Annotated in this window: 44 protein-coding genes and 1 pseudogene; 26 read left to right on the top strand and 19 right to left on the bottom strand. The window is 73.6% G+C overall.

Annotated features, from left to right (window positions below; genetic code table 11):
- Positions 1-120: 120 nt before the first annotated feature.
- Together ACFXDJ_RS05440 and ACFXDJ_RS05435 are read right to left on the bottom strand one after the other, a co-directional pair.
- Positions 121-1,776, bottom strand: coding sequence for a GMC oxidoreductase (locus tag ACFXDJ_RS05440; RefSeq protein ID WP_384661586.1), 1,656 nt, complete (start codon positions 1,774-1,776; stop codon positions 121-123).
- Positions 1,777-2,224: 448 nt separating this feature from the next.
- The gene (locus tag ACFXDJ_RS05435; protein WP_384661583.1) at positions 2,225-2,881 is read right to left on the bottom strand and encodes a DUF6629 family protein; all 657 of its coding nucleotides are present in this window, start codon (positions 2,879-2,881) and stop codon (positions 2,225-2,227) included.
- A 137-nt stretch (positions 2,882-3,018) separates the two neighbouring features.
- On the opposite strand from ACFXDJ_RS05435, the gene ACFXDJ_RS05430 reads away from it, so the two are divergent.
- A complete protein-coding gene (locus ACFXDJ_RS05430) occupies positions 3,019-5,052 on the top strand; it encodes a glycosyl hydrolase family 28-related protein (RefSeq protein ID WP_384661580.1) in 2,034 nt (677 codons plus the stop codon).
- 9 nt (positions 5,053-5,061) lie between these two features.
- On the opposite strand, the gene ACFXDJ_RS05425 is transcribed toward ACFXDJ_RS05430, so the two are convergent.
- Positions 5,062-6,546 (bottom strand): MFS transporter, encoded by a 1,485-nt coding sequence (locus ACFXDJ_RS05425; protein WP_384661578.1) that lies wholly within the window; start codon positions 6,544-6,546, stop codon positions 5,062-5,064.
- Between the two features lie 82 nt (positions 6,547-6,628).
- Positions 6,629-7,360 carry an ATP-grasp domain-containing protein gene (locus ACFXDJ_RS05420; protein ID WP_384661575.1) on the bottom strand — a complete coding sequence of 244 codons (732 nt, stop codon included), beginning with the start codon at positions 7,358-7,360 and terminating at the stop codon, positions 6,629-6,631.
- Positions 7,361-7,536: 176 nt separating this feature from the next.
- On the opposite strand from ACFXDJ_RS05420, the gene ACFXDJ_RS05415 reads away from it, so the two are divergent.
- From ACFXDJ_RS05415 to ACFXDJ_RS05395, 5 genes are all read left to right on the top strand, one after another.
- The gene (locus ACFXDJ_RS05415) at positions 7,537-8,388 is read left to right on the top strand and encodes a hypothetical protein (protein WP_384661572.1); all 852 of its coding nucleotides are present in this window, start codon (positions 7,537-7,539) and stop codon (positions 8,386-8,388) included.
- Between the two features lie 25 nt (positions 8,389-8,413).
- Positions 8,414-8,935 carry a protein phosphatase gene (locus ACFXDJ_RS05410; RefSeq protein WP_384661569.1) on the top strand — a complete coding sequence of 174 codons (522 nt, stop codon included), beginning with the start codon at positions 8,414-8,416 and terminating at the stop codon, positions 8,933-8,935.
- Positions 8,936-9,115: 180 nt separating this feature from the next.
- Positions 9,116-10,363 (top strand): cytochrome P450, encoded by a 1,248-nt coding sequence (locus tag ACFXDJ_RS05405; RefSeq protein WP_384847869.1) that lies wholly within the window; start codon positions 9,116-9,118, stop codon positions 10,361-10,363.
- 104 nt (positions 10,364-10,467) lie between these two features.
- Positions 10,468-11,625 carry a hypothetical protein gene (locus tag ACFXDJ_RS05400; protein ID WP_384664099.1) on the top strand — a complete coding sequence of 386 codons (1,158 nt, stop codon included), beginning with the start codon at positions 10,468-10,470 and terminating at the stop codon, positions 11,623-11,625.
- The gene (locus ACFXDJ_RS05395) at positions 11,622-11,870 is read left to right on the top strand and encodes a hypothetical protein (protein WP_384847866.1); all 249 of its coding nucleotides are present in this window, start codon (positions 11,622-11,624) and stop codon (positions 11,868-11,870) included. Before ACFXDJ_RS05400 ends, ACFXDJ_RS05395 begins: the two co-directional genes overlap by 4 nt.
- Here ACFXDJ_RS05395 and ACFXDJ_RS05390 read toward each other — a convergent pair.
- Positions 11,867-13,264 (bottom strand): gluconate:H+ symporter, encoded by a 1,398-nt coding sequence (locus ACFXDJ_RS05390; RefSeq protein WP_384660389.1) that lies wholly within the window; start codon positions 13,262-13,264, stop codon positions 11,867-11,869. The two genes, ACFXDJ_RS05395 and ACFXDJ_RS05390, sit on opposite strands and share 4 nt — an antisense overlap.
- A 12-nt stretch (positions 13,265-13,276) precedes the next feature.
- A complete protein-coding gene (locus ACFXDJ_RS05385; RefSeq protein WP_384660386.1) occupies positions 13,277-13,834 on the bottom strand; it encodes a gluconokinase in 558 nt (185 codons plus the stop codon).
- A 107-nt stretch (positions 13,835-13,941) separates the two neighbouring features.
- Here ACFXDJ_RS05385 and ACFXDJ_RS05380 point away from each other — a divergent pair, with 107 nt between their 5' ends.
- Positions 13,942-14,697 carry a FadR/GntR family transcriptional regulator gene (locus ACFXDJ_RS05380; protein WP_384847863.1) on the top strand — a complete coding sequence of 252 codons (756 nt, stop codon included), beginning with the start codon at positions 13,942-13,944 and terminating at the stop codon, positions 14,695-14,697.
- A 216-nt stretch (positions 14,698-14,913) separates the two neighbouring features.
- Entirely contained in the window at positions 14,914-17,100 is a 2,187-nt protein-coding gene (locus ACFXDJ_RS05375) for an ATP-binding protein (protein WP_384660380.1), read from the top strand.
- A 15-nt stretch (positions 17,101-17,115) separates the two neighbouring features.
- On the opposite strand, the gene ACFXDJ_RS05370 is transcribed toward ACFXDJ_RS05375, so the two are convergent.
- Together ACFXDJ_RS05370 and ACFXDJ_RS05365 are read right to left on the bottom strand one after the other, a co-directional pair.
- Positions 17,116-17,496, bottom strand: a complete 381-nt coding sequence (locus tag ACFXDJ_RS05370) for a VOC family protein (protein ID WP_384660377.1) — start codon at positions 17,494-17,496, stop codon at positions 17,116-17,118.
- A gap of 40 nt (positions 17,497-17,536) precedes the next feature.
- Positions 17,537-19,468, bottom strand: coding sequence for an ABC transporter ATP-binding protein (locus tag ACFXDJ_RS05365; RefSeq protein WP_384660374.1), 1,932 nt, complete (start codon positions 19,466-19,468; stop codon positions 17,537-17,539).
- Between the two features lie 138 nt (positions 19,469-19,606).
- Here ACFXDJ_RS05365 and ACFXDJ_RS05360 point away from each other — a divergent pair, with 138 nt between their 5' ends.
- Positions 19,607-21,769, top strand: a complete 2,163-nt coding sequence (locus tag ACFXDJ_RS05360) for an AMP-binding protein (protein ID WP_384660371.1) — start codon at positions 19,607-19,609, stop codon at positions 21,767-21,769.
- Here ACFXDJ_RS05360 and ACFXDJ_RS05355 read toward each other — a convergent pair.
- Positions 21,706-23,595: a GNAT family N-acetyltransferase gene (locus ACFXDJ_RS05355; protein ID WP_384847860.1), complete on the bottom strand. Its 1,890-nt coding sequence runs from the start codon at positions 23,593-23,595 to the stop codon at positions 21,706-21,708. The genes ACFXDJ_RS05360 and ACFXDJ_RS05355 overlap by 64 nt on opposite strands.
- Before the next feature lie 103 nt (positions 23,596-23,698).
- On the opposite strand from ACFXDJ_RS05355, the gene ACFXDJ_RS05350 reads away from it, so the two are divergent.
- On the top strand, positions 23,699-24,121 hold the full coding sequence (locus ACFXDJ_RS05350; protein ID WP_384661717.1) for a DUF350 domain-containing protein: 423 nt from the start codon (positions 23,699-23,701) through the stop codon (positions 24,119-24,121).
- Between the two features lie 68 nt (positions 24,122-24,189).
- Here ACFXDJ_RS05350 and ACFXDJ_RS05345 read toward each other — a convergent pair whose 3' ends face one another.
- The 4 genes from ACFXDJ_RS05345 to ACFXDJ_RS05330 all read right to left on the bottom strand — a co-directional run bounded on the left by ACFXDJ_RS05345 (position 24,190) and on the right by ACFXDJ_RS05330 (position 28,706).
- The gene (locus ACFXDJ_RS05345; RefSeq protein WP_384661714.1) at positions 24,190-25,482 is read right to left on the bottom strand and encodes an acyltransferase; all 1,293 of its coding nucleotides are present in this window, start codon (positions 25,480-25,482) and stop codon (positions 24,190-24,192) included.
- Positions 25,483-25,490: 8 nt separating this feature from the next.
- Positions 25,491-26,540 (bottom strand): alpha/beta hydrolase, encoded by a 1,050-nt coding sequence (locus ACFXDJ_RS05340; protein WP_384661711.1) that lies wholly within the window; start codon positions 26,538-26,540, stop codon positions 25,491-25,493.
- Between the two features lie 148 nt (positions 26,541-26,688).
- Positions 26,689-27,372 carry a response regulator gene (locus ACFXDJ_RS05335; protein WP_384661708.1) on the bottom strand — a complete coding sequence of 228 codons (684 nt, stop codon included), beginning with the start codon at positions 27,370-27,372 and terminating at the stop codon, positions 26,689-26,691.
- Positions 27,369-28,706, bottom strand: coding sequence for a sensor histidine kinase (locus tag ACFXDJ_RS05330; RefSeq protein ID WP_384661705.1), 1,338 nt, complete (start codon positions 28,704-28,706; stop codon positions 27,369-27,371). The genes ACFXDJ_RS05335 and ACFXDJ_RS05330 overlap by 4 nt, the downstream gene beginning before the upstream one ends.
- A gap of 90 nt (positions 28,707-28,796) precedes the next feature.
- On the opposite strand from ACFXDJ_RS05330, the gene ACFXDJ_RS05325 reads away from it, so the two are divergent.
- A complete protein-coding gene (locus ACFXDJ_RS05325) occupies positions 28,797-29,744 on the top strand; it encodes an AEC family transporter (RefSeq protein ID WP_384661702.1) in 948 nt (315 codons plus the stop codon).
- A 52-nt stretch (positions 29,745-29,796) separates the two neighbouring features.
- A complete protein-coding gene (locus tag ACFXDJ_RS05320; protein WP_384661698.1) occupies positions 29,797-30,189 on the top strand; it encodes a hypothetical protein in 393 nt (130 codons plus the stop codon).
- Here the strand turns inward: ACFXDJ_RS05320 and ACFXDJ_RS05315 are convergent.
- The 4 genes from ACFXDJ_RS05315 to ACFXDJ_RS05300 all read right to left on the bottom strand — a co-directional run bounded on the left by ACFXDJ_RS05315 (position 30,143) and on the right by ACFXDJ_RS05300 (position 35,008).
- Positions 30,143-31,060: a trypsin-like peptidase domain-containing protein gene (locus tag ACFXDJ_RS05315; protein ID WP_384661696.1), complete on the bottom strand. Its 918-nt coding sequence runs from the start codon at positions 31,058-31,060 to the stop codon at positions 30,143-30,145. The genes ACFXDJ_RS05320 and ACFXDJ_RS05315 overlap by 47 nt on opposite strands.
- A gap of 29 nt (positions 31,061-31,089) precedes the next feature.
- On the bottom strand, positions 31,090-32,610 hold the full coding sequence (locus ACFXDJ_RS05310; protein ID WP_384847857.1) for an FAD-binding oxidoreductase: 1,521 nt from the start codon (positions 32,608-32,610) through the stop codon (positions 31,090-31,092).
- A gap of 154 nt (positions 32,611-32,764) precedes the next feature.
- Positions 32,765-33,421: a class I SAM-dependent DNA methyltransferase gene (locus ACFXDJ_RS05305; RefSeq protein WP_384660218.1), complete on the bottom strand. Its 657-nt coding sequence runs from the start codon at positions 33,419-33,421 to the stop codon at positions 32,765-32,767.
- A gap of 33 nt (positions 33,422-33,454) precedes the next feature.
- A complete protein-coding gene (locus tag ACFXDJ_RS05300) occupies positions 33,455-35,008 on the bottom strand; it encodes an IucA/IucC family protein (RefSeq protein WP_384660215.1) in 1,554 nt (517 codons plus the stop codon).
- 126 nt (positions 35,009-35,134) lie between these two features.
- Here ACFXDJ_RS05300 and ACFXDJ_RS05295 point away from each other — a divergent pair, with 126 nt between their 5' ends.
- Together ACFXDJ_RS05295 and ACFXDJ_RS05290 are read left to right on the top strand one after the other, a co-directional pair.
- Entirely contained in the window at positions 35,135-36,748 is a 1,614-nt protein-coding gene (locus ACFXDJ_RS05295) for an IucA/IucC family protein (protein WP_384847854.1), read from the top strand.
- 136 nt (positions 36,749-36,884) lie between these two features.
- A complete protein-coding gene (locus ACFXDJ_RS05290) occupies positions 36,885-37,673 on the top strand; it encodes a GntR family transcriptional regulator (protein ID WP_384660210.1) in 789 nt (262 codons plus the stop codon).
- A 349-nt stretch (positions 37,674-38,022) separates the two neighbouring features.
- Here the strand turns inward: ACFXDJ_RS05290 and ACFXDJ_RS05285 are convergent, their stop codons facing one another.
- Complete coding sequence (locus ACFXDJ_RS05285; protein WP_384847851.1) at positions 38,023-39,612, bottom strand: S8 family serine peptidase; 1,590 nt, start codon at positions 39,610-39,612, stop codon at positions 38,023-38,025.
- Positions 39,613-39,865: 253 nt separating this feature from the next.
- On the opposite strand from ACFXDJ_RS05285, the gene ACFXDJ_RS05280 reads away from it, so the two are divergent.
- The 3 genes from ACFXDJ_RS05280 to ACFXDJ_RS05270 all read left to right on the top strand — a co-directional run bounded on the left by ACFXDJ_RS05280 (position 39,866) and on the right by ACFXDJ_RS05270 (position 43,880).
- Entirely contained in the window at positions 39,866-40,819 is a 954-nt protein-coding gene (locus ACFXDJ_RS05280) for a SigB/SigF/SigG family RNA polymerase sigma factor (protein ID WP_384660223.1), read from the top strand.
- Between the two features lie 182 nt (positions 40,820-41,001).
- Positions 41,002-42,075: a glycine betaine/L-proline ABC transporter ATP-binding protein gene (locus ACFXDJ_RS05275; protein WP_384660204.1), complete on the top strand. Its 1,074-nt coding sequence runs from the start codon at positions 41,002-41,004 to the stop codon at positions 42,073-42,075.
- Positions 42,075-43,880: an ABC transporter permease/substrate binding protein gene (locus ACFXDJ_RS05270; RefSeq protein ID WP_384660201.1), complete on the top strand. Its 1,806-nt coding sequence runs from the start codon at positions 42,075-42,077 to the stop codon at positions 43,878-43,880. The genes ACFXDJ_RS05275 and ACFXDJ_RS05270 overlap by 1 nt, the downstream gene beginning before the upstream one ends.
- Positions 43,881-43,955: 75 nt before the next feature.
- On the opposite strand, the gene ACFXDJ_RS05265 is transcribed toward ACFXDJ_RS05270, so the two are convergent.
- Positions 43,956-46,151, bottom strand: a complete 2,196-nt coding sequence (locus tag ACFXDJ_RS05265) for an MMPL family transporter (protein ID WP_384847848.1) — start codon at positions 46,149-46,151, stop codon at positions 43,956-43,958.
- A 252-nt stretch (positions 46,152-46,403) separates the two neighbouring features.
- On the opposite strand from ACFXDJ_RS05265, the gene ACFXDJ_RS05260 reads away from it, so the two are divergent.
- The 9 genes and pseudogenes from ACFXDJ_RS05260 to ACFXDJ_RS05220 all read left to right on the top strand — a co-directional run.
- Complete coding sequence (locus tag ACFXDJ_RS05260; RefSeq protein ID WP_384657392.1) at positions 46,404-47,723, top strand: sensor histidine kinase; 1,320 nt, start codon at positions 46,404-46,406, stop codon at positions 47,721-47,723.
- The gene (locus ACFXDJ_RS05255; RefSeq protein ID WP_384657390.1) at positions 47,720-48,397 is read left to right on the top strand and encodes a response regulator; all 678 of its coding nucleotides are present in this window, start codon (positions 47,720-47,722) and stop codon (positions 48,395-48,397) included. The genes ACFXDJ_RS05260 and ACFXDJ_RS05255 overlap by 4 nt, the downstream gene beginning before the upstream one ends.
- Before the next feature lie 164 nt (positions 48,398-48,561).
- Complete coding sequence (locus tag ACFXDJ_RS05250; protein ID WP_384657387.1) at positions 48,562-48,816, top strand: hypothetical protein; 255 nt, start codon at positions 48,562-48,564, stop codon at positions 48,814-48,816.
- Between the two features lie 82 nt (positions 48,817-48,898).
- Positions 48,899-49,510 (top strand): TetR/AcrR family transcriptional regulator, encoded by a 612-nt coding sequence (locus ACFXDJ_RS05245; RefSeq protein ID WP_384657385.1) that lies wholly within the window; start codon positions 48,899-48,901, stop codon positions 49,508-49,510.
- A 155-nt stretch (positions 49,511-49,665) separates the two neighbouring features.
- Positions 49,666-50,883: a cytochrome P450 gene (locus tag ACFXDJ_RS05240; protein WP_384657383.1), complete on the top strand. Its 1,218-nt coding sequence runs from the start codon at positions 49,666-49,668 to the stop codon at positions 50,881-50,883.
- A 55-nt stretch (positions 50,884-50,938) separates the two neighbouring features.
- Positions 50,939-52,432 carry a hypothetical protein gene (locus ACFXDJ_RS05235; protein ID WP_384657380.1) on the top strand — a complete coding sequence of 498 codons (1,494 nt, stop codon included), beginning with the start codon at positions 50,939-50,941 and terminating at the stop codon, positions 52,430-52,432.
- A gap of 131 nt (positions 52,433-52,563) precedes the next feature.
- Positions 52,564-55,764 (top strand): TIM-barrel domain-containing protein, encoded by a 3,201-nt coding sequence (locus tag ACFXDJ_RS05230; protein ID WP_384847845.1) that lies wholly within the window; start codon positions 52,564-52,566, stop codon positions 55,762-55,764.
- Positions 55,765-55,881: 117 nt separating this feature from the next.
- Positions 55,882-56,775 carry an aminoglycoside phosphotransferase family protein gene (locus ACFXDJ_RS05225; RefSeq protein ID WP_384657375.1) on the top strand — a complete coding sequence of 298 codons (894 nt, stop codon included), beginning with the start codon at positions 55,882-55,884 and terminating at the stop codon, positions 56,773-56,775.
- Between the two features lie 166 nt (positions 56,776-56,941).
- Positions 56,942-57,094: pseudogene (locus ACFXDJ_RS05220) on the top strand (LysR family transcriptional regulator); the annotation flags it as partial.
- Between the last annotated feature and the right edge of the window lie 122 nt (positions 57,095-57,216).

The following is a 57,216-nucleotide window of genomic DNA, read 5'->3' as shown; positions in this document are numbered from 1 at the left end:
CTGGGGCGGGCCCACTCCCCCCCGGTGGGGCAGCCTCACCGCCACCCCCCGGGGCGGGGGGGGGGGGGGGGCCCCGCCGCCCCCGGGCCTTCGCGCTGCCTGCGACGACCTGGCGACGACCTAGAGGTCGGTGGCGATGATCTTCTCGATGTTGCGCTCGGCGAGCGCGGTGATGGTGACGAACGGGTTGACGCTGGTGTTGCCCGGGATGAGCGCGCCGTCGATGACGTACAGGCCGGTGTAGCCGTGCAGGCGGCCGTAGTTGTCGGTGGCCTTGTTCAGGATCGCGCCGCCGAGGGGGTGGTAGGTGAGGTGGTCGCCCCAGATCTTGTTGGTGCCGAAGAGGTCGGTCCGGTAGATCGTCCCCTCCTTCGAGTTGATCTTGTCGAAGATGGTCTTGGCCATGTCGATGGACGGCTGCTTCCAGGCCGTCTGCCAGTTCAGCTGGACCGAGCCCGAGGCCGCGTCGTACGTGAACTCCGCGCGGTTCGGGTTCTTCGTGATCGACAGGTAGAAGGACGCGTAGGTCTCTATGCCGGTCGGCAGCGGGGCCACCTCGGCGAAGGCGCCGCCCGCGTCCCAGTTGTCGATGCCGCCGCAGGGGATCGACGCCTGCACCTTGCCGGTCGGGTCCCAGATGTGGTTGGCCCGGCCGACCATGACGTTGCCGTTGTCACCCCAGCCCTTGCCGATCTCCTCGTTCAGGTTGGGCAGCGCGCCGGTGGCCTTCAGCCGGACGAGCAGCTTGCTGGTGCCGACGCTGCCGGCCGCGAAGAAGACCTTGTCCGCGAGGACGGTCTTGGTGCCGATGGTGTCGCCGGTGGTGTTGATCTGCTCGATGACGACCGTGTACCCGCCGCCGGAGGCCTGGGAGACCGAAGTCACCTTGTGCAGGGGCGAGATGGTGACCTTGCCGGTGGCCTTCGCCTGGGCGATGTAGGTCTTCTGGAGGGACTTCTTGCCGTAGTTGTTGCCGTAGAGGATCTCACCGGCCACCGCGGACTTGGTGACGGTCCCGGCCGCTTCCTGCTTCATGTAGTCCCAGTCGTATACGTCCGGGACGAAGACGAAGGGGAAGCCGGAGCGTTGGGCCTGCTTGCGGCCGACCCGGGCGAACTGGTAGCAGTCGACGGTGTCGAACCAGGCCGGGTCGATCAGGCCGACGCCGAGGCCCGCGTTGGCGCGCGGGTAGTAGGTGCTGTACATCTCCTCCGCGTCCACGGACGGGAGGATGGCGCCGAAGTTCGTACGCTTCGGGGTGACCGCCATGCCGCCGTTGACCAGCGAGCCGCCGCCGACGCCGCGGCCCTGGTAGACGATGATGCCGCCCATTTCCTCGGCGTCCAGGATGCCGGTGTAGCGCGGGATGTCCTTGTCGATGGGGAAGCCCAGGAAGTTGCTCAGGGGCTGCTTGGTCTTGGTGCGCAGCCAGTAGGAGCGCTGGTCCGGGCTGGTGGTGCTACAGAAGATCTTGCCGTCCGAGCCCGGGGTGTCCCAGGCCATGCCCATCTCGATCATGTGGACGTCCACCCCGGCCTGGGCGAGCCGCAGCGCGGCCACGGATCCTCCGTACCCGGTACCGATCACCAGGGCCGGTACGTGGGCGCCGTTGTCGATGGGCCCGGCGGCGGTCGCGGCGTCCGTGGCGGCCTGTGCCTGGGAGGGGACGATCTGGCCCGAGAGGACCATTGCCCCCAGAATGGAACCAGTTCTACCCAGGAATCCACGGCGTGAGACGCCCTTGGAGGAGGTTTTGTGCAGGCCTTTGTCGGTCATGTGAGCTTCCTCACTCTAGGCGGAATGAGAACGAGTTCTACTGCCGAGTGCTTGTGAAGTCACTAGATGCGGCGCGGAATCTTTCGCCGGTCACCGCTGGGTGCGGCGCCAATTCGTGCTACCCGTAAGGGTGTTGAAGGTCCCATCGGATGCTGGGAATGACGACCGGCTGTGGATGTCCGATGGTCTCGCAGTGACGGACCGGGCCCGGCCGGGGCCGGCGCCCGGTGGCGTGTGCGCGCTGAATCCGCCACGTCAGAAGTCGAACGCGTTACGGCGCGCCTCCCGTACCGGGGTGTGGGGGATCTCGGTGCACCCAGCCACTCCGCCGTGGCTGTTTCCCGCGGGGCCGGAGGCCGAAAAGCGACAAACCGCAAGGTGAGCCCGTGATCGGCGGCCGAATCTTTTTACCTTCGCCGGATGCTCCTGTTCCCCGCGCGGGCCGGTGTTACAGGTGCGGGGCACCTCGTCCGGTGGCCTCGCGTACAGAAGGGGAACGCGCGCGGTCGCCGGTCCAGACCAGGATCAGCGCCGAGGCGGCCGCCGCGAAGGCGCACCAGGTGGAGGCGAATTCGAGCCTCCACAGCAGGGCGCAGACGACGGCTCCGGCGGACATGAGGAGGCCGAGGAGGCGGAGCCGGCGGTCTCCGGAGATCAGCAGGGAGCCGATCGTGGCGAACAGGTACCCCGCAAGAACCAGTGGCATCCATGGAACGTTCACGCCGTAGCCGAGGGTGTGGCCGCGGATCTCGGCTTGGACGGGGCGGGTCGCCAGGCAGTACGCGAGGTACGCGCCGGTGGCGAGTCCGGCGGCCAGGGGCCACCACAGCCGGGGCCGGCGCTCCGGCGCGGCGGCGAGCAGCACACCGAACGGCACCCACACCGGCAGCAGCGGGAGCGCGATCGCCGCCCAGGCAGTGGCCGCCGGGCCGCAGCCGCCGCCGGAGTGCCAGACGGCGGCCTCGGTGAGCTGGTGGGCGCCCAGGATCAGGGGGAGCGCCGCGATGGGCAGGTCCTGGGTCCTTCGCGTGCGCACCAGGCAGGCGATCCCGATGGCGGTGATGGCCGTACCCGCCGTCAGATCGGCCGTCGCGCTCCAGCACATGGCGACCTCCCGCTCTCACGGTAGGGCGGACCAGCTCCGTCTGCCACGCCACAGATCATTGCAAGAATTCGACATGTGGCAGAGGATTCCTGCACGACTCTTGCCGCGTTCGTGCGTGTGGTCCTACTGTCCCGGCCATGCCCCCGAGAAGAGCCGTTCCCAGAAGAGCCGTTCCCAGAAGAGGCGTTCGCAGAAGAGCCGCCGCCGCGCTTGCGGCGATCACCGTGTCCGCCCTCGGTCTCGGCGCCCCGGGCGCGAGCGCCGCCGAAGCCCGGCCCGCCGGTGCGGACCCCGCGGCGTCGGCCGTCGTCACCCGGGCCGCCCTCGATCCCGCACTGGTCGAGGGCCGCGGCGCCCGCGTGGACTTCGCCGAGCAGGAGGCGGAGAACGCGGTCACCTCCGGCACGCTCATCGGCCCCGACCGCACCGCCTACTCCCTCCCTTCCGAGGCCTCCGGCCGCAAGGCCGTGAAGCTGGCCCCGGGCGAGTACGTGGAGTTCACCCTGCCCGCGGCCGCCGACGCGGTCACCGTCCGCTACAGCCTCCCCGACGCCCCGGCCGGCGGCGGCATCACCGCCCCCCTCGACGTCACCGTCAACGGCAAGAACCGCCGCTCCATGACGCTGACCTCGCAGTACTCCTGGCTGTACAACCAATATCCCTTCAGCAACGACCCCCAGGCCGACCTGCTGCACCCCGACTGGTGGATCACCGAGTGCGGCTGCGTCCCCGCGGCGACCACCCCGGCCCCGGTCGTCACCAAGCCGTTCCGGCCCACCCACATGTACGACGAGCGGCGCCTCCTGCTCGGCCGCACCTACCGGGCCGGCGACAAGATCCGGCTCACCGTCCCGGCCGGGAGCACAGCCGCCTGGACCGTGATCGACCTGCTCGACTCCGAGCGCGTCGGCGCCCCGCACGTGGAAGCGGCAGCCGCCAACGCCCTGCTCTTCGGCGCCGACCCGACCGGCCACCGCGACTCCGCCGACGCCATCGACCGGGCCATCGCCTTCGCCAAGCGGGGCCGCCTCCCGGTCTACCTGCCGCCCGGCACCTACCAGGTCGGCCGCCACATCATCGTGGACGACGTGACGGTCACCGGCGCCGGCAGCTGGTACACCACCGTCAAGGGCAAGGGCGTCGGCTTCTACGGCAAGGAGGCCGCCGAAGGCGGCAGCCGGGGAGTCCACCTCTCCGGCTTCGCCATCGAAGGGGACGTCCGCGAGCGCGTGGACACCGACCAGGTCAACGGCGTGGGCGGCGCGATGAGCGACTCCACCATCGACTCCCTCTACATCCACCACACCAAGGTGGGCCTCTGGTTCGACGGCCCGATGAGCAACATCAAGGTCACCCGCAACGTCATCACCGACCAGATCGCCGACGGCCTCAATTTCCACACCGGGGTCACCGACTCCCTCGTCCGGGACAACTTCGTCCGCAACACCGGCGACGACGGCCTCGCGCTCTGGTCCGAGAAGACGGCCGACGCCCGCGACACCTTCGACCACAACACCGTGCAGAGCCCCACCCTGGCCAACGGCATCGCCGTCTACGGCGGCGCCGACACCACCGTCACCGCCAACCTCGTGGCCGACCCGGTCCGAGAAGGCAGCGCCCTGCACGTCGGTTCCCGCTTCGGCGCCGAACCCTTCACCGGCGGCCTGCGGATCGCCGGCAACACCACGGCGCGCGCGGGCACGTACGAGCTGAACTGGAGGATCGGGCTCGGCGCCATCTGGTTCTACGCCCTCGACCGCAGCATCGACCAGGCCGACATCCAGGTCACGGACGACTCGTTCCTCGACAGCACCTACAACGCGGTCATGCTGGTCAGCGACTGGCCGGTGAAGGACAAGGTGCGCATCGAGAACCTCCACTTCAAGGACATCAAGGTGGACGGCACCGGCACCTCGGTATTGAGCGCGCGGGCGGCCGGCTCGGCGACCTTCGAGAACGTCGACGCACGGGGCGTCGGGGCCGTCGGGGTCAACAACTGCGGCTCCTTCAACTTCCCGCCCACCGGCTCGGAGTTCACCCTCGTGGACCGGGGCGGCAATGACGGCGGCGGCACCACGGGCCCCTGGCTGGCCGGCTGGGAACTGCCCAACACCATCACCTGCGACGACCGCCCGCCGGTGGTCGCCCCTCCGGCGCCGAGCCCCTGGTAGGGCCCCGGATCACCGCTTCGCCGCTCCCGGGGGTTCGAGCGGCGGAGCGGTCACCGCGCAGTTCGTACGGCATTGCGGGTGGCAGCTGCCGGGCGCGGGGGAGCGTACGGTCGCCCACGCCACCACGGAGCCGAGCACCAGCACCCCCGCGCACCAGGGCATCGCCCGCCCGAACGCCGCGTCGAAGGCGCCGGCCGAGAGGTACGCGTCCGGGCCCATCCCGGCCAGCAGCGGCAGCGCTGCCACCGCGAGCAGCCCGGCGGCGCGCGCGGCCGCGTTGTTGATCCCGCTGGCCAGCCCCGCGCGGCCGGGATCCACCGAGGACAGGACCGTCGCCGTCAGCGGAGCCACCAGTGTCACCATGCCCATGCCCATCACGAGCAGCGCCGGCAGCACGTCCCGTACGTACGAGGCCTCCTCGCCCACCCGCAGCATCAGCAGCATCCCCGCCGCGCACAGCAGCGGCCCCACGGTCAGGGGGATCCGCGGGCCGATCCGCTCCCCGAGCTCCGCCGACCGGGCCGACAGCAGCAGCATCAGTGCGGTGGTCGGCAGCAGGGCGGCCCCGGAGGCGAGGGCGGAGTAGCCGGACACCACCTGGAGCTGGAGCACGACGAGGAAGAAGAACCCGCCGAAGGCCGCGTACACGCACAGAGTGACCAGGTTGACGGCGGTGAACTGACGCGAGGCGAAGATCCCGGGCGGCACCATCGGATCGGCCCGCCGCCGCTCGACGGCGACGAAGGCGCCGCCCAGCAGGAGGCCGCCGACCCCCGCCGCCACGACGAGGGCGGTGCCCGACCGGGCCTCGATGAGGGCGTAGGTCATCAGGGCCAGCGAGGCCGCGCCGAGAACGGCGCCCGCCACGTCGAACCGCCCGTGCGCCTGCGGATCCCGGGACTCCGGTACGTGTCTCAGCGCCACCGGGACGCACAGCGCGGCCAACGGCACGTTCAGCAGGAACACCCAGCGCCAGCCCGGCCCGTCCACCAGCCAGCCGCCCAGGAACGGCCCCACGGCCGCGCCCACCCCGCCGAGCCCCGACCACAGCCCCACCGCGCGGGCCCGGTCGTCGGCGTGGATCGAGGACTGGATCAGGGCGAGGGAACCGGGTGTCAGCAGTGCGCCGCCGATGCCCTGGAGGGCGCGGGCCGCGATCAGCACCCCGGCGTTCGGCGCGATGCCGCACAGCAGCGAACCCACGGCGAACCACACCACCCCGAGCACGAAGATCCGGCGCCGCCCGAAGCGGTCGCCGAGCGCCCCGCCGACCAGGATCAGCCCGGCGAGGGTCAGTAGGTAGGCGTTGACCGTCCACTGGAGCACGGCCAGATCGGCGCCGAGATCCCGCCCGATGCTGGGCAGGGCGACATTGACCACGGTCGAGTCGAGCAGCGCCATGGCGGACCCGAGGACGGTGGTCAGCACGATCCACCGGCCCTGCGCGGAGCGGAGCCGGACGCCGGGTGGCTGTTGCGCGACGGGGTCGGTCATCCCCCCAGGCTGGCCGGTCCGCCCCCGGATGGCCAGCCGGCCGCGGACACGGACACGGACACGGGCACCTCGGTCACCCCGGTCAGCGCAGGAACTCCAGGTCCCGGGGCTCCAGCGCCGACCGGGGGCGGGCGGCGCGCAGCACCACGTCCAGGGCGCGGCCGGGGTCGCAGTCGTACGTACCGCTCGCCCACGCGGCGTTGGCCTCGATCACCGACCAGCCGCCGTCGGCGAGGCCCACGTCGACCACGATCGCCGACGGCAGGGTGGCGAACGGCAGATCGGCGGCGAAGGCGACGGCGTCGGCCGAGGCCGGGCCCAGACTGAGGCGGCCGTCCTCGGCGTAGCGGCTCGCGGTGTGGACCGCCCCGTCGAGCAGGAAGAGCCGGTACTCGGCCGTGAACCGCACGACGTCGCTGACCAGTACCTCCGTCCGCGGATCCACCGCGTCCGGCCCCGGCAGCCGGGAGCCGTCCGCGTAGACGAGCGCGGTGATCTCCTTGTCGTTCGGGGACTTCACGAAGACGGGCCGGCGCAGCCCGTACGCCTCGCGGAGCGGCATCAGCCGGATCTCCCGCCCGGTGAGCTGCCGCGGCAGCCGCGCGAGCCAGTCGGACGGTGCCTCCAGAAGGCCGATCCCGAGTCCGGCGGCCACCGCGTCGGCGAAGCGCGGACCGGCGTGCAGATGCGCGGCCCGCAGCCCTTCGGGCACGGCGAAGGTGTCCAGTCGTACGGTCGCCAGCCCGCGTGCCTGCGCGGCGTCCCGGAGCCGGGCGGCGGAGGCGGTGAGGCGGGGCGGGAGGAGCAAGGTCATGCGGCGATCTTGCCGGAGGGCCCGGACCGGGGTCATCCGGGTTTCGGCGGCTGGCAGCTGGCGGCTGGCGGGCCGCGGCCGGCGGCGAGGCGGGCGCCGGGCATTCGGGTGGCGGCGGTGACCGGCCCGTGAGACGCGCTGGGGGCGGGCCGCCGGACGCCGGTACCGTACCGACCATGACGCTGCAGAGCGACCGGGCCGGGCAGAGCGGGCAGAACGGGCGCAGGGAGTGCGCGGAACGGGTCGAGGCCCTCGTACGGGAGGCCGACCCCGGGGCCGTCTGGGCGTTCGGCGGCCCGGAGGGCCCGAGCGCGGCGGCCGGAGCCGCGGACCGGGCCGGAGCGGCCCCCGGCGTGCTCGACCCCGGCGTGCTCGACCCCGGCGTGCTCGACCCCGACGTGCTCGATGTCGGCGGGCTGACGGCCGTGCTGGCCGTCTGGCCCGTCATCGGGATCCTCGTGGGGGAAGGGGAGCTGAGCCTGCACACCCCGCTCACCGCGTACGAGGCGGGCGACGGCCTGCCCGCCGGAACCACCGCCCACCAGCTGCTCACCCACGTCCCCCACCTCACCCGCGGGTCCGCCCTGCCCGCCCTCGTCCGGCTGGCCGAGCGGCTCTGCGGCCGGCCCCTCGCCGACCTCGCCGCCGACCGGATCTGGGGCCCGCTCGGCATGACCCGGACCCGCTTCGCCGCCGACGGCACCCTGCGCGCGCCCGTCGCCGACCTCGCCCGGTTCCTGAGCCACCTCCTGGCCCCCGCCGAGGGCTCCGGCGGCGGCTCCGGCGCGGGTCCCGTCAGCCGGGCCTGGACCGCCGAGTCGCTGCGCATCCGCACCGGCGAACTCACCCCCGCCCGCGGCCTCCTCTGGCATCCGGCCCCGCACGGAGCCTGGTCCCACGGTGAAGGCCCCGCCCTGTGGGTCTCCCCGCGCCGGCAGCGCTGGGCGGCCCTCCTCCCCACCACCCCGTCGGCCCCGCTCCGTACCGCCTTCCGCGACGCGGTCTTCGGGCCAACTCCCCATCCCTGAAGCTTCGTCGTATCCTCGGGGTCCGATGAAGAAGACCCGTCAGAAGGACCGCGAACCGCCCGGTCCCGGGAGTCCCTGGGACGAGATCGCCCCCGGCCTCTGGATGGGCGGCCATTTCTGGACCGACCCGGCCGGGGAGCTGTGGCCGGTCGTCGTCGGAGCCGAGTTCGACCTGGTCATCAGCCTCTTCACCCACCCGGGCCACGGTCCCGGTCCCGGCGTGGAACACCTGGTCGGCGACATGCCCGACGCCGCGCTCACGGGCGCGCAGCTCCGTACGGTCCAGCGGCTCGTCCGGGCCGCCTGCGCGGCGCTCGACTCCGGACGGACGATCCTGGTCCGCTGCCATTCCGGTTACAACCGGTCCGGCCTCGTCGTCGCCCAGTGCCTCGTCGAGCTCGGCCTCGTACAAGCCCCCGCCGAGGCCATCGAGCTCGTCCGCCGCAAGCGCTCTCCGTGGGCCCTGCACAACGACACCTTCACCGGGTACCTCACCGCCGGGCTGGACGCGGCCGCGCTGCTCGTGGAGCTCGACCCCCTCCCGTAGGTCCTCGGAGCGCGGACCCCGGGTGATCGACGTACGGTGAGCGAGATCACCGACCGTCGAATCCCGGCTGCGCGGAGGTACACGGATGCGTACGGCCCAGGAGACCGCCCTCGATGTGCCCGCGGCCCCCGCCCAGGCCACGGCGGCCACCGCCCCGGCGACCGCACCGGCGGCCCGCGTATGACGGCCGGCGCGGGGCGCACCGGCCGGGCCGGCCGCGCCGGGAGCGTCCGGTTCGCCGCCGCCCACACCCTGCCCGTCCTCGTACGGGGCTTCGTGAGCGCCCGCCCCCGCGCCGGGCGGGGGCACGCCGCCCCCGGCCGGCCGCGCTGGTCCGCCGCGACCCTGCGGGCCCTGCGCGCACGACACGGCGGGGCGCCCGTACTCGTACGGGGGCTGACCGGCACCGTCCTGCTCATCCTGGATCCGCAGGACGTACGGCAGTTCTACGCCGAACCCCTCGACACCCTCGCCCTGCCCTCCGCCCCCGGCGCACCGGACGGCTGCGCCCACGCAGGGCTCCGCGCGGAGCGGCGGGCGGTCGACGACTCCGTCCTCGCCGCCGGTCTCTCCGTGCACCCCTCGTGCGGGCCGTTCCTCTCGGTCCTCGCCGAGGAGGCCCGGCGGCTGACGGCCGGCGGCTCCCTCGAACTCTCCCGCGCCCGCCACGTCGTGGCCCGCGCCGCCCGGCGCATCGTCCTCGGCGACGCGGCCGCCGAGGACGCGGAACTCACCCGCCGGCTCGGACGTTTCCACGACAAGACGGGTGCGCGCATCGCCGCGTACGCGGCCGGCGCCGAGCCGCACACCCTCGTCGGGCGGGCCCGCCGCCACGCCGACCCGACGGGAAGCCTCGACCCGGTCGGGCAGGCCCGGCACTGGCTGTCGGCCTTCGACCTGGTGCCCGGCCTCCTGCTGCGCACCCTGCTGCTCCTCGGCGCGCACCCGGCCGAACAGAGGGCGGCCGCCGCCGAGGCGCGGGAACCCGACGCGGCCAAGGGCGCACTGCCCCGGCTGCGGGCCTGCGTCCGCGAGGCGCTGCGCCTGTACCCGGCGGTCCCCGACCTGATACGGATCACCCGCGCCGAGACCGAGTGGCGGGGCGTGCGCCACCCCGCCGGGACCTGCGTGCTGCTCCCCGCCCTGTTCCACCAGCGCGATCCCGAACGCGTACCGGCCGCGCACGTCTTCGTACCGGGCCGGTGGGCTTCGCCCGAAGCGGCGCGGGACATCCGGATGGCCCCCTTCGGTCATGCCGAGGGCCGCTGCCCCGGTGAGCAACTGGGGCTGCTGGTCACGGCCGCGCTCTGCGCCGAGGTGCTGCGCGGGCACCGGGTCCACGCCGTCCGGCCCGTGCTCGACCCGCTCGGTCCGCTGCCCGCCGCGCTGGAACCCCAGGGGATCCGGCTCCGGCTCACCCGGCGCTGAAACCCCGCTCCACCGGCCTGACCTGCTCCGACCCGACCCGACCCGACCCGACCCGACCCGATTCGATTCGTCCTGCCCCATCCACCCGACCACACGAGGGATCCATGTCCGACGCCGCGACCTCCGCGACCTCCGAGTCGGCCGACCCGGACCCAGATCCGGACGCCGACCAGCTGGGCGCCCTGTGCCGGGAGTTGTGCGATGCCGCCGACGCCGTCGGCGAAGCCGCCCGCTACGCCTCCGGACTGGCCCTCGGCTCCCGACTGCCCGTCACCGCCCTGACCTCGGGCAGCCGCCGCCGGGCGGCCTGGCGTACGCTGCTGCGCGCCCTCACCGACCCGGCCGGACTCGGCTGGGCCCCCCGGGGCCGGGGCGTGGCCCGGGCCGGCTGGCTCGCCGGGGTCTTCGCCGGCCGGGAGAGCCTGGCCGTCAGCCTCGCGGTGTGCGGGCTCAAGGGCCGGATCCGGGCCGCGCGCACCCGTAACCCGGGACTGGCGGCGGACCCGGACGCGGCCGTGGTCCTGCGGGCCGTCGAGGAGGACCGGCAGGCCGACGCCGTCCGGGAGTTCCACGACCTGGTGCGCCGGCAGGGCCCCGGACCGGCCTTCGCCCTGCTGAACCCGTCCTTCGCCGACATCCTCGCCTGGAACGCCCTGACGGACGGCAACCCCTTCAACGACCACGCGGGCTGGCAGATCGCCACCGGCAGGGCCGTGACCGCCGAACCGCTCCTCGGACTCGGCGCGGCCATCAGGGCCTTCTTCGGGCGGGGCCCGGCCTGCCCCGGACCGGAGAGCGGCTTCCTCGCGGAACTGGACACCACCGGCACCCCGGCCGGATACCTGCGCAACGCGGAGGGGATCGTCGCCGCCGGGGGAGCGGTCCTGCTCCAGCAGGTCGTCGGAGCGGACGGGGGCGAGCGCTACGTGGTCCAGCTGGCCGGCCCCCCGCCCAGCGAGTCCGGCGGCGAGGTGTCCCCGGAAGAGCTGTACGACGGTTACCTCCGCATGGTGGCCGGGACCGTACGCCGCCTCGTGCCGTCCGGATCCGAACTCGCCCTGGTCGGCCGCGGCCCCGGCGCCCTCGCGGCCGAACGGCTGTCCACGAGCCGGGATTTCACCATCGTCTACCCGGCCGCCCGGCTGTGCACCGGCTCCGGATCCCCGGCCGCCCTCGCCGTCTTCGAGGGCTGGGTCACCGGCAGCCATCTCGTCGGACTGCCGGGCCGCCCCGACGTCTACGTTCCCGGGAGGCCGAGTTGAGGAAGATGCCCGGACCCGCTCCGGCCGAGGGCCTGCGCGCCCACTCGGCCGCCCTGCGCTCGCACGCCGAGCGGATCCGCCGGGCCGCGGGCGACCTGCACTGGCAGGGCCCGCGGGCCGACGCGTTGCGCGCCGAGGTGGAGCGCCTGGCCGAACGCTGTGCCACGGCGGCGGGCGGCTTCGACCTGGCAGCGGCCCAACTGGCCGGTACTGACGGCTGGAAGAGCGGCTGGACGAACGGCTAGAAGAACAGCGACAGCAGCAGGACGAAGCCCAGCGCGACCACCGAGATGATGGTCTCCATCACCGACCAGGTCTTGAGGGTCTGGCCGACCGTCATGCCGAAGTACTCCTTGACGAGCCAGAACCCGGCGTCGTTGACGTGGCTGAAGAACAGCGACCCGGCCCCGATGGCGAGGACCAGCAGGGCGGTCTGAGCCGTCGGCATGCCCGCCGCGAGCGGGGCCACCAGGCCGGCCGCCGAGATGGTGGCGACCGTGGCCGAGCCCGTGGCGAGCCGGATGGCCACGGCGATGAGCCAGCCGAGCAGCAGGGTCGGGATCGCCCAGTTCTGCGACAGGTCCATGATCATCTGGCCGACGCCCACGTCGATCAGGGTCTGCTTGAAGCCGCCGCCCGCGCCCACGATCAGCAAGATCCCCGCGATCGGGGCCAGGGACTTCTCCACCGTCACCGAGAGCCGGGCCTTGGTGAATCCGGCCGCCCGGCCGAGGGTGAACATGCCCACGAGCACCGCCGAGAGCAGGGCGATCAGCGGGGAGCCGGCCACGTCGGTGACCCGCTGGACCCCGTTGGCGGGGTCGTCGACCACGATGTCGACCAGGGCCTTCATCAGCATCAGGGCCACCGGCAACAGCACGGTGAAGACCGTTGCCCCGAACCGGGGGCGGTGCTCAAGCTCCGCGGAGGTCCGCTGCGGGATCATGTGCTCGGGCGCCGGGATGTCCACCCACCGGGCCGCGTACCGGGCGAACACCGGGCCGGCGATCACGACGGTCGGGACGGCGACCAGCACGCCGAGCGCGAGGGTGATGCCGAGGTTGGCGTGGAGCGCGTCGATGGCGACCAGCGGGCCGGGGTGCGGCGGGATCAGCCCGTGCATCACGGACAGGCCGGCGAGCGCCGGGATGCCGATCCGCATGAGCGAGTAGTTGCCCCGCTTGGCCACCAGCAGGACCACCGGGATCAGCAGCACGATCCCGACCTCGAAGAAGAGCGGGAGCCCGATCACCGAGGCGATGAGCACCATCGCCCACGGCATGGCCCGGCCCTTGGCGCGGGCCAGGATGGTGTCCACGATCTCGTCCGCGCCGCCCGAGTCGGCGAGCAGTTTCCCGAGGATCGCACCGAGCGCGATCAGTACGCCGACGCCCGCGACGGTGGAGCCCAGTCCGGCCGTGAAGCTGGTGATGGTCTTGGCCAGCGGGGCGCCCGCGAACACGCCGAGGGAGAGCGAGCCGAGCGTCAGCGCCAGGAAGGCGTGCAGCTTGAGGCGCGTGATGAGTAGGACGATGACGGCGATGCCCGCGAGGACAGCTATGCCCAGCTGGGTGTTGCCGGCCGAGGTGATCGGTCCGGTGGCGGCCGCTGCGAGAGTCTCGACGCTGAGACTGGTCACGGTGACGGTTCCTTAGCTCTGGTTCTCGGCTGTGGTCGGCGCGGCGAGGCGGCGAAGGGCGGCCAGCGCGCGTTCGGTGATCTCTTCCGGGGTCCCGGACACGTCGACGAGGACGCCGAGCTCGTCCGGCTGGAGCGGTTCCAGCGTGGCGAACTGCGAATCCAGCAGCGTGGTGGGCATGAAGTGGCCCTTGCGCGCCGCCATCCGCTTCTCGATCAGCGGGCGCTCGCCGGTGAGGTGGACGAACACGGCCCCGGGGGCGGTGGTGCGCAGCCGGTCGCGGTAGGCGCGCTTGAGGCAGGAGGCGGCGACGACTCCGCCGCGGCGGCCGGCGCGGTTGCGCATCCATTCGCCGATGGCGTCCAGCCAGGGCCACCGGTCGACGTCGTCCAGGGGGGTGCCCGCCGACATCTTGGCCACGTTGGCCGCCGGGTGGAAGGCGTCGCCCTCCGCGTACGGAAGGCCGAGCGCGTCCGCGAGCAGCCCGCCCACGGTCGTCTTGCCCGTGCCCGCCACGCCCATCACCACAATGACGCGGTCCACCGCGCACCTCGCTGTCCTCGTCGACATCGGTCGGTATGACCCCCACTGAAGCTCATTACGTAGTACTTATTCAAGAGCTCGGCAGTAAAACATCACATCTTTTGTTCGCCGGGGCGTCACCGTACGCTTACGCCATGACCACTGAAGGCCCGGGAGACCAGGCAGGCCAAGGCGACCAAGGCGACCATGGCGGTCAGGGCGGCCAAGGGCTCCACTCCCACGTCCTGGACACCCTCGGCCTCGCGATCACGGCGGGGGAGCACCCGCCCGGCAGCGTCCTGCGCACCGACGAGATCGCCGAGCGCTTCGAGGCCTCCCGCACGGTGGTCCGCGAGGTCGTCCGGGTCCTGGAGTCGATGCACCTGGTCGAGTCCCGCCGCCGGGTCGGCGTCACCGTCCGCCCCACCGAGGAGTGGAACGTCTACGACCCGCGCGTCATCCGCTGGCGGCTCGCCGGCACGGACCGCCCCCGCCAGCTGCGCTCCCTCACCGTGCTGCGCTCCGCCATCGAGCCGGTCGCGGCCGGGCTCGCCGCCACCAGGGCCACCCCGGAGCAGTGCGCCGAACTCACCGAGGCGGCCCTCGGCATGGTCCGCACCTCGCGCGGCCACCAGCTCGACGGCTACCTCCGCCACGACATCGCCTTCCACCGGATCGTGCTCAACGCCTCCGGCAACGAGATGTTCGCGCGGCTCGGCGACGTGGTCGCCGAGGTCCTGACCGGCCGCACCCAGCACGCGGTGATGTTCCACGACCCCGACCCGGCCGCCGTCACCCTGCACGTGCGGGTGGCCGAGGCCGTACGGGAAGGGGACGCGGCCCGAGCCGAGGCACTGACCCGGCAGATCGCGGTGGGCGCCCTGGAGGAGCTGGACGTACTCGCCCCGTAGCCGGTCCGGAGCGGCTGCGCGAGACCTCGTACGGGTTGTCGCGCGAGGCCCCGTACGGGCTGCCGTTCGGCGTACCCGGCACCTGGTGTCCTCAAGGAGGGCAAGACCTACCTCGGCCGCCGCACCCGTGCCGACGCCCCGAACCGCACTCCGGTGGCCTGATCCGCGCCCCCGCGCCCGCGTCACGGCATCCGCCCGGTACGCCACACTGTGCGGGTGCTGGGACATGGCGACGGGTACGAAGGCGGCGGGAGCACCTCCTTCGTGGGGCGGGCCGGCGAACTGGCCGCGCTCGACGGGGCCTTGCGGGGCGAGTGGCGCGGGGAGCGGCAGGGAGGGCGGACGGGCGACCGGCTGATCACCCTGACCGGGCCGGGCGGTGTGGGCAAGAGCCGCCTGGCCCGGCGGGCCGCGGGCCGGGCGGAAGCCGCGGGCCCCGCGGGCCCGTTCCCCGACGGGGTGCACTGGGCCGACCTCTCTCCGCTGCCCGACGCGCGCCTGCTCGTGGGCACCGTGGCCGACGCGCTCGACCTCGCCGACCACACCTCGCGCAGCCTGGCCAGGGCGGTGCGCGAATGGATCGGCGAGCGCAGGCTGCTCCTCGTACTGGACTGCTGCGAGCACCTGGTGGCGGCCCTGCGAGGCCTCGTACCGGAGCTGCTCGACGCGGCCCCGCACCTCGTCCTGCTGCTCACCGCCCGGCAGCGGCTCGGGCTGGAGCGCGAACACGTCCTGGACATCGGACCGTTGCCGCACGCCGCCGACCCGTACGGCAACGAGGAGGCCCTGGCGCTGTTCACCGCGCGGGCCGCCGCGACCGCCCCCCGGCACGCGCCGCCCTGGACCGAAGCCCGGCTCGGGGCGGCCCGGGCGGTCTGCGCCCGCCTCGAAGGGATCCCCCTCGCGCTGGAACTGGCCGCCGCGCAGCTGACGGACCACACCATCGAGGAACTGGCCGTGCGGCTCGCCCGCAGGATCGGGCCGCTGTCCACCGCCGCGCCCGTCCAGCCGCCCCGGCACCGCGCGCTGCGCACCGCCATCGGCTGGAGCCACGAGTGGTGCGAACCGCGCGAACGGCTGCTGTGGCTGCGGCTGTCCGTCTTCGGCGGCACGTTCGACGAATCCGCCGCGCGCGCCGTGTGCTCCGCCCCACCGCTCACCGAGGCGCTCGTCGCGCCGCTGCTCGCGGTGCTCGTCGCGAAGTCAGTCGTACGCCGGGGCGCGGACGGTTCGTACCGGATGCTGGACACGATCCGGGAGTACGGGGCCATGTGGCGGGACGAGGCCGGCGAACGGGACGCGCTGCGGGCCGCGCACGCCGCCTACTTCACCGATCTCGTGCGCGCCGCCGAGCGGGACTGGCTCGGCCCCGCGCAGCGGGAGGGGTACCGGCGGATCGCGGCGGTCCACGGGGACCTGTGCGCGGCCCTCGACCACTACCTGGCCACCGCCCCCGCACGCGCCCTGGACCTGGCCGCCAGTGCCGGTTTCTACTGGGCCTGCTGCGGCCACCTGCACGCCGCCCGCGGCTACCTGGAACGGGCGCTGGCCGCCGCGCGGCCCGAAGAGGTGCCCCCGCCGGTCAGGGTCCGCGCCCTGTGGGCCCTCGGGGTGACCCTGCTGCTCCAGGGCGAACAGGACCGGGCCCACCGGCTGGCCCTGGCCTGCGAGGCGCTGGCCGCCGGGCTCGACGGGCTCGCCGGGCTCGACGGGCTCGCCGGGCTCGACGGGCTCGACGGGGAGGCCGGATCCGGGCCGGGACCGTCCGGGCCCGCGCTGGACGCCGCGTACCTGCTGGGCCTGAGCCACCTGCTGGCCGGGCGGCCCCTGGCCGCACGGATCGTCTCCGACAACGCCCTGGAGGCCTTCCCCGGCACCCCCTTCGACTCGGCGCCCCGGATCCGCTGCCACCTCGTACGGGTCTTCGCGCTGACCGGCATGGGCCTGTTCACCGACGCCCGCGAGGAGGCGGAGCTGCTGCGCTCCGGCTGCGCGGCCCGCGGCGAGCACTGGACCAGGGCCTACGCCGACTACCAGCTCGCCCTGATCTGCCTGTTCGAGAGCCGCCCCGCCGAGTCCGCCGTCCACGCCCGCGCCATGCTGGAGAGCAAGCGGGAGCTGGGCGACAGCTTCGGCACGGCCCTCGGCCTCGACCTGCTCGCGGCGGCCCGGGCGGCGGCCGGCGACGGGGCGGGCGCGGCGCACGCGTACGGCACGGGCCACGCCTACTGGCAGGCGGTCGGCCACCCGCAGCGCGGTACGCCCGAGCTGGCCTCCGTACGCGAGGAGTTCGAGCGCACCGCGCGCGGGGCCCTCGGCGACCAGGCGTACGAGGCGGCCTTCCTGGAGGGCGTCCGGCACGGCCACACCCTGCGCACGCGGGCGCGGCCGTACGAGGGCTGAGCGCTCCCCGTCCGGTCAGCCCGCCGGGGCCGTGCGCGGGGTGACCTGCTGGACCGCCCAGCCGTTGCCGTCGGGGTCGGAGAAGTAGACGAAGGAGCCCCAAGGCATGTCCTCGATCTCCGTCACCTCGATGCCCCGGCCCTTGAGGTCGGCGAAGGCCTCCTCGATGTCCGCGACCACGACCTGCATGTTGTCCAGCGAGCCCGGGGTCATCCGGGTCAGGCCCTTGCCGATGGCGATCGAGCAGGCCGAGCCCGGCGGGGTCAGCTGGACGAAGCGGATGTCCTCGCTGACCGTGACGTCGTGGTCGGCGTGGAAGCCGATGCGCTCGTAGAAGGCCTTGGCCCGGTCGATGTCGGTGACCGGGACGGTGACCAGTTCCAGCTTGACGTCCATCAGACGCTCCCCAGCTCGAAGGTGACTTCCTGTCGGCCCATCATCCGCCGGACGCGGTCGTCGCGCCGCCCGGAACGGTGTTGACGGGGGCGGTGTCGTCCGCAGGCGTGTCGGACGCCGCGAACTGGGTGCGGTACAGCTCCTCGTACCGTCCGCCCACCGCCAGCAGCTCGGTGTGGGTGCCGCGTTCCACGATCCGCCCGTCCTCCACCACCAGGATCAGGTCGGCGGCCTGCACGGTCGACAGCCGGTGCGCGATCACAACGGCGGTCCGGCCCGCGAGGGCCTCGCCGAGGGCCTCCTGGACCGCCGCCTCCGAGGTGGAGTCCAGATGGGCGGTGGCCTCGTCCAGGATCACCACCCGCTGCCTGGCCAGCAGCAGCCGCGCGATGGTCAGCCGCTGGCGCTCACCGCCCGAGAGCCGGTAGCCGCGCTCGCCGACGACCGTGTCGAGACCGTCCGGGAGCGAGGCGACCAGACCGTCCAGGCGGGAGCGGCGCAAGGCCTCCCAGATCTCCTCCTCCGTCGCGTCCGGGCGGGCCAGCAGCAGGTTGGCCCGTACCGACTCGTGGAAGAGGTGGCCGTCCTGCGTGACCATGCCCAGCGTCTCGCGGATGGAGTCGGCCGTGAGGTCCCGTACGTCGATGCCGCCGAGGCGGACCGAACCGTGGTCGGTGTCGTACAGCCGGGGGAGCAACTGCGCGATCGTCGACTTGCCCGCTCCGGAGGAACCGACCAGGGCGATCATCTGACCGGGTTCGGCGCGGAAGGACACCTCGTGCAGCACCTGGGTGCCGCCCCGCGCGTCGAGGGTGGCGACCTCCTCCAGCGAGGCCAGAGAGACCTTGTCGGGGGACGGGTACCCGAAGGAGACCCGGTCGAACTCCACCGCCACGGGACCTTCCGGCACCCGCCGGGCGTCCGGCTTCTGCGCGATCAGCGGCTTCAGGTCGAGGATCTCGAAGACCCGCTCGAAGCTGACCATCGCGCTCATCACCTCCACCCGGGCCCCGGCGAGCGCGGTCAGCGGCGCGTACAGCCGGGTCAGGAGCAGGGCGAGCGCGACGACGGAACCCGCGTCCAGGGTGCCGCGCAGCGCGTAGTAGCCGCCGAGACCGTAGACCAGGGCGAGGGCCAGCGCCGAGACCAGGGTCAGGGCGGTGATGAAGGCCGACTGGGCCATGGCCGTCCGGATCCCGATGTCCCGGACCCGGGCCGCCCGCGCCGCGAACTCCGCGGACTCGTCGGCCGGCCGCCCGAAGAGCTTGACGAGGGTGGCGCCCGGAGCCGAGAACCGCTCCGTCATCTGCGTGCCCATCGACGCGTTGAGCGCCGAGGCCTCCCGCTGCATCGAGGCCATCCGCGCCCCCATCCGGCGGGCCGGCAGCACGAACACCGGCAGGAGCACGAGGGCCAGCAGGGTGATCTGCCAGGAGATGCCCAGCATCACCGTCAGGGTCAACAGCAGGGTCACGGTGTTGGAGACCACCCCCGACAGGGTGTTGCTGAAGGCGCGCTGCGCGCCGATCACGTCGTTGTTCAGCCGGCTCACCAGCGCCCCGGTGCGGGTCCGGGTGAAGAACGCCACCGGCATCCGCTGCACGTGATCGAAGACCGCCGTCCGCAGATCCAGGATCAGCCCCTCGCCCAGCGTGGCCGACAGACGGCGGATGAGCAGCCCGAGGCCCGCCTCGGCGACGGCGATCAGCGCGATGAGCAGGGCGAGGCGGGTGACCGTACCGCTCTCCCGGCCGTCCACGATCGCGGTGACCACCCGGCTCGCGAGCACCGGGGTGGCCACCGCGAGTAGCGCGGTCACCACACTGAGCAGCAGGAACAGCGTCAGCCCGCGACGGTGCGGGAGGGCGAAGGCGGCGATCCGGCGCAGGCCTTCTTTAGAGAGCGGGCGCCGGTCCTGTTGGGCGTTCATCGCGCTGTGCAGCGATGTCCAAGCGGTGACTTCCATGTCCATGAACCGAACGTTAAGACCTCAATCAAAGTTGAGGTCAAGGAGGGGGGCCAGGTCACTCCGAATCGTGTCCAACTCCCGCTCATATGAGGGATTTTCAGGGCTCTCGTGCACGCTCGTGCCCGGTGGCATCATCGGTCCATGACGCAGGGATCAGAGTCCACGCACTCCAGCCGGCGCACCGTCGACACCGTCCTGTCCCGCTTCGAGCGGTGGGCGCGCGACACCCCCGGAGCCCAGGCCGTGGCCGCCGGCCCGGACGGTCTCACCTACGGCCAGCTCGACGCCCGTGCCGATCAGGTGGCGAGCCGGCTCCTGGACGCCGGACTGCCGGAGCGCGCCGTCGTGGCCGTGGGCACCGACCGGCGGGCGGAGGCCGTCGTCGCCCTCCTCGGGGTACTCAAGGCCGGCGCGGCCTGCGCCGTGGTCGACGTGGAGGACCCGCGCGCCGGACGGCGGCAGCTCGCCGCCGTCAGCCCCTTCGCCCTGCTCGCCCACGCCACCCACCAGGCCCGCCTGGACGAGGGCGGGGGGCTGCGGGTGATCCGGCTCGGCGGTGAGGCCGGGGTGGTTGGAGTGGGGGGTGCGGGCGGTGCGGGCGGTGTGGCCGGGGTGGGCGGTGTGGCCGCCGAGGTCACCGGGGCCGTCGGCCCGGCCGGGCGGTCCGTTCCTCCGGCGCGCGCACCCCGAGGGGACATCGCCGCCGTCCTGTTCACCGGGGGCGCGGACCGGCGTCCCGTCCGCATCGGCCACGAGCGGCTCCTCGCCGCGCACGAGAGCTGGGCCGAAGTGGCCGGGCCGGAGCCCGAGGACCGGCACCTGATCACCGCCGGCCCCGGCCTCACCGGCTTCGCCACCGGCTGGACCCGGGCCCTGTGCACGGGCGGCACCCTGGTCCTGCCCGACGGCCCGCGCTGGACGGCCGAGGCACTGCGCCGCACGGTCGAGGCGGAGCGGGTCACCTTCCTGCACACCGACCCGGGCACCGTCACCCAGCTCCTGCTCCGCGACCAACGGGCCGTGGTGTCCCACACCCTGCAGAGCGCGGACGAAGCCGTACGCTCCCTGCGCCTGGTCACCGTCACCGGAGACCGCCTCTACCTCGACGAGCACTCCGCCCTGCTCGCCCGCCTGCGGCCCGGGGCCCGCCTGCTCAACGTCTACGGGACCACCGAGTCCGCGGGCATCGGCACCTGGTTCGAACTCCCGCAGCTGTCCGGCCTGGTGGAGGGCCCGGAGCGGCTCTCGCTGATCGGCACCCCCTTCCCGGGCTGCCACGTCGACCTCCGCGACGGCGAACTCCGCCTGACACCGCCCGGCGGCGGAGACCCGGTCCCGACCGGCGACCTCGCCGAGCTGCGCCCCGACGGGCTGCTGGAGTTCGGCGGCCGGATCCGGGACCGGCTCACCGTCCGCGGCGGCACGCTGGACCCGCACCCCGTGGAATCCGAGATCCGGACCCACGGGGGCATCGGCGCCGTCCTCCTCCGCCAGATCCCCGGCGAGGACACGGGAGGGACGGGTGGCAAGGGCGCCAGGAGTGGCAAGGGCGCCAAGAGCGGCAAGGGAAGGAACGCGCGGCCGGTGCTCGTCGCCTACATCGCCCCTCCGGCCGAGGCGAACGGCCGGTCGACCGGCTTCCGCCTCCCCGACGGCGGGGCGCTGCGCCGGTACCTGGCGGACAAGGTCCCGGCCGACGGGCTGCCGCGGAAGGTGATCTGGCTGGCCAAGATCCCCCGGGACCGGGCCGGCCGCGAGGACCGCGACGCACTGCCCCTGCCCGTCCGGCCCGCCGAGCGGGAGCCGCTGGTCCGGGGCTCGGGGAAGTCCTCGGCCGTGAACCCCGCCGGGTTCCCGCTGTCCTGTTCCCTCATCATGGGGATGTTCTTCCTGACCATGGCCACCATGCTCTTCACGGACGTGTTCTGGCCCGGCTCCACCGACCTCACCGGCGTACCGAACCCGTACGCGTTCCTCTTCTCCGTCCTCTACCTCTTCGAGGCCACGGCATTCGCCGCAGGGGTGCTGTTCCTCTTCATGGGCCGCTCCCGGATGCGCCGCCAGGGCCGCGGCCCCTTCGTCACCAAGGCCGCCCACCTGGCGGTCTTCTACCTGCTGGCCGCCTGGTGGCCGCAGGACAACTCCTACCGGCTCGCCGCCAAACAGGACTGGCCGCTCCAGGCCTTGCTCGTCTACGCCTTCAACGTCCCGCTGATGATCGCCGCCGCGATCGTGGTCCTCTACGTCACCCAGCCGCCGCGCAGCCCCTTCGACTTCGACCCGGACCCCGGGGACGAGGACTGACCGGGGCCGGACCCGTCGAACATCGCCCCGACGGCGAGGGCCCGCGCCCGTACCAGTGCCTCGGCCGCGTCCAGCGCCCGCGCGCCGGGCGCGGCCACCAGGACGCCCAGCCACGGCGCCGGTTCGAAGGCGGCGGTCGGGATGGCGGGCACGAACACCGCCCCGAGCTCCGCACACCCCCCGGCCAGCCGCTCGCACAGCTCGTCGAAGGCCGCCTCCGGCAGCCGGGCCCCCAGCTCCACCCGGTCGCAGATCCGTACGAGGTGTCCCGCGCCGCGCAGTTCGTCGAGCCGGGCCGCCACCATGAAGGCCACGGACGGACCGGTCAGGCGCAGGTTGGTCTCGGTCGGGGCGAGCCGGTGCGCGGCGTCGACGACGAAGTCGATGTCGAACCAGCCCCGGTACCCGGCGGCCGACAGTTCCCGGCCCACCGCCTCCCCGAAGGCCAGCAGAGGCTTCTCCGCCCATCCGGGCACCACCCCGGGCCCCACCGTCGCCCCGCGGTACCCGCCGTCCGCCACGTCCATCACCGCCCCGCCGACCTCGTGCACCCGGCCGCGCGGGTCAACGAACCCGTCGTACGTGAGGTCGCGCGGCTCCTCCCGGTCCGCCGGTCCGCGGACGTACTCCTCCACCAGCAGCGGCCCGCGCGGGATCCCGCGAAGCACCGCCCGCGCCCCGCCCGCCGCCCGGACCCGCTCCGGGGTCACCACGGTGGTGCCCGAACCCCCGACACCGTGCTCCGATTTGAGAACGGTGCTCTTCCCCGCCCCGGCCCGCGCGGCCAGCAGCCGCACCGCCGCCCGCCGGGTGTCCGCCCGCCACTGCGCGGGCAGCACGATCCCGGGATGGCCGCCCTCCGCCAGGATCCGGCCGAACAGCCCGTGCGCCGCCGACTTCGACTCGTACCGCAGCTCGCGCGGCCGCCATGCCCGTCCCGCCAGCCGGGCGAAGGGGGCGGTCAGCCCCCACGGTACGAGGGGCAGCCCGGCCCCCGTCAGCAACGCGGCCAGCGCCGGCCGGGCCCGTACGGCATCCGAGAGCCCGGAATCCCGCTCCGCGAGCCCGTCGTACACCTCCACCGCCGTGCCCCCTTCTTCCGAGCAGCCCGGCTCCGACCAGCCCAACTGGCGGCCGACCAGCGAGATCCAGCCGGGCGGCACCGTGCGAGGCAGGACCAGCGCGGCCGGCCGCGGACTGTAGAAGGCCGCCAGACAGGCGTAGTGGTGCGCGGCCCGCTGCTCCCGGTCCAGGGAGGCGTCCGCGAACTGCACGTTGTACTCGGCGACATTGCCCACGTGCACGGCGGCCCCGCCGCCCGTCCAGGCCCGCGCCCAGCCGGCGAGCGGCGCGGGCGCCACCTCGAACCGGAGCAGCCCGGCGGGAGCCTCCGCGTCCGCCGGGCGGGCGCCCAGGGCCCGGTAGAACCCGGCCGCGTGCGGATCGGAATCGATCAGCAGCTGGCGGAATCCCAGCCCGGCGGCGCGCCGCAGCACGTCCCGGTAGAGCTGCCGCCCGATTCCCCGTCCGATGGCGGCCGGTTCCACGAAGAGCAGCCCCAGCCGCCCGAGCGGCGGCTCCCCGTCCAGCGAGGCGAGCCCGAGCACTGCGCCGGCCCACGATCCCGCCCCGGCCCCGGATCCCGCCCCGGCTCCGTCCTCGGCGACCACGATCCGCCGCCCCGCCACCTCCCCGGGGTCGATCCGCAACTCGGGCGCGCACGCGGCCAGGAACCCGGGGTCGTACCCCCAGTGCGCCTTCGACCGCATGACCAGCCCCGTCAGCCCCTCGGCCTCCGCGGCCCGCGCGGGCCTGAGCTTTGCCATTTCCTGACCTCCCCATGGTCCGGTGCCATGGCGTGCGATAGATTCGGCCACCGCGACGACAGACACGCGACGTACTACCTACCCACCCGGAGACGGCTTCCCAATGAGCGACATCATCAACGGACTTGGCCGCACCGCCGCATTCGGCGGAGTCGGCGTGGTGCTGCTCATCCTCGGCATGGTCCTGGTGGACGTGCTGACCCCCGGCAAGCTGCCGAAGCAGATCTGGGAAGAGCGCAACCGCAACGCCGCCGTCGTGCTCAGCTCCGCGCTCCTCGGCATCGGCGGCATCCTCTTCACCGCGATCTGGACCTCCTACGAGGACTTCGGCAAGGGCCTGCTCTCCACGGCGGCTTTCGGCCTGCTCGGCCTGGTCCTGATGGCGGTGGCCTTCCTGGTCCTCGACCTCGTGACCCCGGGCAAGCTCGGCGCCATCGTGGTCGACCCGGAGCCGCACCCCGCCGTGTGGGTGACGGCCTCCTGCAACATCGCCGTGGCCGCCATCGTCGCCGCGTCCATCGCCTGAAAGCACCGCTACGAAACGAGAGCGCCGCTCCCCGGAGGGAGCGGCGCTCTCGTCGCGTATCACCCGGCCTACGCCAGGCCCAGCGCGAAGACCGCGAACCCGGCCGCCAGCAAGCCCGCCACCGTCCTGCGTACCGCCGTGGCCTTGGTCCACGGCTGCTCGAACCGGCGGGCGTAGCGGGCGATTCCCACCAGCAGCGCCGCGAACACCGGCATCCACGCCAGCCGCGCCAGGATCCACGCCGGACTGTCCGGGGCCGTCGTCAGCCCCGCCAGCCCGCCCGCGAAGGACGCGGGCACGGCCGCCGCCAGCATCGCCGTCTGGTGCCAGCACAGGATCGTCATCGCGCACAGGTTGATCACGACCACCGGAGCCCACAGCAGCGGCCGGGCCAACAGCCGCGCCAGCCGGTCGCGCAGCAGGATCGCGGCCCCCGACTGGGCCGCCGCCAGCGCGAGGACCAGCAGCGACGGCGGATGGGAGTTGGTCCGGGCCTCGCCCGGTACGCCGACCATCGACGCCGGGTAGTGGAAGACCATCAGCAGCGCCGTGAACAGCGCGCTCCCGCCCGCCAGCAGCAGCCACGCCCCGCGCCGGCCGATCCGGCCCTCGCCCCAGGAAACACCGAGCTGGTACGCGAACAGCCAGCCCGGCAGGATGTTCACCAGCGCCAGCCAGCCCGGCACCGAGTCCGCGAAGGGCCCGTAGCGCAGGAAGTCGACCACCGCGACCGAGGCCAGCAGCGGGGCCGCCGCCCAGCCGCCGAGCCGGTGGGCCGCCCGCACGCAGTAGGGGGTCAGGGCGGTGACCACCACGTACACCCCGACGAACCACAGCGGCTGGATCACCAGCGTCGCCCCGGTCCGCAGCGTGGCCTGGGGCACCCCGGCCGCGTACAGCACGGGCGCGGCCAGCGCCCACACCGCGGTGACCCCGAGCACCGGCCGCCCCAGCCGGGCGATCCGGCCCTTCAGCCAGGCTCCGGTCGAGCCGGTGCGCCGCCGGAAGGAGAGCACCGAGGCGTAACCGCCCACCAGGAAGAAGATGCCGAGCATCTGGAGCAGCCAACTGGCCGGGGCCAGGCCGCCGAAGGCGGAGAGCGGGCTGGCGTTGTGCAGGGCCCCGTCGTAGTCGAGGGTGAACCCGCCCAGCAGCCAGTGCCCGGTGGGCACGGCCAGCAGGGCCAGCGCCCGCAGCCCGTCTACGGCCCGGTCGCGGTGGGCGGGGGTCTTCGCGTCGATCCGGCCGGCGGCCTCGCGGAGCCGGGCGAGGGCGCCCGGTGCGGTCGCCGCCGTGCTCGTCGGCGCGCTCGCCACCGCCTCGGGGGGCGCACTGCCCGGATGGGTAAGCGGCTTGCTCATCGTCGTGCTCATCGGGTCTCTCCCGTGGCGATCGCGGCGAAGGCCTTCAGGGACTGGGTGCCGGGGGTGAAGTAGCCGGTGTGGCCGGACACGTCGGCCGCGGGGATCCGCCGGGCGCCGAACGCCGCCGAGGTGGGATCGGCTCCGTGGCCCAGCCCCGCGAACTCCACGTTCGGCACGTTGGAGATCCAGTCGGAGGGGCCGCGCGCCGCCCACACCCGGGCACTGGTGTGCAGGTCCGCCACGGTCCCGGCCCGCATCCCGGGGGAGCCGAAGGCGACGATGTCGGTGGCGTCCGTGTGCCGGGCCGCCAGCCCGCAGACCACCGAGCCGTAGCTGTGGCAGAACAGCACCGGGTCGGGGGCCCCGACCGCGTCGAGCCCCTCGGTGAGGCGGGCGAGCCGGACCGCGCCCGCCGCGGCGAGCCGGTCCCCGGCCGCGTCCAGCCCCACCCCGACGGGGGTGGTGTAGCCGGTCCACGCGATGACGGCGGTCGTTTCCCCGGCCGCGGCCCGCAGTGCGCGGGCCATCCCGGCCGGTCCCGTGTACGGGGCTCGCCCGCGGTCGTGGCCGGCGGCGTCGTTGTCCGAGCCCGGCACGATCACCGAGACGTGCGCGGCCCGCCCGGGGCCCAGGTCCCCGAACACCTCTGCGACCTGGCCCCGCCCGCGCGGGTCGAAGGCCAGGATCTGCCGGCCGGGCGCCGCGAGGGAGGCGAAGCGGGCCTCGCCCGTCGCGAGGACGGCCAGCCGGTTGGCCTCGTACCTGAGCGGGAGCGGAGCCCCGTCCAGATTGCCCACCACCAGCGGGTGGGACCGTACGAGGCCTCGGGCCCGCGCGTCGTCCAGCCCGGCGAAGAACCGGGCGACCTCGCGCGGCGGGGTCCGGGCCGGATCGGGCAGCGGACGCCCGGACACCGAGTCGGCCCGCCAGGCGGTGCTGCCCGGCGGCGGCCCGGTGACGGCGGTCTGGGTGTCGGCGGCGGCCCAGCCCGCGGTCCCCGCGACGACGGCCGCCGCCAGCGCGGCCGTGACCAGTGTCCTTGCGAAGCGGCGCATGCCCCTTCTCCTCTCCTCGTGACGAGGAGGAAGGTAAGAAAGAGGTACCCGCGCGGGCGTCGGACCGTGGAGCCAAGTCGGATGTCATACCCCGGTAGGGGGTGGAGGAGGGGAAAGCCCCTAGGGGGTGTCGTGCGCTCCCCGGTGTCTAGCCCTTCGTGTCGCCCGGCCGCACCAGCCCGGCCTCGTACGCGAAGATCACGGCCTGGGCCCGGTCCCGGAGGTCCAGCTTGCCCAGCACCCGCCCGATGTGGGTCTTGACCGTCTGCTCGGCGAGCACCAGGTGGCCGGCGATCTCCTGGTTCGACAGCCCGCGCGCGATGAGCTCCAGTACCTCGGTCTCACGCGGGGTCAGCCCGTTCAGCCGCAGCGCCGGATTCCTGCGCGGCGTCGGCCGCCGCTCGACGAAGTCCGCGATCAGCCGCCGGGTCACCGACGGGGCCAGCAGCGCCTCGCCCGAGGCGACCACCCGGACCGCCGCGATCAGATCGGCCGGCGGGGCGTCCTTCAGCAGGAACCCGGAGGCTCCGGCGCGCAGCGCCTCGTACACGTAGTCGTCGATGTCGAAGGTGGTCAGCATCAGCACCTTGGGCCGGTGCACCACCCCCGGCGGGGGATCGAGGAGCTCGCGGGCCGCGCTCAGCCCGTCCATCTCCGGCATCCGCACGTCCATCAGCACCACGTCGGGGTGGACGGTGCGGGAGACCTGGACGCCCTGGCGCCCGTCCGGGGCCTCGCCCACCACGTCGATGTCGGGCTGCGCCGACAACAGCGCGGCGAACCCCGCCCGCACCATGGCCTGGTCGTCGACGATGATCACGCGGATGGTCAACTGGCGTCCTCGTCAGACGTGTTCACGGAGGAAAGGGGCAGGCGGGCAGCGACCCGGAAGCCGCCGTCGGGCAGCGGGCCGGTGTCCAGCGTCCCACCCGTCAACCGTACGCGCTCCCGCATTCCCACCAGACCGTGCCCCGTGCCCGAGGTCTCCAGCGCCACCACGGCGTCCCGCGCGGGGCCGTTGACCACGAGCACGAGCACCTCCTGGGCGTCGAAGGTCACCGACACCCGGGTCGGCGCCCCCGGTGCGTGCCGCACCACGTTGGCCAGGGCCTCCTGCACGATCCGGTACGCCGACAGGTCCACGGCCGGCGGCGCCGCTCCGGCGGCGCCCGCCGCCAGCGCCAACTCCACGGGCTGCCCGGCCCGTACGGTCGCCTCCACCAGCTGCTGCAGCTTCCCGAGGCCCGGCTGCGGGGCCAGGTCGCCGCCCTTCGCCTCGTCCCCGCGCAGCACCGTGAGCAGCCGCCGCATCTCGCCGAGCGATTCCCGCGCGCTCGCCGCGATAGCGGCGAACTCCTCCTGGACCGGCCGGTCCATGCCCGGCAGCCGGTACGGCGCCGAGTCCGCCTGCACCGTGATCACCGACATGTGGTGGGCCACCACGTCGTGCAGCTCCCGCGCGATCCGGGCCCGTTCCTCCAGGAGCGTGCGGCGGGCCCGTTCGGCCTCGCTGATGCCCTCCTGTTCGGCGATCTTGTACCGGGCGTCCCCGAGCCCGCGCAGCGCCCCCGTCAGCGCGAGCACCACCCCGCCGAGTACGAACAGCAGGGCCACGGTGTTGATCACCCCGGCGGGCTGGAAGAAGCCCAGCACCACCCCGGTCACCCCGGTCACCAGCCACACCCCGACCAGGGTCCGGATGGACTCGCGCAGCCCCAGACAGGCCATCAGCACCAGGTAGCCGACGATCACCATCGGGGTCCACGGCCAGGCGTGCCGGGCGACCTGGTCGGCCTGGGTCAGGACCACGGCCCCGACGGTGTCCGCGAGCAGCACCATGCCCCACGCGGGCAGCGGCCGGGTCACGGCGAGGAGCAGCGGCACCGTCTGGGCCACGCCCAGCGCACCGGCCCAGCCGCCGCCCGCCTTGTAGTCGTTGGTCAGCACCACGATCGTCACCGGCAGCAGCGTCATCACGCACACGGCGGTCACGGCGTACGGCAGCAGCCGCTGCCAGGCCTTCGGGGCCTGCGCGAACAGCGGCTCGGCGGCCCTGGCGGGCGTCCGCAGCGCCACCGACAGCTGGGACGGCGCGCGCGGCGGCCGCGCGCCGGAAGCGGAGGTACGGGCCTTCGACCGGGGGGTCTTCCTCAGCGTCTTGCTCATGATCGGACCACCCTACGGGCCGGCCGGCCGACCGAACGGACGGTACGGGTAGGGTGCGGGGCGGTCGTCGATCACGGGGGAGCGGTTCACATGGGCGGGGCGGCGGCGCTGGAGAAGCTGATGCCGGTGGTACTGGCCTTCGGCGCCGGAGTGCTGCTGGCACGCCGCAAGGTGGTTCCCGCGGAGGCCTCCAAGGTCTTCGCCGACTACGCCTTCCTCTTCGCCGTCCCGTGCTACCTCTTCGGCAACATCTACGCCGCGGACCTCTCCGCCCTCTTCGACTGGCGGGCCATCGGCGGCTACGCGGCCGCCGCCGCCCTCGCCGTCGTCCTGGTCGCCGCCGCCGCGGCCCTGGCCGGGATCCGGGAGCCCCGCGACGTGGCGCTGCGGGTGATGGCCGGGGTCCAGGTCAACACCGCCTACTTCGCGGTCCCCGTCTTCATCACCTTCTTCGGGACGGCGGCGCCGATCTTCCCGGTCCTGCTCTTCCAGGTCTGCGTCCTGTCCCTCGTCGTCATCTCCATCATGGAACTGGGCCGTACGGGTCCGGGCGCGGGCAGCCCCGCGCAGAAGCTCACCCGCGCCGTCGGTGCCTCGCTCGTCACCCCGGTGGTGCTCTCCTGCAACGCGGGGATCCTGCTGAACCTGCTGTCCGTGCACGTCCCCAAGGTGGTCCTGGACGGGGCCGCGTTCGTCGGTGACAGCGCCTCCCCGGTGGCCCTCTTCGCCCTCGGGCTCCACCTCGGCGGCATGGGCCTCGACATCCGGGGCACCACCCGCGAGGAACTGGCGCTCATCGGCTTCAAATGCCTCGCCTTCCCGCTGCTGGCCTGGGCGGTGTGCGGGGTGCTGTTCGGAGTCAGGGGCGAGTGGCTCACGTACCTCGTGATGATCGCCGCGATGCCGACCCCGCAGAACCTGTTCATCTTCGCCCAGCGCTACGAGGTCGGCGTGGACCTCTCCGCCTCCGTCGTGATCAAGAGTTCGGTGGTGTCCCTCCTGCTGCTGCCGCTCTGGCTGCAGGCCGTGGTCGCCTGAAGCCGCCGGGAGAGCGCTCGTTCCCCCGGCGGGCCCCGCTCGTTGACCCGGTATGGAGCTGCCGACCATCGCGGCGCCCGGGGTCGGGGAACAGGCCGACGCCGTGGCGGACGCCGCCTGCCATCTGTACGACACCCTCGCGCCGTGGAGGCACGCCGCGCCCGGCGGATGGAGCCGGACGGCGGTCGAGGACGCCGCCGAGGCCATCGAGACGGCCGCGCACGCCCTCGCGTACGCCCACCCGCGCGCCGAGGTCATCCTCGCCCCGGTCCACACCGCGCTCGCGGACCTGCGCCGTCAGCTCGGCCTCGCGCCCCCCGACCCGCTGACCGCCGACGGGCTGCCGGCGACGCCGCGGACCGTGGGGAACCCGCGTCGCACCCGCTGGGTACGGGTGCTCACGCCACCCGCGCCCCGGCAAGAGCCGTCTCGTACAACTTCCTGATCTCGGGGCCGAAGTACGAGCTGTAGGAGGTGTCGGGGGTGTCCCCGCCCGTCTTCCAGCCGCCGATCACCCCGACCACACTGCCCGTCTCGGTCCGCTCGTCGTACGCGGTCAGGAACGGGCCTCCGCTGGTCCCGCCCGGGTAGCCGGTGCAGTCGATCCGCAGGAAGTCCCCCGGGATCCCCGGATCGGTGCTGGTGAACTTCGTGGTCCGGTTCACGCACAGCCGCGGCCGGGCGGCGGAGGCCGGATAGCCGATCAGCGAGACCTTCGGGTGCGTGAACCCGGCGCCGGTGACCAGGCGGTTGCCGCCCACCACGTCCTCCACCGGGAACCCGTCGGCGTCCGGGCCGACCTGCGCGAAGGCCACGTCGAGGGCGGCGCCCTGGTCGGCGCCGAGCTCCTGGTAGCGCGGATCGATCCACACCTTGGACCGGCCGCCCGCATCGCGCAGGATCGGGAACATCCCGTAGGGCTGCGGGTTCCCGGCCGTGTACTGCGGTACGAAGGCCACCTGGCGGGCGTCCGTCCCGAGGAGGCAGTGGGCCGCGCTGAGCACCAGATCGCGGCCGGGGGAGGCGACCACGCTCGCCGTGCAGAAGTACGCGCCGCCGCCCTTCATGACGAACATCCGGCCGACGACCGGAATGCCGTCGAAGTCCTGGCCGGTGCCGTCCCCCGCCGCCGGGGCGCCGCCGCGGCTGATCGGCACCGCGGACGCCATCCGGTCGGGGGTCCAGAAGGACTCCGCCTCCAGGGCGGACCACCGCCCCGAGGGCGGCGGGGCGTTCCCGGCCTCGGCCACGGGCAGCGGCCCGCCCGGCAGCAGCAGGGCGGCCGTCGTCGCCGCCACCGTCAACGTACGTCGCATGTCCGTCTCCTTCTTGAGGATGGGGAGTATCAGATCGCCTGCGGGAAGCGGAACAGCCGGTCCGGGTCGTACCTGCGCCGGACCTCTTCGAGGCGGGCCAGGTTCGGCCCGTGGTACGCCTCGCGCCAACCGGTCAGTTTCGGGTCGGCGTAGTTCTGGTACGCGGCTCCGCTCGCCCAGGGGCGCAGATCGCGCCAGAGCCCGTCGAGCCAGTCCTGGTGCCGGGCGATGTCGGCGGCCGGCGCCGGGCCGGGCCAGTAGACGAGGTACTGGGCGAGGAACCCGGCGGTGCGGTGCGCGAAGGCGGTGGCCCCCACCGGGAGCCGGTTGAGGGCGCCGCCGCAGACCCCGTCGAACTGCACCACCCCGAACCCGCCGCCCGGCACGCTCGCGGCATAGCGCCGGAGGGCGGCCAGCACCGCCTCGGCGGCGGGCCCGGTCAGCGCGCCCGGGGCCCAGAAGTCGGAGCGGGCGGCATACGAATCGCGGCCCAGCCGGCCCTGCGGATCGTGGCCGGGCAGGGCGCCGGGGAGCCGGCATTCGGCGGGGCTCCGATCGAGGCAGCCCGACATGGCCAGGACCGTGTCCCCGTAGCTCCGCACGACCCTCCAGTCGTCCCGGGGCCCGCGCCCCACCAGGCTGGAGAGCCGGGCCAGCTGGCGGTCCAGCTCGCCGCGCCCGCCGTCCAGGCAGAGCACCCGTAGGGCCGGGGCGCCGACCGGGCCGCCGTCGACGGTGAACTCCACCTGGCTCCAGAACGGATCCGGGAGCGCCTCCAGCCAGCGCTGCCAGCCGCGCAGGACGGCGGACGAGTCGGCGGGGGACCAGTGCAGCTCGGCGAAGGCGCAGTCGGCGACCGGGTGGGGGTGGAAGCGGAAGCCGGTGACCACCCCGAAGTTGCCGCCCCCGCCGCCGCGCAGGGCCCAGAACAGGTCGGGGTCGCGGTCCGCGTCGACCTGGCGGACGGCCCCGTCGGGGGTCACCACGGTCGCGCCGGTGAGCTGGTCGCAGGCGGCCCCGTAGGACCGGGAGCCCAGGCCCAGCCCGCCGCCGAGGGTGAGCCCGGCGATGCCGACGGAGGGGCACAGCCCGGTCGGGACGGCCAGGCCTCGCCCGGCGAGGGCGGCGTTCACCTCCCCGAGCCGGGCGCCCGCGCCGATCCGCACCTCGGCCGCGGAGGCCACGGACACCTCCGCCATGGCGCCGAGGTCGATGACGAGCCCGGCTTCGACGGTGGACCAGCCGGCGTAGTGGTGCCCGCCGCCGCGCGGCACGACCGGGACGGCCGAACTCCGGGCGAAGTCCAGGCAGGCGGCCACGTCTCCGGGGTGCGCGGGATAGGCCACCGCGCCCGGCCGGACCGTGTCGTAGCGGGGCTGGAAGAGCCGGCGGGCCTCGGCGTAGTCCCCGTCGGCCGCCGTGACCACCCGGCCGTCGAGGGCGCGGGCCAGCGCCCCGAAATCCGGTCCCGCGCGGCGGGTCGTCGCGCCGAGGGAGGCGAGTATTCCGGCGGCGGCACCCGCGAGGACCCGGCGGCGGTGGAGGCTCATCCCTCCTTCCTGCCACCGCCGCGCCCGTTCGGGGCGAAGGCGGGCCCGCCGGGGCCGAGTTGCCGCCCGAACGGCCCATCCCCCGGGCCTCCCGGGAGGCCCGTGAGCCCGGTGGGACCGGTGGCCCGGAGGGCCGGGGCGGGTCCCGGCGGCGTCAGGCGGGTTTGCGGGCCATCAGGAAGCCCTGCGGGGACTTCTCGTGGGCGTCCGCTTCCCGGACCAGCCGGGACGCCTCGACCAGACCGGCTTCGGCCAGCAGCGCGGCGATGTGATCGGGCCGGCTCTCGTAGACGTCCAGCTCGACCGGATGTCCGTACGCGTGTTCCAGCCGTCTCTGCCGCTCGCCCGCCTTGAACGCGATCAGCGCGTACCCGCCCGGGGCCAGCACCCGCGCGAACTCCGCGAACAGCGGAGCCAGTTCGCAGGGCGGGGTATGGACCGTGGAGTACCAGGCCAGGACCCCGCCCAGCACCCCGTCCGCGATGTCCAGCGCGGCCATCGAGCCGACCTCGAACCGCAGCCCCGGATACGTCCGGCGGGCCACCGCCACCATCGCGGGGGACAGGTCGACGCCGAAGGCCCGTACGCCCAGACCGTCGAGGTGCGCCGTCACCCGGCCCGGCCCGCAGCCGAGGTCCGCGACCGCCCGGCCGCCGTGCGGATCGTCTCCGCGCACGTACTCCGCGAAGGCGGCCAGCATCGCCCGGTCCAGCGGCTTGCCCGCCAGCTCGGCGCTCAGCAGCCGGGCGTAGTCGGCGGCCACGGTGTCGTAGGACGCCCGTACGGCGTTCAAGTGCGAAGTCGGTGCCATGCTCCCGGACACTAGCCCGACCCCGCTCTTAACTCAGCCCCTGTTCAGCGGATTGTCCAGGTCGGCCCACTGGTCGCCCGGGATGCCGGGGCTGAGGCGCATCAGGGTCAGCGCCTTGGTCGGAAGCGGCCCGGTCAGCAGCGCCCGGGTGTCGGCGGTGGGTGGGAGGCCGGGCGCCGCCGCCGCGAGATCGGCGCCGAGGGACCCGGCCGAACCGGCCGTGGAGCCGAGGGCCCCGGCCACCAGGGAACCGAAGAGCTTGCGGCGCAGGACGGTTTCGTCGTCGGTGATCAGCCGGCCGGACAGGGCGGGCACCGGCAGCCCGTGGCGGGCGAGCCGGGCCGGGCTGATCCGGATGTCTGCGAGGTCGCGGTAGACCAGCCGCAGCGGGGTGCCGTCCGCCGCGAGGACGACCAGGAGGTTCTGGCCGTGGGCCTCCAGGGCCACCCCGAGGTCCAGGACCCGCAGGCACACGGACAGCGCGAGGCGGGCGAAACCGGCCCGCCAGGGCGCGGAACGCGCGTACGGGGTCAGCGCCAGCGCGGCGACGGGCAGGACGCGCTCGCCCGCGCCGGCGTCCGCGTACACCTCGGGCGGCTCGCGGAGCACGGCGGCCAGGTCGGGGGTGTGCGCGGTGACGGCGCCCAGGGTGCGCGTGATGTGGAGGCGGCCGTCGAGGCGTTCGGACAGGCTCTGCGCGAAGGCGGAGAGCACGGCGGCCGTCTCGACGGAGTAGACGGAGATGTCGCGCACGGAGGAGGTGAGCCGGGCGCTGAGCGCCGTCTTCACGTGCGGGCCGCCGTCGGCGGGGGCCAGGGTGCGCAGGGCCATCAGCGGGTGCGCGGCCGGCCCCGGCCGGATCTCCGACGGGCCCGTCCCCTGCTTCAGGACGTGCTCGGCCTGCCAGGGGTGGACCGGTACGAGGATCCGCCCGGCCTCCCGCCACTGCGACGGCCAGTCACCGGCGACCAGGCACTCCCCGGCCGGTACGGGGGCCAGCCCGAGCGTGACCACCGGCCGGTGCTCGGGCGCGTATGCCAGCTGCTCGGCCACAGTGAAGCCGGGCCGGGAGCGGCAGTTGGGGTGGTACGGGTGCCCGTCCACCACCCGCTGCTCCCACTCCCAGGCGGCCGACGGCCCCGGCCCGGCCCCGGCAGGCTGCCCGGCCCGGGACAGGGCGAGGGAGGCCGTGCTGTCGTCGAGTTCGGCGGCGAAGCCCTCCCCGTGCGCCAGCCCGAGCGCCGCCACCAGCCGGGCGGCCTGCCGGTACGGGCGGCCGTCGAGCAGCAGCTCGGTGACGTAGGGCGCGGTGGCGTACGGGTCCGCCGGCGGGCCCTCCAGCCGGGCGCCCGAGGCGAGCCGGAGCGAGAGCCCGCCGGAGCCCCGCTCGCGGAACTCCACCCAGGGCAGCGGCTCGCAGGCGAGCGCCCGCCACAGCCGGGTCAGCACGGCGGCGCGCGCGCCGGGGAGCGCGGCGGCGTAGCCGGGCCCGAGGGCGGGGCGTACGCGTGCGGGCGCGTCCGGTCCGGCCGGTTCGGCCAGTTCGGCGGCGACGGCCTCTTCGGCCGGGGTGGCGGGGAGGTACATGCTGGAGGCCAGGGCCTTGTTCCTCTCACGGGTGAACGGAGAACGGGTTCGGTGATGATCAGTTCATCATCGCGGATACTGAAGATCACGGCCGGTGGTACGTCCCGCGAACCTCCGGCGCACCGGATGGACCGAATGGAATCAGTGGACCTCAACGCCGCCGACAGCGCCGCCGCCGACGCGTACGCTGCCGCCCCGCTGCTGAACTGCCTGCTCAGGGAGGCGGCCGAGGCCGCCGGAGACGGCTCGTACCGGCTGCTCGGCAGCGGCAGGCTGCTGCGCGTGCGCGCCGGGCGGCGGCCCGGACACCCCGAACTGCGCACCGCGGGCGGTTGGCATCCGCTCAGCCACACCGAACTGGTCAAGCTCGTCTCCGACGAACTGCGCCAGTACACCGGTGTCTCCAACGACGAGCTGCCGGTGGAGATCGCCGACAGTCGCGAGACCGTGGCCGTGCTGCTGGCCGCCCGCGCTGCGGCCGAGCCGCCCGCGGACCCGTACGTCCGCTCCGAGCAGGCCCTGGTCATGGGGCATCCGCACCACCCCGCGCCCAAGGCCCGGGGCGGCGCACCGGCCACGAGCTGGCTCCCGTACGCCCCGGAGGCGCACGCCCGGTTCCCGCTGGTCTTCCTCGGGCTGCGCGAGGACCAGGTGGTGGAGGAGGGCGGGCCGCGGGCGGCCGCCGCGATCGACTCGCTGGCGGCGGCCCGGGGCGGGCCGCGCCCGCCCGCCGGTTACCGGCTGCTGCCCGCCCACCCCTGGCAGCTCGACCTGGTCGGATCCCGACCGGCGGTGCGCGAGGCCTTCGAGGACGGGCGGCTGCTGCGGCTGGGGACCGGCCCGCTGCCGGTCTGGCCGACCGCCTCGATCCGGACCCTGTACGTGCCCGGCGGCGCCGGCCCGGACGCCGGTTCGCCGGACGCCCGCCCGGGGGCTCCGGGTGTCGATGTCCCCGACGGCGACCTCTTCGTGAAGTTCAGCCTCGACGTGCGCATCACCAACGACGTGCGCCGGCTGTGGCGGCACGACCTGCTCAAGCTCCGCCGCACGGACGCGGCGGTCGAGGCGGGTTTCGCGGAGCTGCGCGCGACCGGATCGAGCGCGGCCTGGCTCCCCGACCGGGGCTACCGCACGGCCGCGTTCGCCTTCGAGGAGCTCGCGGTGCTGGTCCGCGACGGCCTGCGGGCGCACGCGGAGCCCGGGCTCACGCCCCTGCTGGCCGCCGCGCTGGCGGAGGGCTACCCGGGCAGCCCGCTCGCGGCCGCCGCCGACCCGGCCGGGTGGTGGCGGGCGTACCTGCGCCAGGTGGTGCCGCCCGTGCTGCACCTGTTCGCCCGGCACGGCATCGTCCTGGAGGCCCACCTCCAGAACACCCTGGTCGCCGTCGACGCCGAGGGGATGCCGGCCCAGGCCCTCTTCCGGGACGCGGAAGGCGTGAAGCTGCTGCCGGATCCGGAGCGTGCCGCCGCCTGGCAGCGGCTCGTCTACTGCCTGGTGGTCAACCATCTGACCGAGATCGCGGGGGCCCTCGCGGAGTGCCATCCGGAGGTGGCCGGGACCCTGTGGCCCGCGGCCCGCGAGGAGTTCCTGAGCTTCGACGCCGCCCACGGCCTGCCCGAGGTCGCCGCGTTGCTGGCCGCCCCGAGCCTCCCGGCCAAGACCAACCTGCTGCTGCGCTGGACCCGGGCCGACGGCGCGGACGCCCGCTACCTGCCGCTTCCCAACCCGCTGCACTGCTGAGCGGCGGCGAAGCGGGGGGTGGGGTTCCGGCCAATCGGGGAACGGCTGCGGGGGACCCCTCACGTAAAGGTATAGACCAATGCTAGGTTGGCCGGGCAGACCGCGCAGTCCTTGACCACCCGTCAGAGGAGAAGCCATGCCCTCCCCTTCGCGGGGCGGCGGCCCGGCCGCCATGCCCAAGTACCAGCGGATCGCCGCAGCGTTGCGGCGCGAGATCGACCGCACCGCTCACACCCCCGGCGCCAAACTGCCCTCGGAGCGCAGCCTGGCCGTCCGGTACGAGGTCAACCGGCAGACCATTCGGGCCGCCCTCCAGCACCTTCGCGAGGACGGCCTCGTCGTCACCGGCCGCCGCGGCACCCGGCCGGCCCTTCCGGCGCCGCCGTCGCAGGCCGCTGCCTCTCCGCAGGGAGCGGTCCAGGGATCCGTGCAGGGATCCGCGCACGGGTCGCCGCAGGGGGTCACGCAGAGCTGGCTCACCCTCGTCACCCTGGCACCCACCCTCGCCGAGCAGCTCGGCATGCGCGGCGGGGAGCGGACCCTGGTCCACCACCAGCGTGAAACCGGCCCGGCGGGGCAGACGCGGCGGCACGCGGTGACGTACCTCTGCCCGCGCGCCGTCGCCGAGGCCCCCGAGCTGAGCCGCTACCGCGACCGTGCGGCGGCCGGAGTCCGGGACGAGGACCTGCGGTCCCTGCACCTCTGGCTGGAGCGCGCCGCGCGGAGCGGCCGGGTCGCCGAGACCATCACCATGACCCGCACCACCTTCCCCCATGCGGCCACCCCGGCCGGCGGCCTCTCCGTACGCCGCACCCTGCACGAGGCCTCCGGCCGGCTGCTCGCCGTCACCGATCTCGCCTTTCCCACCTGGGACCGGCTGACCTTCGACCGGTCACACACCGCGGTCGGCTTCCGGGTGACGTAGACCGGAGCGGCTGCCCTCACGGGCCGGTGTGGACGTCCCCGGTGGTGGGTTGGGGTGATGACCGCCCGCCGGCCCAGGTCACCCGGCGGGATCCCGGGGTGGTGGCCGATGCGGGTGCCCGCCTGGAGGGTGGAGTGCTCCAGGATCCGGCTCGACCAGTGGCCGGAGGCCTGGCGCATCGCGAACGAGGCCTCGTCGGCGGTCAGTTCCTGGGTGATCTTGGCCGGGGCGACTCGGTCACCGTCCAGCCCGGCCGCTTCACCATGGACCACCGCACCGGACTGCGGGCCGGGCCGGGGGCCCGGACAGCGGCCGCGCCCCCGCGCCGGCACGAGAGGTGCCGGAGGCATCAGAACCGCAGCGCCCACCCGTCGAGGTAGCCGGTGTTGCCGGCGAACGCGTCGAACACGCGCAGTTTCCATGCGCCGTTGGCCGTCTCCGAGGAGGCGTCCACCCCGTACAGCGCGACGAGATCGCTCTCGCCCCAGTCCGTGTACTCGTCCTTGACCGGGTACACCGTCCCGTCGGGCGCGACCAGGTCCACCCGCAGGGTTCCCGAGTCCGGGTGCTTCGTGTAGAGCTCCACGCCGAGCTGGGCGGGTGCCCGGCCCGGGACGCCGCTGACCGTGATCGGGGACTCGATGGTCTCCAGGTCCCCGACCGGGTAGTCCGTGGTGCTCTCGAAGCGCTTGCCGGGCACCCGGTTCGGCGCGCCGCCCACGTACAGGGAGCGGTCGGGGGAGCCGGGCCCCGCGCCCAGCACCGCCCCGGTGGTGGCCGAGGAGGTCAGCGCGCTCGCCACCTGAGCCGGGGTGGCGGTGCGGTGGCCGGCCAGGTACAGCGCGGCCGCGCCCGCCACGTGCGGGGTGGCCATCGAAGTGCCGGACATGACCGTGCTCCAGTCGTCACCCCAGAAGACCGCCGAGGTGATGTGGTCGCCGGGGGCGAACAGGTCCACCAGCGGGCCGAAGTTGGAGTAGGAGGACCGCGCGTCGTGGTCGTTGACCGCGCCGACCGTGATCGCCTGAGCGACCCGGGCGGGGGAGTGCTGGGAGGCGTCGAGGTTCTGGTTCCCCGCCGCGACCGCGTAGGTGATGCCCGAGGCGATGGAGCCCCGGACGGCCGCGTCGAGCACGTCGTCGGGGTCGCCGCCCAGGCTCATGTTCGCGACGGCCGGCTTCACCGCGTTGCGGGTCACCCAGTCGATCCCGGCGACCACCTGCTCCGTGGTGCCCTCGCCGTTCCGGTCGAGCACCCGCACGGCCACCACCTTCGCCTGCTTGGCCACCCCGAAGGCGGTGCCGACGAGGGTCCCGGCGACGTGCGTGCCGTGCCCGTGCATGTCATCGGCCTCGGTGTCGTCGTCGATGGCGTCGTAGCCGTACGAGGCGCGCCCGCCGAAGTCCTGGTGGCTGATGTTGATGCCGGTGTCGATGACGTACGCGGTCACGCCCTGGCCGGCCGTGTCCGGGTAGGTGTAGCCGCCGTCCAGCGGCAGCCGCCGCTGGTCGATGCGGTCCACACCCCACGAGGGAGGGCTCGGCTGAGTGGCGTCGAGCCTCAGCTTCCGGTTCTGCGCGACCTCGACGACGGCCGGGTCGGCGGCGAGCCGCCGGGCCTGGCGCTGCGACATCCGGGCGGAGAAGCCGTTGAGCGCGGAGCCGTAGGTCCGGCCGATCGTGCCGCCGAACCGTTCGACGACGGACCGGCCGTTCGCCGTACGGGCACTTGCGCGGGCCGGGTCGAGGACCACGAGGTAGCTGCCGGGGACGGAGTCCCGCGCGCCGGCGTAGTGGACGAGTCCCTCGGCCGGAGCGGTCGCCGCGGCCGCGGAGGCGGCGCCCGGGGCGATGAGCGCGAGCGCGGCGGAGAGGGCGAGCGCGAAGCCGCGTACGTTCCTTGGGTTCGTCGAGTTCCGTAAGTGCGGTCTGGAAGTCATCCGCCCACGGTCGTGGACGCCGGACCGGGTCCACAAGGGCGCAGTCGGGGGCTCCTGACCGGAAGGACGACGCGTTCTGGGCCGTACGGCCGATGTGCAACCGAAACGGGGCCCCACCGCAAATCCGGCCCGGACCCGGCTGGTTGGAATGGGTGCCCGAGGACTGGGGAAGGGAATGCGGAACCGGCTAGGGTGGACGACCATCAAGGTCACGCGCCGCAAGCCGACCAGCCCAAGGAGCGACCCCGTGCCGATGCCCGCCCCGTTCTCCCATACCGCCGGACGCGAAACCGGACCCGCCGCCGCGATCCCCCTGCCACGGATCGAAGGGCCCCGCGAGGTGGCCCCCGCGGACGCGCGCGAGCTGTCGAGACTCTTCTTCCGGCGCCTGCGGGAACTCGACGAAGGCACCCCCGAGCACCGCTACGTGCGCGACACGCTCGTGGAGATGAACGCCTCGCTCGTCCAGTTCGCGGTCCGCCCCTTCCGCGGCCGCGGCGACGGCGGCGACCTCGAAGACCTCCTCCAGGTCGGCACCATCGGCCTGATCAAGGCCATCGACCGGTTCGACCCGGCCCGCGAGGTCGAGTTCTCCTCCCTCGCCATGCCGTACATCAGCGGCGAGATCAAGCGGCACTTCCGGGACACCACCTGGGCCGTACGGGTCCCGCGCCGCCTCCAGGAGCTGCGCATCGACCTGGCGAAGGCCAAGGAGGACCTGACCGCCGTCCTCGACCGGCCGCCGACCGTCGCGGACCTCGCCGCGCACCTCTCCCTCACCGAGGAGGAGATCATCGAGGGCATCGTCGCCGCCAACGGCCACACCAGCGGCTCCCTCGACGCTCCGCAGGCCGATCGCGGCGACGGCCGCACCGAAGGCAACACCCTCGCCGAGACCATGGGGGCCGAGGAGCCGGCGCTGGAGCGCGTCGAGGACATCCAGACCCTGGCACCGCTGCTGGAACGGCTCACCGACCGCGAGCGCCGGATGCTCTCCATGCGCTTCGGCGAGGAGCTCACCCAGGCCCAGATCGGAGCCGCCCTCGGCATCTCGCAGATGCAAGTCTCGCGCCTCCTGACCCGGGTGCTCGCGCACCTGCGGGCCTCCATGCTCGACGCCCCGGAGCGGCCCGAAGCCGTGGCCCCGCAGCAAGTGGAACCCGATGCGGAGGGCGCAGCCGAGGGTGCGGGGGGCGACGTACCGTAGGTGACATGACTCACTTCACCGTTTGCAGGGGTTAAGGCGGGGCAGTAGCGCTGCTGGAGCGGACCCGTCCGCCGGCCGATACCGGCCGGGGCGCGGGCGACGGGTGGATCCCGTCCCGCTCCACGGCCCGCCGGCCGCACGTACGCCGGTGGGCCGTTCCCGGTACTACCCGTGAGGTGTATGTGTCCACGCTCATAGCCGAGCACGTGTTCAAGGTGTTCGGCCAAGGACCCGACAACGGAGCGGCCGTCGCCAAGGCGGTCCGCGCACTCGAAAGCGGCGCCACCGACCGCGAAGCGCTGCGCGCCGAGGGAACCACCGCCGCGGTGATCGACGCCTCGTTCCGCGTCGAGCCCGGCCAGATCTTCGTCGTCATGGGTCTGTCGGGATCGGGCAAGTCCACACTGCTCCGCATGCTCAACGGACTGCTGGAGCCCTCCGCGGGACGCATCCTCTTCGACGGCGAAGACCTCACCGCGCTGTCCGCGAGCGAACTGCGCCGGGTCCGGTCCACCAAGATCAGCATGGTCTTCCAGCACTTCGCGCTGTTCCCGCACCGCAGTGTCCTGGAGAACGCCGGCTACGGCCTGGAGGTCCAGGGTGTCCCCCGGGCCGAGCGCGAACGACGGGCGGCCGAAGCGCTGGCCCTGTGCGGGCTCGGCGGCTGGGAGAAGTCCTGGCCCGACGAGCTCTCCGGCGGCATGCAGCAGCGCGTGGGCCTGGCCCGCGCGCTGGCCACCGACGCCGAACTGCTGCTGATGGACGAATCGTTCAGCGCACTCGACCCGCTGATCCGCCGCGACATGCAGGACCAGCTGCTGGAGCTCCAGCAACGCCTCGGCAAAACCATCGTGTTCATCACCCACGACCTCAACGAGGCCATGCGGCTGGGCGATTCCATCGCCGTCATGCGCGACGGACGCATCGTCCAGCAGGGCACGGCCGAGGACATCCTCGTCCGCCCCGCCGACGACTACGTAGCCTCCTTCATCCAGGACGTGGACCGCTCGCGCGTGCTGACGGCCGAGGCCGTCATGACGGACCCCGCCGCGGGACGCGCGCATTGCGGCTGCCCGACCGTCACCGCCGGCACCCCGCTCGCCGACCTGTGCGCCGTCAGCGCCCGCGTGCCGCACGCCGTCGCCGTCACCGGCGCGGACGGCGCCGTCGTCGGCACCGTCCCGCAGGGCCGCCTGGTCGCCTTCATCGGCGACGAGCGCCGCGCCGCGCTGCACTGCGAAGAGGCGGCCGCCTGATGCCCCGCATCAACCTCGGCGCCTGGGTCGACAGCTCCGTCGACTTCCTCCAGAGCCACTTGTCCTGGCTGTTCGACGCGATCAGCACGGTCGTCACCGGGCTCTACGACGGCATCGAAGCCGTCCTGTCAGCGCCCGCCCCGCTGCTCCTGGCCGGCATCCTCGCCGTCGGGGCGTGGTGGCTGCGCGGACTGCTCGCCGCGCTGCTCGCCTTCGTGGGCTTCGCGCTCGTCGACTCCGTCGGCCTGTGGCCCGAGGCCATGTCCACGCTCGCGCTGGTCCTGGTCGCCACCTTCGTCACGCTGCTCTTCGCGATCCCGCTGGGCATCTGGGCCTCGCGCTCCGACCGGGTCAGCGCCGTCCTGAAGCCCGTCCTGGACTTCATGCAGACCATGCCGGCCATGGTCTACCTCATCCCCGGCATCATCTTCTTCGGGGTGGGCGTGGTGCCCGGCATCATCGCCACCATCATCTTCTCGCTGGCCCCGGGCGTGCGGATGACCGAGCTCGGCATCCGGCAGGTAGACGCCGAACTCGTCGAAGCCGCCGACGCGTTCGGCACCACCCCGCGCGACACCCTCGTACGGGTCCAGCTCCCGCTGGCCCTGCCCACCATCCTGGCGGGCATCAACCAGGTCATCATGCTCGGCCTGTCCATGGTCGTCATCGCCGGCATGGTCGGCGGGGGCGGGCTCGGCGGCGCCGTCTACCGGGCCATCGGCAGCGTGGACATCGGCCTCGGCTTCGAGGCGGGCATCTCCATCGTCATCCTCGCCATGTACCTGGACCGGATGACCGGTGCGCTCGGCCGCCAGGTGTCCCCGCTCGGCCGCCGCGCCCTCGCCAAGGCGCGGTCCGCCGCCACCGGCACCGCCAAGGTGTGGAGCCACCGCCCGCAGCCCGTCTTCGCCGTCGCCTCGGCCGTGGTGCTGTCCCTGGTCGCGGGGGGCCTCGGCGTCTTCGGGGACTCCGGGAAGTCCTCGCTCAGCGCCTCCGGGGGGTCGGGCGTGGAGAACATCGGCAAGGGCCGCAAGGTCAGCATCGGCTACATCCCGTGGGACGAGGGCATCGCCTCCACCTTCCTGTGGAAGGAGCTCCTGGAGCGCCGCGGCTTCCAGGTCGAGGCCCGCCAGCTGGAGCTCGGAGCGCTGTTCACCGGGCTCGCGGGCGGCCAGATCGACTTCCAGACCGACTCCTGGCTGCCCGTGACGCAGGCCGAGTACTGGAAGAAGTACGGGAACAAACTCGACGACCTCGGCTCCTGGTACGGACCCACCTCCATCGAGCTGGCCGTCCCGTCCTACATGAAGGACGTGAAGACCCTCGACGACCTCAAGGGCAAGGGCGGCCAGTTCAACGGCCGGATCATCGGCATCGAGCCCAGCGCGGGCGCGATGGGCATCCTCAAGGACAAGGTCCTGCCGGAGTACGGCCTCGACGGCGAGTACAAGGTCGTCGACGGATCGACCCCGGGCATGCTCGCCGAGCTGGGGCGCGCCTACGAGAAGAAGGAGCCCGTCGCGGTCGTGCTCTGGTCCCCGCACTGGGCGTACTCCACGTACGGCCTGACGAAGCTCGCGGACCCCAAGGGCGTCTGGGGCAAGGGCGACGGCATCCACAACATCGCCCGCAAGGGCTTCGCCGCCGACGAGCCCCAGATCGCCGAGTGGCTGCGCTCGTTCAAGCTGACCGAGGCCCAGCTGACCGGCCTGGAGGCCAAGATCCAGGAAGCCGGCAAGGGCAAGGAGCAGCAGGCCGTCCGCGCCTGGCTGACCGACCACCCCGAGGTGGCCAAGCTGGCTTGAGTGCGAGGGGGCCGGTGCGCGAAGGATCTCCTACGGGCCTTCGCGCACCGGCTCCCGCACGGCCGGGGGAGTACCTCAGCCGGCGGTCACCCGCTCGGGCTCCCGCTCCGGCACGGACCGCCCGGCGGCCGGCCGGGTCCGCACCGGCCACCACAGGGACCGGCCCAGGAGCGCGGCCAGGGCCGGCACCAGCACGATCGACAGCACGAACGCCGACAGCATGATCCCGAGCCCCGTCGCGAAGCCGATCTGCCGCGTGGCCGAACCCTCCCCGGCGGCCAGGCTCCCGAAGGACACCGCCAGCACCAGGCCCGCCGTGGCGACGGCGGGAGCCGTGTGCCGGACCGCGCGGGCCACGGCCCCGCGGGCCGGACCGGGCCGCTCCATCTCCTCCCTGATCCGGTCCGTGATCAGGATGTTGTAGTCGGTGCCCAGCGCGACCACGAACAGGAACAGCACCAGCGGCAGCGAGAAGTCCACGCCCGGCCGGTCCAGCACGTGCTGGAACAGCAGCGTCGAGGCACCCAGCGTGGCGGTGAACCCCAGCCCGACCGCCACCATCAGCACCAGCGGAGCGAGCAGGCTGCGCAGCAGCACGAGCAGGATCAGCGCGATCAGCGCCGCCGCCACCGGGAAGACCACCCTCAGGTCCTTGTCCACGGCCACCGCCACATCCGCGAAGACCGCCGCGGTGCCCCCGACGTGCGCCCGGGTTCCGGCCGGCCGGTTGGCGGCCACCGCTGCGCGGATCGGCCCGGAGACCAGGTCGCGGGCGGCCTGGGTGTGCGGACCGACGGTCGGGAACAGGTCGATCCGGGCCGCCCGGCGGTCCTCGCTCAGTACCGCCGGGGCCACCTGGCCCACCCCGGGAACCGCGCCCAGCGCCCGGGCGAGCCCGCCGAGCCGCCCGGCGGTCAGGGTGCCCCCGTCGGAGGCCGTGACGAACACGCTGGTCGGGTCCGAAGCCCCGGCCGGCAGCGCCCGGGAGATCTCCGCGGCCGTGGCCGCCGCGGCCGTTCCCGTACCGCCGCCGCTCTGCCCGTAGTCCGTGCGCATCCCCAGCAGCCCCGCGGACAGGGCCCCGAGCAGGGCCACCGAGGCGAGCACCAGGGTCAGCGGCCGCCGGGCGATCCGGTCACCGATCCGAGCGGCCGACCCCTCGCGGGGGCCGCGGTCCAGGCCGCGCGAGGGCCAGAACATCCTGCGCCCGCTGACGGCGAGGATGGCCGGCATCAGGGTCAGACTGCCGAACAGCATCACCAGGACGGACAGGGCGATCGCCGGGCCGAGCACCCGGAACTGGCCGAACGCGGCCACCCCGAGGGTGGAGAACGCGGCGACGATGGTCAGCGCCGCGGAGGTGATGGCCGTACCCACCCGGCCCGCGACCTCCGCCGCCGCGGCCCTGCCGGACTGCCCCGGATGCGTGCGCAGCTGCTCGCGGAAGCGGAACAGCAGGAAGAGGAAGTAGTCGATCCCGATGCCCACCAGCACCACGCTGATCAACTGTGGTGTGGACGGATCGAGTGCGATACCGGTGAGCTGCGCTCCGGCGATCACCACTCCGGCCGCCGCCCCGCCGATGACGGTGACCGCGAGCAGCGGCAGCAGCGCGGCCAGGAAGCTGCGGAACACCAGCACGTGCAGCAGGACGATCACCGCGACCATGGCGAGGCCCACGATCATCGACCGGGTCTTCGAGCCGTCGACGGTGTCCACGCTGTCGGCCAGCCCGCCGGTGAACCCGGTCCGCATCCCGGACCGCTCGAACTCGGCCCGGGTCTGGTCCCGGAAGGCCCGGTAGAGGTCCTGCATCCCGGGGTCCGTGGGATTTCCGTCCAGCTTCACCGACAGCAGCCGGAAGGTCCGGTCGGGAGCCGTCATGGCCGGGGAGACGGCGGGGATCTGGGAGCGGTCCCGGGTGAAGGGCATCGTGTCCTTCGTCCTGGGCATGGCCACGCGCCTCCGGGCCAGCTCCGCGGCGTCGGCGTCGATCCGCCGCTCGTCCTCGGCGGTCAGCGGCAGCCCGTCGGCGCGGGCCACCAGCACGGTCAGCGGATTGGCGTCGGGGTCGACCCCGAAGTGCTCCCGCGCGACCTTCAGCGCGGCCGCCGAATCGTAGGAGGCGGGCAGGAACCCGCCCGTGTCGGCCTGGGTGACACGGAAGACGAGGGCCTGGCCGAGGACGCTCAGGGCCAGGCCCAACACCACCCAGAGGGCGATGACCTTCCATGGACTCCGGGTGGCGAAGCCGGTCAGGGCGCGGATCAAGGGGGCCTCCGTAACGGGGGTGGCACCGGGGGTCCCCGGCTGCTCTCCAGCCCATCACCGGCCGCGCGCCGCGACGTCGGGACCGGGGATGATCCGCCACCCGGGCCAGGGGCCCGGCCAGGCCCCCGACCAGGACTTGGGTCCTGGTCGGGGCTCCGACCCAGGGCCCGCGGCCAGGGGCGCGCCCGATGGGAGACTTGACCCCGTACGAAGCCTCGTACGAAGCTCCGACCCGAGGGAGGACCGGCCACGATGGGTGCAGTCGACCGAGGAGACGGCCCGGCGGCCCTGCCGGCCCCGGCCCCGACCGGAGCCTTCGGCCGGATCCGCGCCTTCGACTGGGCGGGAGCCTTCGGCTGGACCCGCGCCTTCGACTGGGCGGGAGCCTTCGGCTGGACCCGCAATGACGCCCTGGTGGCCATCGGGGCCGCCGCCGTGGACCTGTTCGGCTACTCGCTCGGGACCGCCGACAGCGGCCGGCCCCTGGAGGTCTCCGCCGTCGCCTTCGTGGTCCTCGTCTCGTTCTGCCTGCTCCTGCGGCGGCGCCATCCCGTGGCAGTGCTGGCCGCCGTGGTGTGCCTCGACGGCGCCGTGAACCTGAGCACCCCGCTGGGCCCGCACTTCACCGGGGGACTCGCCATCGCCCTCTATTCGGTGGGCAGGTTCCGGGGCCCGGGGGTCACCGCGCTCGCCGCGCTGGGGACCGTACCGCTGGCGCTCGTCGGGCGGAGCGGGGACTGGGACCAGACCGGATGGGGGCTGCTCAGCAACACGGTCGCGGCCGTCCTCGCCGGGGGCGCCGGCATCGCCATGCAGCGCTGGCAGCAGGAGGTCGACGCCAACCGCACACTGCTCGCCGAACGGGCCGTGGCCGAGGAACGCCGCCGCATCGCCCGCGAGCTGCACGACATCGTGGCCCACCACGTCACCGCCATGCAGCTGATGGCCGGCGGAGCGCGGGCCAACCTCGTGCACGACCCCGAGGCGGCCCGCGAGGCCCTGGTCACCCTGGAGGGCTCCGGGCGCATCGCGCTGCGCGAGATGCGGCAGTTGCTCGACGTGCTGCGGACCGGGGAGGAGCCCGAACCGGAGCGGGGGCCGGCGGCCCCGCAGCCCGGGACCGCGGACCTGGACCGGGTCGTCGCCGAGGCCCGGCTGGCCGGAACGCAGACCGCGTTCACCGTGGCCGGGGCGGTCCGCCCGCTGCCGCCCGCGCTCGGACTGACGGTGTTCCGGATCGTGCAGGAGGCCCTGACCAACGTCCGCAAGCACGCCGGGCGGGCCCGGGCCGACGTGCGGCTCACCTACGGCGCGCACGAGGTGACGGTGGAGGTCACCGACGACGGGGCCGGCTCCGGCGGCGAGGGCGGGGGCCTGCCGGAGCCTTCGCGGTCGGCGCCGCGCTCCGGGTACGGTCTGATCGGTATGCGTGAACGGGCCGCCCTCCAGGGCGGCACCCTGGAGGCCGCCGCCCTGCGCGGGGGTGGCTTCCGGGTCGCGGCGCGCCTTCCGGTGCCCTCGGATCCGGTTGTCGGCGTGCCCGGGGGACAGGAAGAGGTGCGACACGGATGATCCGCGTGCTCATCGCCGACGACCAGCCGCTCGTCCGACGGGGCCTGGCCCTGATCCTGGGGCCCGACCCGGAGTTCGAGGTCGTCGGGGAGGCCGCTGACGGCGCCGAGGCCGTGGCCCTGGCGGGCCGGCTGAACCCCGACGTGGTGGTCATGGACATCCGGATGCCGGTGCGCGACGGGGTCGAGGCCACCGCGGAACTCTCCCGGCTGGTACCGCAGTGCCGGGTCCTGGCCCTGAGCACCTTCGACATGGACGAGTACGTGGTCGCGGCCCTGCGCGCCGGGGCCTACGGGTTCCTCCCGAAGGACGTCTCCCCGGAGGAGCTGATCGCCGCGATCCGAACCGTCCACACCGGCGACGCCGCCGTCGCTCCGCGCCTGCTGACGCGGCTGATCTCCACCTTCGTACGGGGCCCCGCGCGGCCGACCCGCCCGGCGCCGGCGGGCGCCGCCGTCCCGGCCGAACTGACCCCCCGGGAGCGGGAGATCTGGCACCTGCTGGCCACCGGCCGCGACAACGCCGAGATCGCCGCAGACCTGGACATCAGCGTCTCCACGGTCAAGAACCACATCACCGGCATCTTCGCCAAGCTGGGCGTACGGGACAGGGCGCAGGCGGTCATCTCGGCCTATGAATCGGGCCTGGTGGCGGTCGGGAACGGGCCCGGCTGAGCGTCAAGTCGCGGCGGAAGAAGGGGAGAAGGCCCGGTGGAGGCCCGGGGGAGCCCGGTCGCACATCCCTGACCAGGCAATATGCCGGAAATTTCACCGGTGCGGACAGGGGCCCGTCCATGGCACAGTGCGAGGCAGCCCAACCGCACGACCAGGGAGCCTCCATGCGCGATCCGCACTCCACGCCGCTCGCGGCCGCCCCCGAGTGCCTTCCGGAGCACAGCCCGCTGCCGTGCTGTCCGGTGTGCGACAGCGCCACGGAACGCATCTCCTGGCGCCAGCGACCGGGACAGCCGGTGGTCCTGGTGTTCGACCCCTGCGGCCATCGGCACACGTCACCGGCGGCGCCGGTCCTGGCGGTGGCGCCGGCCGGCGGGGCCGCGGCCCCGCACGGGGACCTGGGACGGGTGCGCGCTTGACGCACGGTGATTGACAGTCCGTCGGAGGGGGAGGAACTTATATCGGGAGCCCGATATAAGTTCCCGGAGGGCCGGAGGCCCGGTGACACCCGACCGCACACCGCAGGCAGACCGTAAGCAGGAGACCCGCTCGCGCCTGATCGACGCGGCCGCCGAGCTCTTCGCCCGCAAGGGGTTCCACGCCGTCTCCGCCGAGGCCGTCGCCGACGCGGCCGGTCGTACCACGGGCGCGCTCTACAGCCACTTCGGCGGCAAGGAGGGCCTGCTCCTCGCGCTGCTGGAGGTGTGGAAGGAGCGCACCGCCGAGGAACTGGCCGCCGAGATCGCGGCGGGCGACCCCGCCGACCCCGCCGTGCACTTCTCCGCGATGTGGGGGAGCCTCACCCGCCCGCACCCCGACCGCGGCGACTCCTGGCTCCTGCTGGAGACGGAGCTGTGGCTGCACGCCGCCCGGGGCCCCCTCATCGGCGGCCCGCTCGCGCAGCGCTACACCGAGGTCCGTGCCCGGCTCGGCGAAGGGCTCGCCGACTGGGCCGAGGCGACCGGTACCCCGCTCACCAGAGCGCCCGGGGAGACCGGCGCCCTGGTGCTCGGCATCCTCCTCGGACTGGCCATGCAGCACCGGCTCGATCCGAAGGGCATCCCCGACACCCTCGTCGTCGAAGCCCTCGGCGCCCTCCTCGGCCTCGGCTGACGCGGCCGTCCCGCGAAGGCCCGGGCATCCCCGCGCGCACGCCCCGTACTCCCCTGTACGTCCCGCAAGCCCCGTAGGCCCCGTAGATCCCGCACGCCCGCACGCCCCGTACGTCCCAGAACACTCCCACTGCTCGGACGAAGGGAACCTCCTCCATGTCACCCACCGGCGAAATAGACCTCCTAGAGGACACCTGGGCCCGCGAGGTCCCGCACGCGCAGTTCACCCGGCTGCGCCGCGAGGACCCCGTCCACTGGCACGAAGTGCCCGGCCGCCACGACGGCTTCTACGCCGTCACCCGCCACGCCGACGTCAAGGCCGTCAGCCGTGATCCCGAGCTCTGGTCCACCGAACTCGGCTCGTTCATGATCCGAGACCAGAGCCCCGAGTCCCTGGAGACCCTGCGGCTGGTGCTGCTGGGCATGGACGCCCCGCGCCACTCCCGGTACCGCTCCCTGGTCAGCGCCGGTTTCACGCCCCGGGTGGTACGAAGGCTCGCGGCCCGGATCCAGGAGCGCGCGGTGTCGCTGGTGGAGCGGGCGGTCACCCCGGGCCGGGACATGGACTTCGTCGCCGAGGTCGCCGCCTGGCTGCCGATCCAGACGATCTGCGAGATGGTCGGCGTGCCGGAGGGCGACGAGCGGCTGATCTTCGACTGGAGCAACCGCATGGCCGGCGGCCAGGATCCGGAGCTCTCGGCGGGCAAGCACGACAGCGACCTCGCGGCCGCCGAGATCTACGCATACTGCGACGCGCTGGCCGCCGAACGCCGGGCCCGCCCCCGCGAGGACATCCTCTCGACCCTGGTCCACGCCGAGGTGGACGGGGACCGGCTCACGCAGGACGAGATCAACATGTTCTTCGTGCTGCTGTGCGTCGCGGGCAACGAGACCACCCGCAATCTGCTCTCCGCCACCCTGCTGGCCCTGATCGACCACCCGGTGGCCCGCGCCGAACTGGCCGCCGCCCCGCAGGACGACTTCCTGTGGACCTCGGCCACGGAGGAGTTCCTGCGCTGGGGCGGCTCGATCCACAACTTCCGGCGCACCGCGACCCGCGACACCTCGCTGCGCGGGCAGCCCATCGCGGCGGGACAGAAGGTGGTCACGTACTACACCTCCGCCAACCGCGACGAGGAGGTCTTCCCCGACCCCTTCGTCTTCGACATCCGCCGCACCCCGAACGACCACGTCACCTTCGGCGGCGGCGGACCCCACTTCTGCCTCGGAGCGGGCCTCGCCCGAACCCAGATCAAGGCCCTGATCCGGGAACTGCTCCGCCGCCACCCCGACTTCGGCCTGGCGGGCGAGGTCCGCCGACTGCGCTCGGACTTCATCAACGGAGTCAAGTACCTGCCGGTGCGCTTCGACTAGACGACCTGGGGCCCGTCCCTTCGGACGGGCCTGACCTGGCACTAGTGTCGGTCGGATGTGGATACGCGAGAAGATCTGGAACGAGGCGGGTCCGGCGGAGCGGCGGCTCGCGGGCCTGGCGGTGAATCCGGCGGCTCCGGTGAGCCTCCTGCTCCGGCTGCTAGCCGAAGGCCCGGCCGTGGCGCGGATGGCGCTGTGCGGTGACCGGGACCTGCCGGTGACGGTGGTGGACAAGCTGCTCACCCACCCCGACCGGCGGGCGCGTGCGGTGTTCGCTTCCAGCCCGCACGCCGATCCTGCACAGCGGGCCCGGCTGGTGGACGACCCCGACTTCATCGTCAAAGGGCATCTGGCTGACGGGCCGGCGTCCCGCTGGGTGGCGCTGTCCCGGCCGTTGCCGGACCCGACGGTCGTCCACATGATCAACACCTATGACGGGGAACTGGTGTGGGGCCTCTACCGTCAGATCTCCGCCGGGCTGCGCCGCGCCATGCCCACCCACCCGGACGCGAAGGTGCGCCTCTGGGGCGTGGGTTCGTGGCAGGACCTGTCGGCGGAGGTGCGGGCCGCGTTGCTCGCCGATCCGGACCCGGACGTACGCGCGTCCGCCGAGCAATCCGCCCGGTACGAAGACCCGCAGTGGAACGAGCGCGAGCTTCCGGAGCACTCGGGCCACACACGCACCCACCTGCTGATGAACAGACCCGTGTCCCGCGCGGTCGTCGACTCCGTGCTCACCACCCCGGTGGGCAAGGAGGAGCGGGTGATGCTCGCGTACAACCCGAGCCTGCCGCCCGACGTCGTGGTCCTGCTGGCCGCAGACCCGGACCCCAAGGTCCGCGATCGCATCGCCTGTCGCCCCGACCTCGCTCCCGCCGAGCGCCGGGCACTCGCCGTCGACCCCGACCCGGAGGTCCGCCTCGCCCTGTCCACGCACCCGGCGCTGACCGAGTCCGAACGCGCCCGGATCGACTACGAGGTGCCGGAAGGCGGGGACTTCGGGCCGTGCTACCAGCCGTACCCGCCGCGCGACCCGGCCGCCGTCCGGCGTGACGCGCTCTCCGCCCACCCCCTGCTGCGCCGCGACGCGGCTGGCGATCAGCTCCTGCCGCCGGACCTCCTCGACCTGCTCATCGCCGACCCGGACCTCGGCGTACGGATCACCCTCGCGCAGAACCACCCCGACGCGCCCGCCGGGTTCCTGCTGCGCAGCTTCCTGGAGTACACGGGCCGCTACCGCACCGAACTGCTCACCCGCCCGCACTTCCCGACCGTAGGCCTGGCCGCGTACGCCGACCACGAGGATCCGGCCGTACGGGCGCTCGCGGCCCGGGATCCCGAACTGGCTCCGGATCTCGCCGACCGCCTCACGCGCGACCCCGATCCGGAGGTCCGCGGCGCCCTGGCCCGGCATCCGAACCTGCCCGCGGCACGGATCGTAGAGCTGCTGGAGGACGGGGAGCTGGCCTGTCACGCCGCGGCCAATCCGGCGCTGGATCCTGCCCTGATGGAGGAGTTGGTCAACGCGTTCGTCAGCAACGCCTGCTGATTCATGTTCAAAGATGCTCGCTGACAAGCCACTTCGAGCATCTTCCTTCATCTTCGGCGTCTGGAGCGCTATGTTGCCCGGTGCATGCCAAAAGGTGTGTCCGCGATCCGGACCGCACGAGGAGCCGCCCCATGAGACTCATCAGCATCCGCAGGAGCCCACGGAGGCGGCGCGCCCCAGCGGCCGCACTGCTCGCCGCCGCCCTCGCCGTGGCGGGGCTGGCCGCCGCCGGACCGATCGCCGCCCCGGCCTCGGCGGCCGCCACGGCCCCGGCCCCCGCCACGGCGGGCAACGTCACCGGCTTCACGCAGTCCGGGAGCACCTTCACCGCCACCACCTCCAGCGGCGCCAAGGCCCGCGTGGTCGTGGCCCGGGCCGACATCTTCCGGCTCTGGCTCTCACCTGACGGCGCCTTCACCAACGATCCGGCCGGCACCGACCTGGCTCCCACCACCGACTTCGGCTCCGTGACCACGAGTTGGACCGACGCGGGCACGTACTACCGGATCACCACCGGCTCCCTGTCCATCCGGGTCAACAAGAGCCCGCTGCAGTTCTCCGTCTACCGGGCCGACAACACCACCCTCGTCTGGCAGGAATCACAGCCCACCTCCTGGACCAGCAGCCAGACCACCCAGTACCTCGCGCGCGGCGCCGACGAGCAGTTCTACGGAACCGGCCTGCGGCTCGGCGAATGGGCGCTGCGCGGCAAGACCGTGCCCGTCGCCGTCGACAACAAGTGGCGCGAGAACAACAACGCCAGCCCGGCGCCCTTCTACATGTCGACCAACGGCTACGGCGTGATGCGCAACACCTGGGCCCCGGGCTCGTACGGGTTCAACGCCCCCACCACCCTCACCCACGACGAGAAGCGCTTCGACGCCTGGTACTTCACCGGCGATTCCCTCAAGACCGTCCTCGCCGCCTATACGGACGTCAGCGGCAAGCCTTTCCTGGCCCCGCAGTGGGGCTTCGAGCTGGGCAACGCGGACTGCTTCAACGCCTCCAACCCGACCTACCAGGGCGACCACAACCGCCTCCGCCACCAGACCACCCCGGACGTGGTCGGCTACGCCACCGACGCCCGCGCCGCGGACATGCCCTCGGGCTGGTTCCTGCCCAACGACGGCTACGGGTGCGGCTACACCGCGCCCCTGAAGTCCACGGTCGACGCCCTGAAGGCGAAGGGGTTCCAGACCGGCCTGTGGACCTCCACCGGTCTCGGCTCCATCAACGACGAGGTGGGAGTGGCCGGTTCGCGGGGGGTCAAGACCGACGTCGCCTGGATCGGCGGCGGTTATCAGACCGCTTTCAACGGAGTGAAGGCGGCCGTCGACGGGATCGAAAAGAACTCCGACGCCCGCCGCTACGTCTGGACCGTCGACGGCTGGGCCGGCACCCAGCGCAACGCCGTCGTCTGGACCGGTGACACCAACGGCACCTGGGACGACATGCGCTGGCACGTCCCCGCCATCGCCGGGGCCGGTCTCTCCGGCATCAACTACGCCTCCGGAGACGTGGACGGGATCTTCGCCGGCAGTCCCAAGACGTACGCCCGCGACTTGCAGTGGAAGGCCTTCACTCCGGCCTTCATGACCATGTCCGGCTGGGGCGCGACCAACCCGTCCGCCGGATACCAGGACAAGCAGCCCTGGCGGTTCGCGGAACCGTACCTCTCCATCAACCGCAAGTACCTCCAGCTGAAGATGCGGCTGATGCCGTACCTGTACACGATGAGCCGGACCGCGAACGAGACCGGCGTCCCGAGCACCCGCGCCATGGTCCTCGAATACCCCGAAGACCCGGTGGCGCGCGGTAACCTGACCAGTGGTCAGTTCATGGCCGGTGACTCCTTCCTGGTCGCGCCGGTGGTCTCCGACACCTCCGTCCGGGACGGCATCTACCTCCCCGCCGGCACGTGGACGGACTACTGGACGGGCAAGACGTACGCCGGACCGGGCTGGCTCAACGGCTACCAGGCCCCCCTCGACACCCTGCCCCTGTTCGTCAAGGGCGGCGCCATCGTCCCGATGTGGCCGCAGATGAACTACACGGGGGAGAAGCCCGTCTCCACCCTCACCTACGACATCCACCCGCGCGGGAACTCCTCCTTCAGTCTCTACGAGGACGACGGCGCGACCCGCGCCTACCAGTCGGGCGCGTTCGCCCGCCAGCAGGTGGACGTCACGGCCCCCACCACCGGATCCGGCGCGGTCACCGTCAACGTGGGCGCCCCGAACGGAAGTTACACCGGCAAGCCGGCATCCCGCGGCTACGAGTTCACCCTCCACGTGGCCACCGCCCCCGGCGCGGTCACCGTCGACGGCGCCGCGCTCACCCGGCTCACCACGAAGGCCGCGTACGACGCCGCGACCACCGGCTGGTTCTTCGACGCCGCGGACCGCGGCGGCATCCTGTGGACCAAGACGGGCACGAAGGCGGGCGCGTTCAGCGTCTCGGCCACCGGCACCTCCATCCCGGCCGCCGACCCCATCCCGGTCACCTCCAGCCCCATCCCGCAGTCGGCCTGGACCCTGGTCTCCGCCGACAGCCAGGAGACCAGCGCCGAGAACGGCGCCGCCCGCAACGCCTTCGACGGCAACCCCGCGACCATCTGGCACACCGCCTGGTCCGGCGGGACCGCGGCCCCGCTGCCGCACGAGATCCAGATCGACCTCGGCGCCCGCTACACCGTGGACGGCCTCGGCTACCTGCCCCGCCAGGACGGCGGGGTCAACGGCCGGATCGGCGGCTACGAGGTGTACGTCTCGGACACCACCACCGACTGGGGCTCCCCGGTGGCCACCGGTGCCTTCGCCGACACCTCGGCCCTCAAGTCCGTGTCCCTGTCGGCGAAGACGGGCCGCTACCTCCGGCTGAAATCCCTGACCGAGGCCGGCAACCGAGGCCCATGGACCAGCGCCGCCGAGATCACCCTCACCGGCCGCTCCACCCCGCTGCCGGCCGACGCCACCCTGGTCAACGGAGCCTCGGCCACCTGCCTCGACCTCCCGGGCAGCGCCACCACCCCGGGCACCCAGCCCACCCTCTACAGCTGCCACGGAGGTCCCAACCAGCGCTGGACCCTGCAGAGCGACGGCCGCCTGACCGGCCTGAACGGAGTCTGCCTGGACGCCGCCACCGCCTCGGCCGTGGCCGTCCAGACCTGCAACGGCGGCTCCGGCCAGACCTGGCAGACCGGCCCCGACGGCAGTCTGCGCAACGGCGGCCAATGCCTGACCCCGGCCGGCTCCGCCACCGCCAACGGCACCAAGCTGACCCGGGTCGCCTGCGCCACCACCGCGGCCCAGCGCTGGACCTTCACACCCTGAGCCGGCGCCGATCGTGAGCCGTTCCCGAGCCCGGCCCGGCATCCCCACCGGGCCGGGCTCGGCCGTTCGGTCGAGATACGTTGGAGGCCGCAACCCCGGACCTTCAGGAAGGTGTTCATGCCCGCAGGGAAGATGCACGACGGTGAACCGGACATCGACACGGAACTCGTGCGCCGGCTGATCGCGGCCCAGTTCCCCCGGTGGGCACGGCTCCCCGTCGAGCGCGTGGACTCCGCCGGGACGCAGAACGCCATGTACCGGCTGGGCGAGGACATGGTGGTCCGCCTTCCCCGTACGGCCGGGGCCGCCCGGGACGTGGCCGCGGAACGCGTATGGCTGCGGCGGCTCGCCCCGGCGCTCGCGGTGGCCGTGCCCGAACCGCTCACCGAGGGCCGCCCGGGCGAGGGGTACCCCTGGCCCTGGTCCGTCTTCCGCTGGCTCTCGGGCGGTGTTCCCGTGGCCGGGCGGATCGACGAACCCGAGCTGCTGGCGGCCGACTTGGCGGAGTTCGTGCTCTCCCTGCGCCGGGCCGACCCCACCGACGGTCCGCCCTCCTACCGCAGTGAAACCCTGGCGGCGCGGGACGCCGACGTCCGCGCCGCGATCGCCGGCCTCGACGCGGCCGGCGAGGTGGACGCCGCCGCGGTGACCGCCGTATGGGACACGGCCCTGCGGGCCCCGGCGTGGCCCGGCCCGCCGGTGTGGATCCACGCCGATCTCCAGCCCGGGAACATGCTCCTCGCCGACGGACGGCTGGCCGCCGTCATCGACTTCGGCTGCGCGGGCCTCGGCGACCCCGCCGTCGACCTGATCTCGGCCTGGTACGTCCTCCCGGCCGTCGCCAGGCCCGTCTTCCGCGCCGCCCTGGCCGCCGACGACGGGATGTGGACGCGCGCCCGCGGCTGGGCCCTGTCGATCGCGCTCATGGAGCTGGACTACTACCGGAACACGAACCCCACCATGGCGGCGACCGCCCGCCACGTCATCGGCGAAACCCTCACCGACCGCTAGGCCGTCTCAGGCGCCGGAATCGGCGTCGGCGGGTCGGCACCCGTTCCCACCCTCGCGAAGGCGGGGACGGGTTGCCGCCCTGGGCCGTGAGTTGATCGTCGGGCAGCCCGAAGTCCAAGTCAATCCTCCGTTCTCCTCCCGACCTCCAAGCTCTACCTTGGGGGTCGTGACCCTCGACGATCTCCGCGTCTTCGTCGCCGTCTGCCGGTCGGGCAGCCTCAGCGCCGTCGCCCGCGACCTCGGCCGCACCCAGTCCGCCGTCAGCCAGCACATCCGCCGCCTGGAGAAGGAGACCGGCGCCGTGCTCCTGGAGCGTCACCCGCGCGGGGGGGGGGCCCCCCCCCCCCGGCCGGGGGGGGGGGGGGCCGCCCCCCCCCGCCCCCCCCCCCCCCCGCGGGGGGGGGGGCCCCCCCCCCCCCCCCCGCCCCGCCCCCCGCGCCG

It is taken from the genome of Streptomyces sp. NPDC059443, assembly GCF_042750105.1.
Lineage (GTDB): Bacteria > Actinomycetota > Actinomycetes > Streptomycetales > Streptomycetaceae > Streptomyces.
The sequence above is the reverse complement of the archived record's forward strand: the minus strand, read 5'-3'. Positions and strand labels throughout refer to the sequence as shown.

Excerpts from the sequence above, each read along its gene's own strand:
- ACFXDJ_RS05440 (WP_384661586.1), bottom strand. The coding sequence starts at position 1,776 with ATGACCGACAAAGGCCTGCACAAAACCTCCTCCAAGGGCGTCTCACGC.
- ACFXDJ_RS05435 (WP_384661583.1), bottom strand. The coding sequence starts at position 2,881 with ATGTGCTGGAGCGCGACGGCCGATCTGACGGCGGGTACGGCCATCACC.
- ACFXDJ_RS05430 (WP_384661580.1), top strand. The coding sequence starts at position 3,019 with ATGCCCCCGAGAAGAGCCGTTCCCAGAAGAGCCGTTCCCAGAAGAGGC.
- ACFXDJ_RS05425 (WP_384661578.1), bottom strand. The coding sequence starts at position 6,546 with ATGACCGACCCCGTCGCGCAACAGCCACCCGGCGTCCGGCTCCGCTCC.
- ACFXDJ_RS05420 (WP_384661575.1), bottom strand. The coding sequence starts at position 7,360 with ATGACCTTGCTCCTCCCGCCCCGCCTCACCGCCTCCGCCGCCCGGCTC.
- ACFXDJ_RS05415 (WP_384661572.1), top strand. The coding sequence starts at position 7,537 with ATGACGCTGCAGAGCGACCGGGCCGGGCAGAGCGGGCAGAACGGGCGC.
- ACFXDJ_RS05410 (WP_384661569.1), top strand. The coding sequence starts at position 8,414 with ATGAAGAAGACCCGTCAGAAGGACCGCGAACCGCCCGGTCCCGGGAGT.
- ACFXDJ_RS05405 (WP_384847869.1), top strand. The coding sequence starts at position 9,116 with ATGACGGCCGGCGCGGGGCGCACCGGCCGGGCCGGCCGCGCCGGGAGC.
- ACFXDJ_RS05400 (WP_384664099.1), top strand. The coding sequence starts at position 10,468 with ATGTCCGACGCCGCGACCTCCGCGACCTCCGAGTCGGCCGACCCGGAC.
- ACFXDJ_RS05385 (WP_384660386.1), bottom strand. The coding sequence starts at position 13,834 with ATGTCGACGAGGACAGCGAGGTGCGCGGTGGACCGCGTCATTGTGGTG.
- ACFXDJ_RS05380 (WP_384847863.1), top strand. The coding sequence starts at position 13,942 with ATGACCACTGAAGGCCCGGGAGACCAGGCAGGCCAAGGCGACCAAGGC.
- ACFXDJ_RS05370 (WP_384660377.1), bottom strand. The coding sequence starts at position 17,496 with ATGGACGTCAAGCTGGAACTGGTCACCGTCCCGGTCACCGACATCGAC.
- ACFXDJ_RS05365 (WP_384660374.1), bottom strand. The coding sequence starts at position 19,468 with ATGGACATGGAAGTCACCGCTTGGACATCGCTGCACAGCGCGATGAAC.
- ACFXDJ_RS05360 (WP_384660371.1), top strand. The coding sequence starts at position 19,607 with ATGACGCAGGGATCAGAGTCCACGCACTCCAGCCGGCGCACCGTCGAC.
- ACFXDJ_RS05355 (WP_384847860.1), bottom strand. The coding sequence starts at position 23,595 with ATGGCAAAGCTCAGGCCCGCGCGGGCCGCGGAGGCCGAGGGGCTGACG.
- ACFXDJ_RS05350 (WP_384661717.1), top strand. The coding sequence starts at position 23,699 with ATGAGCGACATCATCAACGGACTTGGCCGCACCGCCGCATTCGGCGGA.
- ACFXDJ_RS05345 (WP_384661714.1), bottom strand. The coding sequence starts at position 25,482 with ATGAGCAAGCCGCTTACCCATCCGGGCAGTGCGCCCCCCGAGGCGGTG.
- ACFXDJ_RS05340 (WP_384661711.1), bottom strand. The coding sequence starts at position 26,540 with ATGCGCCGCTTCGCAAGGACACTGGTCACGGCCGCGCTGGCGGCGGCC.
- ACFXDJ_RS05330 (WP_384661705.1), bottom strand. The coding sequence starts at position 28,706 with ATGAGCAAGACGCTGAGGAAGACCCCCCGGTCGAAGGCCCGTACCTCC.
- ACFXDJ_RS05325 (WP_384661702.1), top strand. The coding sequence starts at position 28,797 with ATGGGCGGGGCGGCGGCGCTGGAGAAGCTGATGCCGGTGGTACTGGCC.
- ACFXDJ_RS05320 (WP_384661698.1), top strand. The coding sequence starts at position 29,797 with ATGGAGCTGCCGACCATCGCGGCGCCCGGGGTCGGGGAACAGGCCGAC.
- ACFXDJ_RS05315 (WP_384661696.1), bottom strand. The coding sequence starts at position 31,060 with ATGCGACGTACGTTGACGGTGGCGGCGACGACGGCCGCCCTGCTGCTG.
- ACFXDJ_RS05310 (WP_384847857.1), bottom strand. The coding sequence starts at position 32,610 with ATGAGCCTCCACCGCCGCCGGGTCCTCGCGGGTGCCGCCGCCGGAATA.
- ACFXDJ_RS05305 (WP_384660218.1), bottom strand. The coding sequence starts at position 33,421 with ATGGCACCGACTTCGCACTTGAACGCCGTACGGGCGTCCTACGACACC.
- ACFXDJ_RS05300 (WP_384660215.1), bottom strand. The coding sequence starts at position 35,008 with ATGTACCTCCCCGCCACCCCGGCCGAAGAGGCCGTCGCCGCCGAACTG.
- ACFXDJ_RS05295 (WP_384847854.1), top strand. The coding sequence starts at position 35,135 with ATGGACCGAATGGAATCAGTGGACCTCAACGCCGCCGACAGCGCCGCC.
- ACFXDJ_RS05290 (WP_384660210.1), top strand. The coding sequence starts at position 36,885 with ATGCCCTCCCCTTCGCGGGGCGGCGGCCCGGCCGCCATGCCCAAGTAC.
- ACFXDJ_RS05285 (WP_384847851.1), bottom strand. The coding sequence starts at position 39,612 with ATGACTTCCAGACCGCACTTACGGAACTCGACGAACCCAAGGAACGTA.
- ACFXDJ_RS05280 (WP_384660223.1), top strand. The coding sequence starts at position 39,866 with ATGCCCGCCCCGTTCTCCCATACCGCCGGACGCGAAACCGGACCCGCC.
- ACFXDJ_RS05270 (WP_384660201.1), top strand. The coding sequence starts at position 42,075 with ATGCCCCGCATCAACCTCGGCGCCTGGGTCGACAGCTCCGTCGACTTC.
- ACFXDJ_RS05260 (WP_384657392.1), top strand. The coding sequence starts at position 46,404 with ATGGGTGCAGTCGACCGAGGAGACGGCCCGGCGGCCCTGCCGGCCCCG.
- ACFXDJ_RS05255 (WP_384657390.1), top strand. The coding sequence starts at position 47,720 with ATGATCCGCGTGCTCATCGCCGACGACCAGCCGCTCGTCCGACGGGGC.
- ACFXDJ_RS05250 (WP_384657387.1), top strand. The coding sequence starts at position 48,562 with ATGCGCGATCCGCACTCCACGCCGCTCGCGGCCGCCCCCGAGTGCCTT.
- ACFXDJ_RS05240 (WP_384657383.1), top strand. The coding sequence starts at position 49,666 with ATGTCACCCACCGGCGAAATAGACCTCCTAGAGGACACCTGGGCCCGC.
- ACFXDJ_RS05235 (WP_384657380.1), top strand. The coding sequence starts at position 50,939 with ATGTGGATACGCGAGAAGATCTGGAACGAGGCGGGTCCGGCGGAGCGG.
- ACFXDJ_RS05230 (WP_384847845.1), top strand. The coding sequence starts at position 52,564 with ATGAGACTCATCAGCATCCGCAGGAGCCCACGGAGGCGGCGCGCCCCA.
- ACFXDJ_RS05225 (WP_384657375.1), top strand. The coding sequence starts at position 55,882 with ATGCCCGCAGGGAAGATGCACGACGGTGAACCGGACATCGACACGGAA.